The sequence below is a fragment of the Cellulomonas sp. EB106-03-03-XG116 genome, from assembly GCF_058792015.1.
The window spans coordinates 1-43371 of sequence record NZ_JBYTEP010000021.1 but is presented as its reverse complement, the minus strand read 5'-3'; the positions used below and the strand labels follow the sequence as shown (position 1 = coordinate 43371).

Annotated in this window: 41 protein-coding genes; 17 read left to right on the top strand and 24 right to left on the bottom strand. The window is 77.1% G+C overall.

The annotated features are described in order from the left end of the window. Positions 1 to 78 precede the first annotated feature (78 nt). From AC3WUG_RS10075 to AC3WUG_RS10065, 3 genes are all read right to left on the bottom strand, one after another. Positions 79 to 1134: a substrate-binding domain-containing protein gene (locus AC3WUG_RS10075; protein ID WP_492327520.1), complete on the bottom strand. Its 1056-nt coding sequence runs from the start codon at positions 1132 to 1134 to the stop codon at positions 79 to 81. Positions 1135 to 1254: 120 nt separating this feature from the next. After that, positions 1255 to 2385: an ABC transporter permease gene (locus AC3WUG_RS10070; RefSeq protein ID WP_492327519.1), complete on the bottom strand. Its 1131-nt coding sequence runs from the start codon at positions 2383 to 2385 to the stop codon at positions 1255 to 1257. After that, a complete protein-coding gene (locus tag AC3WUG_RS10065) occupies positions 2382 to 3908 on the bottom strand; it encodes a sugar ABC transporter ATP-binding protein (protein WP_492327518.1) in 1527 nt (508 codons plus the stop codon). The genes AC3WUG_RS10070 and AC3WUG_RS10065 overlap by 4 nt, the downstream gene beginning before the upstream one ends. 116 nt (positions 3909 to 4024) lie before the next feature. On the opposite strand from AC3WUG_RS10065, the gene AC3WUG_RS10060 reads away from it, so the two are divergent. The 4 genes from AC3WUG_RS10060 (at position 4025) to AC3WUG_RS10045 (ending at position 6561) form a co-directional block, all read left to right on the top strand. Beyond that, positions 4025 to 5221, top strand: coding sequence for an ROK family transcriptional regulator (locus AC3WUG_RS10060; RefSeq protein ID WP_492327517.1), 1197 nt, complete (start codon positions 4025 to 4027; stop codon positions 5219 to 5221). Between the two features lie 147 nt (positions 5222 to 5368). After that, entirely contained in the window at positions 5369 to 5653 is a 285-nt protein-coding gene (locus AC3WUG_RS10055) for a hypothetical protein (RefSeq protein WP_492327516.1), read from the top strand. Continuing rightward, positions 5646 to 6347, top strand: a complete 702-nt coding sequence (locus tag AC3WUG_RS10050; protein ID WP_492327515.1) for a DUF6338 family protein — start codon at positions 5646 to 5648, stop codon at positions 6345 to 6347. The genes AC3WUG_RS10055 and AC3WUG_RS10050 overlap by 8 nt, the downstream gene beginning before the upstream one ends. Then, positions 6340 to 6561 (top strand): hypothetical protein, encoded by a 222-nt coding sequence (locus AC3WUG_RS10045; protein ID WP_492327514.1) that lies wholly within the window; start codon positions 6340 to 6342, stop codon positions 6559 to 6561. The genes AC3WUG_RS10050 and AC3WUG_RS10045 overlap by 8 nt, the downstream gene beginning before the upstream one ends. A gap of 83 nt (positions 6562 to 6644) precedes the next feature. Here AC3WUG_RS10045 and AC3WUG_RS10040 read toward each other — a convergent pair whose 3' ends face one another. The 4 genes from AC3WUG_RS10040 to AC3WUG_RS10025 form a co-directional block, all read right to left on the bottom strand. After that, positions 6645 to 7598 carry a 3-methyladenine DNA glycosylase gene (locus tag AC3WUG_RS10040; protein ID WP_492327513.1) on the bottom strand — a complete coding sequence of 318 codons (954 nt, stop codon included), beginning with the start codon at positions 7596 to 7598 and terminating at the stop codon, positions 6645 to 6647. After that, the gene (locus AC3WUG_RS10035) at positions 7595 to 8530 is read right to left on the bottom strand and encodes a DMT family transporter (RefSeq protein ID WP_492327512.1); all 936 of its coding nucleotides are present in this window, start codon (positions 8528 to 8530) and stop codon (positions 7595 to 7597) included. Before AC3WUG_RS10035 ends, AC3WUG_RS10040 begins: the two co-directional genes overlap by 4 nt. A gap of 230 nt (positions 8531 to 8760) precedes the next feature. Next, positions 8761 to 9309 carry a TetR/AcrR family transcriptional regulator gene (locus AC3WUG_RS10030; protein ID WP_492327533.1) on the bottom strand — a complete coding sequence of 183 codons (549 nt, stop codon included), beginning with the start codon at positions 9307 to 9309 and terminating at the stop codon, positions 8761 to 8763. Between the two features lie 210 nt (positions 9310 to 9519). Beyond that, positions 9520 to 11223, bottom strand: a complete 1704-nt coding sequence (locus tag AC3WUG_RS10025; RefSeq protein WP_492327511.1) for a bifunctional 3'-5' exonuclease/DNA polymerase — start codon at positions 11221 to 11223, stop codon at positions 9520 to 9522. Positions 11224 to 11273: 50 nt separating this feature from the next. Between AC3WUG_RS10025 and AC3WUG_RS10020 the strand changes: the two genes are divergently transcribed. Together AC3WUG_RS10020 and AC3WUG_RS10015 are read left to right on the top strand one after the other, a co-directional pair. Further along, a complete protein-coding gene (locus tag AC3WUG_RS10020) occupies positions 11274 to 12137 on the top strand; it encodes a PAC2 family protein (RefSeq protein WP_492327510.1) in 864 nt (287 codons plus the stop codon). A 59-nt stretch (positions 12138 to 12196) separates the two neighbouring features. Next, a complete protein-coding gene (locus AC3WUG_RS10015) occupies positions 12197 to 12727 on the top strand; it encodes a hypothetical protein (protein WP_492327509.1) in 531 nt (176 codons plus the stop codon). A 12-nt stretch (positions 12728 to 12739) separates the two neighbouring features. Here the strand turns inward: AC3WUG_RS10015 and mshC are convergent, their stop codons facing one another. Further along, positions 12740 to 14002 carry a cysteine--1-D-myo-inosityl 2-amino-2-deoxy-alpha-D-glucopyranoside ligase gene (gene mshC / locus AC3WUG_RS10010; protein WP_492327508.1) on the bottom strand — a complete coding sequence of 421 codons (1263 nt, stop codon included), beginning with the start codon at positions 14000 to 14002 and terminating at the stop codon, positions 12740 to 12742. 144 nt (positions 14003 to 14146) lie between these two features. On the opposite strand from mshC, the gene AC3WUG_RS10005 reads away from it, so the two are divergent. Next, positions 14147 to 15136: a CorA family divalent cation transporter gene (locus AC3WUG_RS10005; protein WP_492327507.1), complete on the top strand. Its 990-nt coding sequence runs from the start codon at positions 14147 to 14149 to the stop codon at positions 15134 to 15136. 22 nt (positions 15137 to 15158) lie between these two features. Here AC3WUG_RS10005 and AC3WUG_RS10000 read toward each other — a convergent pair whose 3' ends face one another. Then, on the bottom strand, positions 15159 to 16040 hold the full coding sequence (locus tag AC3WUG_RS10000; protein ID WP_218705045.1) for an undecaprenyl-diphosphate phosphatase: 882 nt from the start codon (positions 16038 to 16040) through the stop codon (positions 15159 to 15161). A 112-nt stretch (positions 16041 to 16152) separates the two neighbouring features. Between AC3WUG_RS10000 and AC3WUG_RS09995 the strand changes: the two genes are divergently transcribed. After that, positions 16153 to 17115, top strand: a complete 963-nt coding sequence (locus AC3WUG_RS09995) for an aldo/keto reductase (RefSeq protein WP_492327506.1) — start codon at positions 16153 to 16155, stop codon at positions 17113 to 17115. Between the two features lie 48 nt (positions 17116 to 17163). Here AC3WUG_RS09995 and AC3WUG_RS09990 read toward each other — a convergent pair whose 3' ends face one another. Continuing rightward, on the bottom strand, positions 17164 to 17484 hold the full coding sequence (locus AC3WUG_RS09990; protein WP_168217050.1) for a primosomal protein: 321 nt from the start codon (positions 17482 to 17484) through the stop codon (positions 17164 to 17166). Positions 17485 to 17547: 63 nt separating this feature from the next. Here AC3WUG_RS09990 and AC3WUG_RS09985 point away from each other — a divergent pair, with 63 nt between their 5' ends. After that, positions 17548 to 17793, top strand: coding sequence for a DUF5703 family protein (locus AC3WUG_RS09985; RefSeq protein WP_147796572.1), 246 nt, complete (start codon positions 17548 to 17550; stop codon positions 17791 to 17793). 120 nt (positions 17794 to 17913) lie between these two features. On the opposite strand, the gene AC3WUG_RS09980 is transcribed toward AC3WUG_RS09985, so the two are convergent. From AC3WUG_RS09980 to ald, 4 genes are all read right to left on the bottom strand, one after another. Continuing rightward, positions 17914 to 19263, bottom strand: coding sequence for a M20/M25/M40 family metallo-hydrolase (locus AC3WUG_RS09980; protein ID WP_492327505.1), 1350 nt, complete (start codon positions 19261 to 19263; stop codon positions 17914 to 17916). Positions 19264 to 19349: 86 nt separating this feature from the next. Further along, complete coding sequence (locus tag AC3WUG_RS09975) at positions 19350 to 21428, bottom strand: M3 family metallopeptidase (RefSeq protein WP_492327504.1); 2079 nt, start codon at positions 21426 to 21428, stop codon at positions 19350 to 19352. An 8-nt stretch (positions 21429 to 21436) separates the two neighbouring features. Then, entirely contained in the window at positions 21437 to 22024 is a 588-nt protein-coding gene (locus AC3WUG_RS09970) for a GNAT family N-acetyltransferase (RefSeq protein ID WP_492327503.1), read from the bottom strand. 59 nt (positions 22025 to 22083) lie between these two features. Further along, positions 22084 to 23202 (bottom strand): alanine dehydrogenase, encoded by a 1119-nt coding sequence (ald, locus tag AC3WUG_RS09965; RefSeq protein WP_492327502.1) that lies wholly within the window; start codon positions 23200 to 23202, stop codon positions 22084 to 22086. A gap of 120 nt (positions 23203 to 23322) precedes the next feature. Here ald and AC3WUG_RS09960 point away from each other — a divergent pair, with 120 nt between their 5' ends. After that, the gene (locus tag AC3WUG_RS09960) at positions 23323 to 23835 is read left to right on the top strand and encodes an Lrp/AsnC family transcriptional regulator (RefSeq protein ID WP_492327501.1); all 513 of its coding nucleotides are present in this window, start codon (positions 23323 to 23325) and stop codon (positions 23833 to 23835) included. 17 nt (positions 23836 to 23852) lie between these two features. Here the strand turns inward: AC3WUG_RS09960 and AC3WUG_RS09955 are convergent, their stop codons facing one another. Next, a complete protein-coding gene (locus tag AC3WUG_RS09955) occupies positions 23853 to 24881 on the bottom strand; it encodes an aminoglycoside phosphotransferase family protein (RefSeq protein ID WP_492327500.1) in 1029 nt (342 codons plus the stop codon). 53 nt (positions 24882 to 24934) lie between these two features. Here AC3WUG_RS09955 and AC3WUG_RS09950 point away from each other — a divergent pair, with 53 nt between their 5' ends. Next, positions 24935 to 25699, top strand: a complete 765-nt coding sequence (locus AC3WUG_RS09950; protein WP_492327499.1) for a fructosamine kinase family protein — start codon at positions 24935 to 24937, stop codon at positions 25697 to 25699. A gap of 289 nt (positions 25700 to 25988) precedes the next feature. Here the strand turns inward: AC3WUG_RS09950 and AC3WUG_RS09945 are convergent, their stop codons facing one another. Both AC3WUG_RS09945 and AC3WUG_RS09940 read right to left on the bottom strand, forming a co-directional pair. After that, positions 25989 to 26381 carry a PASTA domain-containing protein gene (locus AC3WUG_RS09945; protein WP_492327498.1) on the bottom strand — a complete coding sequence of 131 codons (393 nt, stop codon included), beginning with the start codon at positions 26379 to 26381 and terminating at the stop codon, positions 25989 to 25991. Between the two features lie 309 nt (positions 26382 to 26690). Beyond that, entirely contained in the window at positions 26691 to 27665 is a 975-nt protein-coding gene (locus AC3WUG_RS09940) for a cation diffusion facilitator family transporter (protein ID WP_492327497.1), read from the bottom strand. A gap of 99 nt (positions 27666 to 27764) precedes the next feature. Here AC3WUG_RS09940 and AC3WUG_RS09935 point away from each other — a divergent pair, with 99 nt between their 5' ends. The 3 genes from AC3WUG_RS09935 (at position 27765) to AC3WUG_RS09925 (ending at position 31440) form a co-directional block, all read left to right on the top strand. Next, a complete protein-coding gene (locus AC3WUG_RS09935; protein ID WP_492327496.1) occupies positions 27765 to 29561 on the top strand; it encodes a metallophosphoesterase family protein in 1797 nt (598 codons plus the stop codon). Between the two features lie 278 nt (positions 29562 to 29839). Next, complete coding sequence (locus AC3WUG_RS09930) at positions 29840 to 30277, top strand: winged helix-turn-helix domain-containing protein (protein WP_492327495.1); 438 nt, start codon at positions 29840 to 29842, stop codon at positions 30275 to 30277. A gap of 89 nt (positions 30278 to 30366) precedes the next feature. Beyond that, the gene (locus AC3WUG_RS09925; RefSeq protein ID WP_492327494.1) at positions 30367 to 31440 is read left to right on the top strand and encodes a YihY/virulence factor BrkB family protein; all 1074 of its coding nucleotides are present in this window, start codon (positions 30367 to 30369) and stop codon (positions 31438 to 31440) included. 78 nt (positions 31441 to 31518) lie between these two features. On the opposite strand, the gene AC3WUG_RS09920 is transcribed toward AC3WUG_RS09925, so the two are convergent. From AC3WUG_RS09920 to AC3WUG_RS09910, 3 genes are all read right to left on the bottom strand, one after another. Continuing rightward, complete coding sequence (locus tag AC3WUG_RS09920) at positions 31519 to 33153, bottom strand: peroxidase family protein (protein ID WP_492327493.1); 1635 nt, start codon at positions 33151 to 33153, stop codon at positions 31519 to 31521. Between the two features lie 215 nt (positions 33154 to 33368). After that, positions 33369 to 34562 (bottom strand): M15 family metallopeptidase, encoded by a 1194-nt coding sequence (locus tag AC3WUG_RS09915; protein ID WP_492327492.1) that lies wholly within the window; start codon positions 34560 to 34562, stop codon positions 33369 to 33371. A gap of 326 nt (positions 34563 to 34888) precedes the next feature. Next, complete coding sequence (locus AC3WUG_RS09910; RefSeq protein ID WP_492327491.1) at positions 34889 to 36235, bottom strand: hypothetical protein; 1347 nt, start codon at positions 36233 to 36235, stop codon at positions 34889 to 34891. A 231-nt stretch (positions 36236 to 36466) separates the two neighbouring features. Here AC3WUG_RS09910 and AC3WUG_RS09905 point away from each other — a divergent pair, with 231 nt between their 5' ends. After that, a complete protein-coding gene (locus AC3WUG_RS09905; protein ID WP_492327490.1) occupies positions 36467 to 36925 on the top strand; it encodes a universal stress protein in 459 nt (152 codons plus the stop codon). Between the two features lie 6 nt (positions 36926 to 36931). Here AC3WUG_RS09905 and AC3WUG_RS09900 read toward each other — a convergent pair whose 3' ends face one another. From AC3WUG_RS09900 to AC3WUG_RS09890, 3 genes are read right to left on the bottom strand one after another with little or no spacing between them, the layout of a single operon-like run. Then, the gene (locus tag AC3WUG_RS09900; RefSeq protein ID WP_492327489.1) at positions 36932 to 38644 is read right to left on the bottom strand and encodes a RecQ family ATP-dependent DNA helicase; all 1713 of its coding nucleotides are present in this window, start codon (positions 38642 to 38644) and stop codon (positions 36932 to 36934) included. Then, positions 38641 to 38883, bottom strand: coding sequence for a hypothetical protein (locus AC3WUG_RS09895; RefSeq protein WP_217614219.1), 243 nt, complete (start codon positions 38881 to 38883; stop codon positions 38641 to 38643). The genes AC3WUG_RS09900 and AC3WUG_RS09895 overlap by 4 nt, the downstream gene beginning before the upstream one ends. Before the next feature lie 26 nt (positions 38884 to 38909). Next, positions 38910 to 39260, bottom strand: coding sequence for a DUF8129 domain-containing protein (locus tag AC3WUG_RS09890; RefSeq protein ID WP_492327488.1), 351 nt, complete (start codon positions 39258 to 39260; stop codon positions 38910 to 38912). Positions 39261 to 39404: 144 nt separating this feature from the next. Between AC3WUG_RS09890 and AC3WUG_RS09885 the strand changes: the two genes are divergently transcribed. Continuing rightward, complete coding sequence (locus tag AC3WUG_RS09885; RefSeq protein ID WP_492327487.1) at positions 39405 to 40199, top strand: glycoside hydrolase family 16 protein; 795 nt, start codon at positions 39405 to 39407, stop codon at positions 40197 to 40199. A 98-nt stretch (positions 40200 to 40297) separates the two neighbouring features. Here the strand turns inward: AC3WUG_RS09885 and AC3WUG_RS09880 are convergent, their stop codons facing one another. Next, positions 40298 to 42409, bottom strand: coding sequence for a DNA/RNA non-specific endonuclease (locus AC3WUG_RS09880; RefSeq protein WP_492327486.1), 2112 nt, complete (start codon positions 42407 to 42409; stop codon positions 40298 to 40300). A gap of 280 nt (positions 42410 to 42689) precedes the next feature. Between AC3WUG_RS09880 and AC3WUG_RS09875 the strand changes: the two genes are divergently transcribed. Further along, a complete protein-coding gene (locus AC3WUG_RS09875) occupies positions 42690 to 43352 on the top strand; it encodes a caspase family protein (RefSeq protein ID WP_492327485.1) in 663 nt (220 codons plus the stop codon). The last annotated feature ends 19 nt before the right edge of the window (positions 43353 to 43371 follow it).

Genomic DNA, 43371 nt, shown 5'->3' with positions numbered 1-43371 from the left:
TAGGCCTTTTTCCCTCCCCCCCCGAACCCTTTGTTCTTGGGCGGGGTGGCCCCCGGGTGCCCCCCCCCGCGGTCCGGATCAGGACTCGAAGGCCGAGTCGATGTACTGGTCGACGTTGTCCGCCGTGACGACGGGCGCGAACAGCTGGACGGTGCGCGGGACGCCCGAGGACGCCAGGTCGCTCAGCGACTTCTCGTGCGCGACCAGCCGGGCGAGCTTGATGCCGTCCGCCGCCTGGGTCGACGGGTAGATGACCGTGGCCTCGACCACCGACGCGTCGTCCTGGATCTCGCGCATCATGTTCGCCGAGCCGGCGCCGCCGACCAGGAAGAACTCGTCGCGGCCCGCGTTCTCGATGGCGGCCAGGACGCCGACGCCCTGGTCGTCGTCGTGGTTCCAGATCGCGTCGATCTGCGGCGCGGCCTGCAGCAGGTTCGCGGCCGCCTGCTCGCCGCCCTGGACGGTGAAGTCCGCGGCGACCCGGTTGTCGACGTCCAGGCCGCAGTCGTCCAGCGCGTCCGCGAAACCCTGGCTGCGGTCCTGGGTCAGCGGCAGCGAGTCGATGCCGGCGATCTCCGCCACCACCGCGTCCGGGTTGTCGCCGAGCCGCTCGCAGATGTACGTGCCGGCCGACACGCCCATGCCGTAGTTGTCGCCGAGCACGGTGGCGCGGGACGCGAACGGGCTGGAGAACTCGCGGTCGACGTTGATGACCGGGATGCCGGCCTCCATCGCCTTCGTCGCGACGTCGGTGAGCGCCCCGCCGTCGAACGGCAGCAGCACGATCGCGTCGACACCGTCGTTGATGAAGCCCTCGATCTGGCTGATCTGCACGTTGACGTCGTTGGTGCCCTCGGCGACCCGGAGCTCGACGTCCTCGTAGTTCTCGGCCTCCTTCTGCGCGGCCGTGGTGATGGCGCCCATCCAGCCGTGGTCGGCGGCGGGGGCCGAGAAGCCGATGACGACCGTCTCGCCGGCCTCGTCGTTGTCGGACACGGCGACCGGGGCGGCCTCCGCGCCGGTGTCCTCCTCCGCGGGGGCGTTGGAGGTGCAGGCGGCGAGGAACGCGACGGACAGCACGGCGACCGGCGCGAGGACGCGGCCGCGGCGGCGCGTGGTGCGGGTGGTGGACATGGGATCTCCTTCGACGATGTCCGGGGTCGTGCGGGCAGGGTGGGGCGTGCGAGCGGGTGGGACCCGGTCGCGTGGGGGTGGTGGTCGGGGTGGTGCGTCGGTGGCGCGGGGCGCCCCCGGCTAGGTGCGTGCGGTCCGCGGGGTGCGCGAGGTGAACCGCTGCTGCAGGAGGACGGCGACGACGATGATCGCGCCCTTGATCACCTGCTGGACCGAGGAGTCGAGGTTGTTCTGGATGAAGATGTTCGTCAGCGTCTGGAAGATCAGGACGCCGAGCACGGTGCCGACGATCGTGCCCCGGCCGCCGGCGAGCAGGGTCCCGCCGACGACGACCGCGGCGATCGCGTCCAGCTCGTAGAGCAGGCCGTTGGTGGACGAGCCCGCGCCGGTGCGGGCGAGCATCATCACCGCGGCGATGCCGGCGGCCAGGCCGGCGAGGCCGTACAGGTACATCGTGTGCCGCTTGACCGCGATGCCCGCCAGGCGCGCGGCCTCGGGGTTGCCGCCCACCGCGACGGTGCGGCGGCCGAACGTGGTGCGGTTGAGCAGGAACCAGCCGGCGACGGCGACGACCGCGAAGATCCACACGATCTTCGGCACCCCCAGCAGGGTGCCCCGGAAGGTGTCCTCGAACGACTGCACCGAGACCAGCTGCGTCCGGCGCTGGGCGATCAGCTCGGCGAGGCCGCGGGCGGCGACCAGCATGGCGAGCGTCGCGATGAACGCGACCACCCGGCCGTAGGCGATCAGCACGCCGTTGACCAGGCCGGCGCCGAGGCCGACCGCGAGGGCGCAGCCGACCATGACGATCCAGCCGTACTGGTCCGCCATCGACTGCGTCGCGACGGTGGTGGCCCACACCGAGGCGAGGCCGAGCACCGACCCGACGGACAGGTCGATGCCGCCCGCGGTGATCACGAAGGTCATCCCGATGGCCAGCACGCCGACGATGGCGGCGGAGCTGAGGATGACCAGGACGTTGTCGATGCTCGCGAACCGGCTGCCGGCGGTGATGTAGCCGACGACGCAGATCAGGGCGAGCGCGATGACCAGGCCGAGGATCCGGGCGGACCCGGCGCCGGCGGGGCCGCGCCGGGAGCGTCCGTGCTCCCGGGCGACGCGCTCGACGCGCGCGGACTCGTCCGCGGCCGGCGGTGCGGGGGTGGCGCCGGCGGAGCCGGGCGCGGAGGTCGGGCCCGAGGGGGCGCCCGGCGTGCCCGGGGGCGGGGCGGAGAGCTGGTGCTCGCTCACGCGGCACTTCCTTCCATGACGAGGTCGAGCACGGCGTGCTCGTCGATGGCGGTGGCGGGGCCCTCGTGGACGACCCGGCCTTCGGACACGACCAGCACCCGGTCCGACAGACCGAGCACCTCGGGGATCTCGCTGGAGACGACGACCACGGCGGCGCCCTCGTCGGCGAGGCGGCGGACGAGCGCGTAGATCTCGGCGCGGGCGCCGACGTCCACGCCGCGGGTCGGCTCGTCCAGCAGCAGCACCCGGCAGCCGTGCACCAGCCACCGGGCGAGCATCGCCTTCTGCTGGTTGCCGCCGGACAGGGTGCGGATGGCGCGGTCGACGCCGGCGGGGCGCAGGTCGAGGGCCTCGGCCTGCTCCTCGGCGATCCGGCGCTCGGTGCGCTCGTCGAGGAGGCCGCCCTTCGAGAACCGCCCGAACGTCGACAGCGTGATGTTGCGGTAGACCGGCTCGTCGAGCAGCAGGCCCTGGGCCTTGCGCTCCTCGGGCGCCAGGCCGATTCCGGCGCGGACCGCGGCGGTGACGTCGCCCGCGCGCAGCCGCTTCCCGGCGACCTCGACGGTGCCGGCGCTCGCCCGGCGGGCGCCGTAGATCGTCTCGAGGATCTCGGACCGCCCTGAGCCGACCAGCCCCGCGAGGCCGACGATCTCCCCCGCCCGGACCCGGAGGTCCACGCCGGTGAAGGCCCCGCGCAGCGCCAGGCCCCGCACGTCGAGCACGACCGGCGCGTCGGCCGCCAGCTCCTGGCTCGGCGGGAAGGCGTACTCGACGTTCCGGCCGGTCATCAGGCGGATCAGCTCGCGCGTCGGGGTGTCTCGCGCGGGGAGGTCGCGGGCGACCGTGCGGCCGTCCTTGAGCACCGTGATCCGGTCGCCGATCGCGCGGATCTCCTCCATGCGGTGCGAGATGTAGACGATCGCGACGCCCGCGGCCGTGAGCTGGTGCACGACGCGGAACAGGTTCTCCACCTCGTCCGAGTCGAGCACCGCGGAGGGCTCGTCCATGACGATGACGCGGGCGTCGTGCGACAGCGCGCGGGCCATCGAGACGATCTGCTGCGCGGCGGCCGGCAGCGAGCCGACCTCGCGGTGCGGGGAGATCTCCGGGTGCCCGAGCCGGGCCAGGATCTCCCGGGTCCGCCGGCGGGCCTCGCGCCGGCGGGACACGCCGGCGGTCGCGAGCTCGTGGCCGAGGAACACGTTCTCGGCGACGGTCAGGCCGCCGACGACGTCGAGCTCCTGGTACATCGTGGCGACGCCGAGCTTCAGCGCCGCGACCGGGTTCGCGATCGTGACGACCTCGCCGTCGACGAGCACCTCGCCCTCGGTGGGCTGGTGCGCGCCGGCGAGCACCTTGATGAGCGTCGACTTGCCCGCCCCGTTCTGCCCGAGCAGGCAGTGCACCTCGCCCGGCAGCACGTCGAGGTCGACACCGTCCAGGGCGCGGGCGCCGGGGAACTGCTTGACGATGCCCCGCATCTGGAGGAGCGGGGGCCGGTTCGGTGGGTCCACGGTGACCATGTGAGGAACCTATGAGGGACTTTCGTCCCGGGTCAAGCAAAAGTTGCTCCGGGTTTGTCCGAGTTACCCGATCGTGACGAACACAAGTGGGGGGACTTTCTGGTTCACTAGGCGCCATGCAGGACGTCGTGAAGCTCCCACCACGGAACTCAGGGGCCGGAGACCTCTTCCAGCTCCTCCGCGACGGGCGGCCGCGCACCCGCGCCGACCTGGCGGCCGCGACCGGCCAGGGACGCTCCACGATCACCGCGCGCGTCGAGGCCCTCATGTCCGCCGGGCTCATCGCCCCCGCCGGCGAGGCCTCCTCCACCGGCGGCCGCCCGCCCGCGACCTTCGCCTTCGAGCCCAGCGCGCGCGTCGTGCTCGCCGTCGACCTCGGCGCCACCCACGTCCGCCTCGCCATCACCGACCTCGCCTCGCGGGTGCTGGTCGAGGGCGAGGCGCCGCTGGCCATCGCCGACGGGCCGGACGTCGTCCTGCCCTGGGTCGCCGAGCACGGGCGCAAGCTCGTCGCGGAGGCCGGGCGCTCCCTCGACGAGCTCGTGTCCGTCGGCGTGGGCCTGCCCGGCCCCGTCGAGCACGCCACCGGGCGGCCCATCAACCCGCCGATCATGCCGTCCTGGGACGACGCCGACGTCCGCGGCATCCTCTCGGCCGAGCTCGGGGGCGCCGAGGTCCTCGTCGACAACGACGTGAACCTCATGGCCCTCGGCGAGCACCGCTCCGCCTGGCCCGACGTGGACGACATGCTGTTCGTCAAGGTCGCCACCGGCATCGGCTCCGGCATCATCTCCGACGGCGAGCTGCGGCGGGGCGCCCAGGGCGCGGCCGGCGACATCGGCCACATCGCCGTGCCCGGCGCCGAGGACGTCCCGTGCCGCTGCGGCAACCTCGGCTGCCTCGAGGCCGTGGCGTCCGGCCGGGCGCTCGCCGAGCAGCTCAGCCGGGACGGCGCCGAGGCCCGCGGGGGCGCCGACGTGGTCGCGCTCGTGCGGGCCGGCGACCTCGCCGCCGGCCGGGCCGTCCGGCAGGCCGGCCGCGAGATCGGCGGCGTGCTCGCCGCCTGCGTCAGCCTGCTGAACCCGTCGCTGGTCGTGATCGGCGGGGTCGTCGCCGAGGCCGGCGAGCACCTCATCGCCGGCATCCGCGAGGTCGTCTACCAGCGGTCGCTGCCGCTGGCCACGCAGCACCTGCGGATCGTCACGTCCCAGGCGCGCTCGGAGGTCGGGATCCTCGGGGCGTCGGCGATGGCCGTGGACCACGTGCTGTCGCCGGTGGCGATCGACGCGCTGCTGGAGGCGCGGATCGCCTGAGGCGGGGCTGGTCCCGCTCGGCTGGCGGGGCGGCACCCCGGCGATGGCAGGGCGCCGAGTCCTCCACAGGCGACGGGGACGTACGTCGTCCCCAGGACCGGCGACGCGGACCGCTGCGGTGCCGTGGACCCGATCTAGCGTCCGGGCATGCCTCCGGTGTTCCACAGCGACCCGCACCACCCGTCGCTCCGTACCTTCGTCCGCGATCCGTCGCGCGTCACCCACCCGCCCTTGTGGGGGATGCGCGCCGGGCTCGACCTCCAGCGCAGCGCGCGGGTCGCGACCCGCTCGGCACGGACCGTCGACGAGCGACGGGCCGCTTGGCTGCCGTACCGCCTGGTCGACGATCTGCTGCGCGGGCACTGGGCGGCGGACGCGCGCCGGGCCGGCGACTCGGCGCCGCCGACGACGGGGCGGGCGCACCGTGCCTGAGACCCGGGGGCAGGCGGCGGTCACACTCACACTGGTCGTCCCGGGCTTCGTCTACCGCGCGTCGTGGCAGAGCGTCGCGGGGCCCGACCCCGCGCGACCAGACTTCGGCACGCGGGTGCTGCACGCGATGGTCGCCACCGGGGTGTTCGCCGGGGCGTACGCGGCGGCCTTCGGTCCGGTGCTGGCGGCCTACGCGCGCGAGCCGGCCCAGGCCCTCGGGAACGCGCGGGCCGTCGGCCTCGGGTTCGTCGTGCTCGCGATAGCGCTCCCCTGGCTGGCTGCGCGGCTGTGCTTCTGGGTCGTCCGCAGCGACCGGTTCGTGCTCCTCACGGCGCGGACGCCGCCCGCGCTCCGCCGGGGTCGACCGCTGGATCACCCACCGAGCGCGTGGGACCGCGCGTTCGGTGGTGCGCCGCGTGGCTGGGTGCGCGTGCGGTTCGCCGACGGCCGGTGGCTCGGGGGCTGGTACGGGGACCACTCGTTCGCCACCACCCACCCCCATCCTCCCGAACTCGTCGTCGAGGAGGGCTGGGTCGTGGGCGACGACGGGACGTTCAGCGACGTCGTCCACGCCCCGGGCGGCATGGTGATCCGGTGCGCGGACGCGGTCGCCGTGGACTTCCTCCCCTGCCGGCGAGAGGATCGGACCGGGGGTCGCGACGACGACGTGAGGACGGTGCAGCCCCGTGGCTGACGACAACCGACGACGCCCGCCCCTGGTCCGACGCTGGTTCGCCCCCGACGGCGGCTTCTACCGGGGAGTCGGCCCGAACGGCGAGGTCGGGCCCCGCACCGGCCTGCCGCCGAAGACACCGGCGACCGAGGCGGGCATCCGCCGTCAGGAGCGTGAGGCCCGGGAGCGCGCCGAGGCGGAGCGCGCGGCGCAGGCGGACCGCGGCACCGGCTGACCGGCCCGCGGCACGGCGGTCAGGCACCGGCGGACACGGCCGTCAGCAGCCCGCGGTCACCCGTCGCCGGCGGTCGTCCTGCCCTACGCGGCCTCGCCCAGCACCGCCTCGCACACCGCCACCAGCCGCACCCGGAGCGCCTGCGACGCCTCCGCGAACCCGCGTTGCCGCCGCACGTACTCGGCCTTGCCCTCGGGTGTCTCGATCGCGATCGGCGCCAGGCCGTAGGACGACACGTCGTAGGGCGACGCCTGCATGTCGACGGTGCGGATCTCCCGCGCCAGCGCGAACGCGTCCAGCAGCAGGTCGCCCGGGACCGCGGGGCCGAGCTTGAGCGCCCACTTGTACAGGTCCATGTTCGCGTGCAGGCAGCCCGGCTGCTCCATCGCCACCTGGGTCTCGCGGGTCGGCTGGAGGGTGTTCCGCGACACCGCGTCCGGCGTGAAGAACCGGAAGGCGTCGATGTGGGTGCACCGGATCCGGTGCCGCTCGACCACCTCGTCGGTGCCCGCGCCGCCGAGCCGCAGCGGCAGCGGGTGCCGGTGCTCGCCGTCGCCCTCGCGGTATACCATCGCCCACTCGTGCAGCCCGAAGCAGCCGGTCGCGGCAGGGCGGGCGGCCGTGGCGGAGAGCAGGGCGCGGACGTACCGGACCGTGTCGCCGCGATCGGCGAGGAACGCCGCGGCGTCGAGGCCGACCGTGCCGTCCGCGTCCCGGCGGTACCACCGCCAGCCCGCGTGCGGGGCCTCGGCGGCGTCCGCCAGCCCGACCCCGGCGCCCGGGTGCCAGCGGCGGAGCTGGGCGGGCTTGGCCGGGTAGTACTCGAAGAGGAAGTCCTCGATGGCGTGCCGCTCGCCGCCGCGGGCCCGGCGCTCGCGGTGGCCCGCGGTGAGGTCGTCGGCGCGGGCGCCGTGCGCCTCGGCGCGGGCGCGCCAGGTGGACGCGTCGAGCAGCACGTGGCCGGGCGCCGTCGCGCCGACACCCGGCCCGTCGGCGGGCGCGGCCGCGCGGGGCGCGGCACCGGCGGTGACGGTCATGGCGTCCAGGGTAGGCGGCGGCGGGCGCGCAGCCGCCGCTCGGCCCGGCCGGCCGACCTCGCCGGCACGGACAGCACCCCCAGGCAGACCACGACCAGCCCCACCCCGGCCCAGCCGGCCGCGGGCAGCCGCTCGCCCACGACCAGCACCGCGAGCACGGCCGCGACCGCCGGCTCGAGGAGGGTCAGGGTGGTGGCGGTGCTGACCGGCACGCGGGCGAGCCCCCAGCCGAACAGCACGTACCCGGTGAACATCGGGACCAGCGCCATGTACGCGCCCACCCCCGCGTTCCCCCACGACGCGACGAGCGCCCCGCCGGTGACCGCCAGCACCGGGAGGAGCAGCACGCCGCCCACGCCGAACACGGCACCCATCGCCGCGCGCGACGGCACGCCGCCCTGCATCAGCCGGTGCGCGACCCACGAGTACAGCGCGTAGGTGGCGCCCGCGAGCAGCCCGAGCGGCACCCCGCCGAGCGCGCCGGCGGACGAGGCGGCGCCCGGCACGTCCCCGTGCCCGCCGCCGAGCGCCTGCGCCGCGCACAGCAGCACCATGCCGAGCAGCCCGACCGCCGCGCCGGTGAGCCACCGCCGCGACAGCCGACGCCGGTCGACCAGGCGCTCGACGAGCGCGGCCGCGAGCGGCGCCGACCCCAGCGAGACGACGGTGCCGACCGCGACCCCCGCGAGCCGCATCGACGTGTAGAACGCGAGCGGGTAGACGGCCACGGCCGCGGCTCCGAGCAGCACGAGTCCGGCCCGGGCCCGCAGCGCGGCGGCGTGCGCGGCGATCACCCGGCCGGCGACGGCCGCCTGCAGCAGCCCCCCGATCCCCATCGCCGCGGCGCCGATCGCCAGGGGGCCGACCTCCGGGGCGAACGTCGCCGCCGTGCCGGTCGTGCCCCACAGGACCGACGCGGCCAGGACGGCCATCGTCCCGACCCCGGCGCCCCGCACCGCCGCGGACGGCCGGGCGACCGCGCGGTGCACGGTCGCGTCGGGCTCGGCGGTCGCATCGGGCTCGACGGTCGCGCCGGGCTCGGCTCCGGCATGTCCCGCGGTGTCGGCTCGTGGCGCAGCGTCAGCGGCCGCCGCGTCGGCGACGCCGCCTGCAGGCCTCGCGGTCGCCGCAGCAGCCGCGCCCGGCGCGGTGCTCCCGGCGGTCACACCGCGCCCAGCAGGTCGACGGCGAGCGCGCGGGCGCGCCGCAGGCGGCTGTCGTCCCCCTCCAGGCCCGCGCGCGCCATCGCGCCCTCGAGCAGGAACGCCAGGTGCTCGGCGAGCGCCGCGGCCCGGGCCGTGTCCCCGGGCAGGAGGTCGGCGAGGTGGCCGGCGACGATCGCCTCGACGTCCTCCTTGTGACCGCGGACGACCGCGCGGCCCGGGTCGCCGGCGGGCAGCTCGGCGGCGGCGTTGAGCAGGCCGCAGCCGCGGAAGCCGTGGGCGTAGCCGGCGTTCGCGTGGTCGGCGTACGCGTCGAAGACGGCGAGCACCCGTGCCCGGGGGTCGTCGCCGGCCGCGGCGAGCCGCGCGGCGTACAGCCCGAGCCACTCGTCGTGCCGGGCGGCGAGGTACGCCGTCACGAGGTCGGCCTTGGACGCGAAGTTGTTGTAGAGGCTCATCCTGGCGACGCCGGCGTCGGCGGTGATGGTGTCGATGCCGGTCCCGGCGATGCCGTCGGCGTAGAACCGCGCCGCGGCGGCCGCCAGCAGCCGGTCGCGCGCCGGTCGCCGTCGCCCGGCCGCGCCGCCGGACCTCGCTCTCCCGGAGTTCGCACCACCGGGACCCGCACCACCGGACCTCGCACCACCGGGACCCGCACCGTCGCCCCTCGCGCCGCCGGTCCTCGGGTCCCGCGCCTCGGCCACGTCCGCTCCCGCTCGCTCGACTAGGTAGGTCGGTCTACCTACTGGGCTGCAGCATCACACGGCGTCGGCGTAGCTGTCCACCACCGAGACGTCGAGCGCGAACTCCACCGGCGTGGCCCCGAACAGCAGCCGACCCGCCTCGACGGCCGACTCCCGGACGGCCTCGGCGACCCGGTCGGCGACGTCGGCGGGCGTGTGCACCACGATCTCGTCGTGCAGGAAGAAGGCCAGGTGCGGCCGCCCCGGCAGGTCCAGCAGCCGGCGGCGCAGGACGGCCATCCAGCACAGCGCCCACTCGGCCGCGGTCCCCTGGACGACGAAGTTGCGGGTGAACCGCCCCCAGTCGCGGGACCGGCGGCGGGCGTCGCGGGCGTCCTCCGGGGCGGCGCCCTCGGCGGAGGCCGCCTGCCGGGCGGCGAGCCACGCCGCGCTCGGCGCGGGCGAGGACCGGCCCAGCCAGGTCGTCACCTGCTCGCCGCGCTCCCCCGCCCGCGCGGCATCCTCGACGAGCGCCACGGCCCGTGGGTAGGCGCGCCCGAGCTGCGGCATGAGGACGGCGCTGGCGCCGGTGGTCGCCCCGTAGATCGCGCCGAGCATGGCGTACTTGGCCTGCTGCCGGTCGGCGACGATGCCGGCCGCGACGACGGCGGCGTACAGGTCGGCCTGCCGTCCCGCGGCGGCCATGGCGCCGTCGCCGGACATGGCGGCGAGCACGCGGGGCTCGAGCTGCGCGGCGTCCGCGACGACCAGCCGCCGGCCCGGATCGGCCCGCACGGCGTCGCGGACGACCCCGGGGAGCTGCAGCGCGCCGCCCCCGCTGCTGGCCCACCGCCCCGTGACGACCCCGCCCGGGACGTAGTCGGGCCGGAACCGGCCCTCGTGCACCCAGCGGTCCATCCACGCCCAGCCGTTGGCGGACAGCAGCCGGGAGAGCTTCTTGTACTCGAGCAGCGGCTCGCGCACGGGGTGGTCGAGGGCGCGGATCTCGGACGTCCGGGTCGAGGTCACCTCGAGGCCGGCGGCCCGCAGGGCCCGCAGGAGCTCGGGCTGGGAGTCCGGGTTGAGACCCGGCCGGTCCAGCGCCGCCGCCACGCGCTCGGCCAGCGCCGCCAGCCGCTCGGGACGGGCGCCCTCGCGCGGACGCGGGCCGAGCAGCCCGGTCAGCAGCGCGTCGTGCAGGTCGGGCCGGAACGGCAGCCCGTCGTGCCGCATCTCGGCGGCGATGAGGGCGCCGGTGGACTCCGCGGCGAGCAGCAGCCGGAGCCTGCCGTCGTCGCCCGCCTCGGTCAGGGCGGCGAGCTGGCGCGCGAGCTCGGCGGCGACGTCGGGGGCGGCGTCCGGCACCGCCGCCGGGAGGTCGTCGAACAGGCTCGGCGCGTCGGCCTCGTGCGGACCGGTCCCGCCCGCGGCGGACGCGCGGTCCCACGGCCCCTCCGGCTCGCGCGCGAGGGCGGTCCCGGCGCACCGGGTGGACCCGCGCAGGATGGTCCGGCAGAGCCGGAGGTCGTGGGCGCGCTCGACCCGGACGCCCGCGACGAGCAGGTCGGGGTACCAGTGCTCGGTGTCGTCCCAGACCCACCGCGGGTGGTCGGCGGCCTCGCGCTCCGCGACGGCGCGCGCCAGGTCGTCCCCGGCGACCGGTACCGCCGGGCCGACGTCCCCGGCCTCGGCGGCGGCCGCGTCGCGGGCCTCGCGCAGCAGGACACCGCCCGGTCGCTCCGGGTCGACGGCGACGAGGACGAGCGGCACGCGTCCCATTCTCCCCGCCGGGTCCGACATCGGACGCCGCGGCGTCCTACGCTGGCCCGATGACCGAGCAGGCAGACGCACCGGCAGGGCTCCCGGAGCGCGAGACGATCCTCCTGGCGGCCTTCGAGGGCTGGAACGACGCCGGGTCGGCGGCCAGCCAGGCGCTGGAGCACCTGCACGAGGCCTGGGGCGCGGAGCAGGTCGACGAGCTGGACCCGGAGGAGTACCACGACTTCCAGGTGAACCGCCCCGTGGTCGGCGCGGGCGACGACGGGCGCCGCGAGATCACCTGGCCGACGACGGCCGTCGCGGTCGCCACGACGCCGAACGCGCGCCGCCAGGTGGTGCTGGTGCACGGCATCGAGCCGTCGATGCGCTGGCGCCGGTACTGCGGCGAGCTGCTGGACATCGCCGCGGGCCTGCGGGTGACGACCGTGGTGACGCTGGGCGCGCTGCTGGCCGACGTGCCGCACACCCGGCCGATCCCGGTCACCGCGACCAGCGAGGACGAGGCGGTGCGCGAGGCCCTCGACGTGGAGCCGAACTCCTACGAGGGCCCGACGGGCATCGTCGGCGTGCTCCAGCACGAGGCGGCCGCGCGCGGGCTGCGGACGGTGTCGCTGTGGGCCGCGGTGCCGCACTACGTGGCGCACCCGCCGTCGCCCAAGGCCACCCTCGCGCTGCTGCACCGGATCGAGGCGCTCACGGGCGAGCCGATCCCCCTGGGCGACCTGCCCGAGGACGCCGCGGCCTGGCAGGACGGCGTCGACGAGCTCGCGAGCGAGGACTCGGAGATCGCCGAGTACGTGCACCAGCTCGAGGAGGCGAAGGACACCGCCGAGCTGCCGGAGGCGTCCGGCGAGGCGATCGCGCAGGAGTTCGAGCGCTACCTGCGCCGGCGGGACAAGGGCACCGGCGGCTGACGGGCGCTGTGCCGCCCGAACCGGCACCCGGCGGGCGTCCACCCCGCTAGCATCCGCGCATGCGAGCGAGACGGTGGGCGACCACGCTGGTCACGGCGGTGCTGGGTGTCGCGGTCCTGGGGGCCTGCGGCACCCGGGCCGACGGCGGGGACGCGAGCCGCGCCGAGGAGCCCGGAGCGAACGCCACCGCCCGGCCGCCGTCCCCGGCGACCCCGCCGGACGAGGCCGCGCACGCGGCGGCCGACGACGCCGCGGACGACGCCGCCGCCTGCACCGCCTTCGGCGACGTGCTGACGATCGTGGAGAACGCCGACGTGGCGCTGGCGGAGGGCCGGATGGCGACGCAGGAGCAGCGCGGCTGGTACCAGCTGGCGACGCGCGTGCTCGACCGCCTGCCCTCCGGCGGCGGCACCGCCGTGCAGACCGCGATCGGCGCGCTGCAGGAGGCCGCGCCGGCCGTCCCGTCCGGGGCGTCGGCGGAGTCGACCGGCGTGCGCTCCCCCGCCTGGTCGGCGGCCGAGGTCGACCTGGCCGCCGCGTGCGAGGAGATCGGCTCGGCGCCGGCGATCGGCGCGTTCACCGGCGGGTGACGCGACCGGACGCTACAGCCGCACGCCCAGCAGCGCGTTGACCGCGCGGGCCACGATCCCCGGCGCGCCCTCCTCGACCTCGGCCGCGGCGCCGCCCGCCAGCGACGCGTCCGCCCAGGCGTCCACGGCGCGCAGCGCGCGGGGGGCGTCGAGGTCGTCGGCGAGGGCGGCGCGCACCTCGGCCAGCAGGGCGGCGGACGCCGGCCCGCCGTTGCCGGAGACCGCCGAGCGCCACCGGTCGAGCCGGGCCTGCGCGGCGTGCAGGACCTCGTCGGTCCACTCCCAGTCCGACGCGTAGTGGTGGTCGAGGATGGCGAGCCGGACGGCCATGGCGTCGACGCCGTCGGCGCGCAGCTGCGACACGAGCACGAGGTTGCCGAGGGACTTGCTCATCTTCTGCCCGTGCAGCCCGACCATGCCGGTGTGCACGTGGGTGCGGGCGCCCTCGCCGGCGTCGAGCAGCCGGGCGTGCGAGGTGCTCATCTCGTGGTGCGGGAACCGCAGGTCGGAGCCGCCGCCCTGGACGTCGAAGGGCAGGCCGATCCCGTCGCGGGCGATGACGGCGCACTCGATGTGCCAGCCGGGGCGCCCCGCGCCGAGCGCGCTGCCGTCCCACGACGGCTCGCCGGGGCGCGCGGCGCGCCACAGCAGCGGGTCGAGGGCGTCGCGCTTGCCGGGGCGGGCGGGGTCGCCGCCGCGCTCGCCGAACAGCGCGAGCATCTCGGCGCGGTCGAGGCGGGCGACCTGCCCGAACGCCGGGTCCGCGGACAGGTCGGCGTAGACGTCTCCGGCGCCCTGGCCGTGGGCGTCCGGCGCGCCGACGACGTAGGCGGTCCCGGCGGCCAGCATCGCCTCGACGGCCTCGACGACGTCCGGGACGGCCTCGACGGCGCCCGTGTACACGTCCGGCGGCACGACGCCCAGGGCGGTCATGTCCGCGAGGTAGAGCGCGGTCTGGTCGGCCGCGAGCTCGCGCCAGTCGACGCCGGTGGCCTCGGCGCGCTCGAGCAGCGGGTCGTCGACGTCGGTGACGTTGGACGCGTACCGGACGCGCTTGCCCTCGTCGAGCCAGCCGCGGACCAACAGGTCGAACGCGACGTAGGTCGCGGCGTGGCCCATGTGCGTCGCGTCGTACGGGGTGATGCCGCAGACGTAGACGGTGGCGTCCGGCCCCGGTGCCGCCACGACGAGCTCGCCGGTGGAGGTGTCGCGGACGCGGACCGGACCCCCCTGGCCGGGGAGCTGCGGGATCTGCGGGGCGGGCCAGGTGAGCACGGCGTCGAGCGTACCGGCCGCCGCGGGGGGCGGGCGCCCGCGCCGGCGCCGGGGTGACGGACGCCACCGGTCCCCCGTCCGGGTCGCCGGGCGGCGGCGGCGCGTCGGGCGCCGGCCCGCCCGCGGCCCCGGGACAATGCCCGGGTGGAGAGAGCGTGGGTGCACCAGGGCGGCGGCTGGGCCGAGACGGACCCCGACGGGCTGCTGGCCCTGCTGGCGGCGCCGGAGCCGCCGGTCGCGTGGGTGCACGTCGACTCGCTCGACCTGCTGGCCGACGCGGCGCGGCAGGCGGGCGTCCCGGAGTCGGTCGTGCACCGCGCGGTGGCGGACCACGGTCCGGCCGCGCCGGGCGACCCCCGGCGCCCGCAGCTGCGCCGGCTCCCGGGGGGCGGCCGGTACCTGGTGAGCCCGACGCTGGCCTACGACGGGGCCACCCGGGACGTCACCACGGGCGTCTGGGCCGCGCTCGAGGTCGAGGGCGTCACGATCACCGCCGAGGAGGGCCCGGGCGGCCTGCTCGACGAGGTCCGGGACCACCTGTCCGAGGGCGACCACCTGCCGCAGGACCGCGAGAGCCACGTGTTCGCCGCGGTGCTCATGGCCCTCGTGCGGCGGGCCGGGGACGTCGAGATGGGGATCGGCGAGGCGGTCGCCGACGTCGAGCAGCTGGTGTTCAGCCCGCAGGCCGACGATCCCGCCGAGGTGGTCTACGACCTCAAGCGCGAGATCGGCGAGGCGCGTCGCGCGCTGGTGCCGCTGCTGTCGGCGTTCCCGGACCTGGTCGCGGAGCAGGAGGACGCGCAGCGGGAGACGCGCACGATGCGCTGGCTGCGCCGCCTGGACACCGTGCTGACGAAGGTCGACCGGCACCTCGACGCCCACGACGCGCTGCTGGGCGACATGCTGTCCGTGCACCTGTCCCGGGTGTCGGTGCGGCAGAACGAGGACATGCGGAAGATCTCCGCGTGGGCGGCGATCATCGCGGTGCCGACGCTCATCGCCGGGGTGTACGGCATGAACTTCGACCACATGCCCGAGCTGCACTGGCTGCTCGGCTACCCGGCCTCGCTCGTCCTCATGGGCGCGGCCGCGGGCCTGCTGTTCCGGCTCTTCAAGCGCTCCGACTGGCTGTGACCCCGCGCCGGCCGGCCGCGCGTCAGGCGCCGGCCAGCGGGTCGAGCACCCCGGTCAGCAGCAGCAGCGACACGACCACCGCGAGCCCGATCCGGTAGATCACGAACGGCCGGTACGAGTACGTCGACACGATCTTCAGGAACCCGATGATCACGACGTAGCCCACGACGAACGCGATGACCGTCGCGATGAGCGTCGGCAGGACCCCGGGGGTGCCGGCCTCGCCGAAGGTGCCGACGCTCTTGCCGAGCTGGTAGAGCCCCGAGCCGAGGACGGCCGGGATGGCGAGCAGGAACGAGTACCGGGCGGCCGCCGTCCGGCTGTAACCCATGAGGCGGCCGGCGGTGATCGTGCCGCCCGAGCGGGACACGCCCGGGACGAGCGCCATCGCCTGCGCGAGCCCGAAGTACAGCGCGTGCCGCGGGGTCAGGTCGGTCAGCTCCCGGCGGCTGCTCGACCGCCGGTCGGCCCAGTCCAGGATCAGCGCGAACACGGTCAGCGTCAGCACGATCAGCCACAGGTTGCGGAACGGCGCCTCGATCGCGTCCTGGAACAGCAGGCCCAGCACGACGATCGGCACCGAGCCGAGCGCGATGAACCACGCCATCTGCGCGTCGCGGTCCGGAGTGCCGCCCACGGGGGCGCCCGCGCGGGACCGCCAGTCGGTGCCGAGGTCGCCGCGCACCGCGCGCCACCAGTGGGTGCAGATCCGGGCGATGTCCCGCCGGAAGTACAGCAGGACGGCGGTCTCGGTCCCGATCTGCGTGATCGCGGTGAACGCCGCGCCCGGGTCGCCGGAGCCGATCAGCTCGCCCACGATCCGCAGGTGCGCGCTCGACGACACGGGCAGGAACTCGGTGAGGCCCTGGACGAGGCCGAGGACGATCGCCTCCCAGACGCTCATGCGCCGGTGCCGATCGGGGACGGGGTGCTCGGGTGCGCTGCCACGAGGCGCCACGATAGCCGCTGGTCACCCGGGTGCCCGGACGACCCGGCGGCACGGATACCCTCACGGCATGGAACAGCGCCAGCTCGGACGGACCGGCCTGCGGGTCTCGCACCTCGGACTCGGGACGCTGACCTGGAGCAGGGACACCGACGAGCACGACGCCGCCGAGCAGCTCCGCGACTTCGCCGAGGCGGGCGGGACGCTGGTGGACACCTCCGCGTCGTACGCCGACGGCGGCGCCGAGGAGCTGCTGGGGTCGCTGCTCGGGCGCGTGGTCCCCCGCGACGAGGTCGTGCTGTGCACCAAGGCGGGCGTCCGGCGCACGCCGCAGGGCGGGGTGGTCGACGCGTCCCGCGGCGCGCTGCTCGACGGCCTGGACGCCTCGCTGCGCCGGCTCGGCACCGACCACGTCGACCTGTTCCTCGTGCAGACCCCGGACCCGCGCACGCCGCTGACCGAGACGGTGAGCGCGCTGCGCCGGGCGGTCGACTCGGGGCGCGCGCGCTACGTCGGCCTGTCGAACCACGCCGGCTGGCAGGTGGCGCGCGCCGCCACGCTCCTCGGCGACGACCCCGGCCTCGCCGCGGTCGAGGCGGAGTACTCGCTGCTGCAGCGCGGGATCGAGCGCGAGGTGCTGCCCGCGGCGGCGGACCTCGGCGTCGGCGTGCTCGCCTGGTCGCCGCTCGGCCGCGGCGTGCTGACCGGGAAGTACCGGCGCACGGTGCCCGCCGACTCCCGGGCGGCGTCGCCGCACCTCGCCGGGTTCGTCGAGCCGTACCTGGGGTCGGTGGCGGCGGCGGTCGTCGAGGCGGTCGTGATCGCCGCGGACGGCCTCGGCCGCGCGCCGCTCGAGGTCGCCCTCGCCTGGCTGCGGGTGCGCGCGCAGGTCGCCTCGGCGGTGGTGGGCGCGCGGACGCCCGCCCAGCTCCGCGCGTCGCTCGCGGCGGAGGACGTCGAGCTGCCCCCGGAGATCCTGCGTGCGCTGGACGAGGTCAGCGCGCCCGCGACGGGGTACCCCGAGCGCCGCTGAGCGGCCGCCGGCACGGGCCGGGACGCGGCACGGCCGGGGCGCTCGGCGTCAGCGGCTGAGCGCGCCGTCGTCCTCGTCGTCGTCCTCGTACGACTCCTCGGGCAGGTCGTCCGCGTCGTACTCGTCGTCCTGCTCGTCGTCGTCCTCGTGCTCGTCGTCCTCGTCGTCCTCCTCCGCGAGGTAGAACGGCGTGGCCTCCCCGTGCACGGTGCCGAGGGCGTCGTCGTAGACCTCGAACGCGTCCGCGAGCACGTCGTACGCGTCGTCGACCGCGGGGTCGTCCTCGCCCCGCCGGGTCGACACGGCGGTGTAGTGCGCCTCGAGCGCTGCGATGAGGCGGTCCAGTGCCGCGCGCGGGTCGATAGCCATGCGATGACCGTAGCGCCGCACCAGGCACAATGGCACCACGACCCGATCGACAAGGCGGTGGGCATGGCAGGCACGACGCGCTCGGGACGCCCGGGCGGCCCGGAGCAGGCGCGGCAGTACGAGTACCGCGTCCTCACGATCCCCCGGACGACCAGCCGCGGCGACGCCCGCCGGCTGCTCACGGAGCAGGCGGAGTACGGCCGGTGGGAGCTGGCCCGCACCCTCCTGTACGCGGGCGGCGAGCGGAAGGTGTGGCTGCGGCGCCGGATCATCCGGGTCCGCTCCACGCTCGGCGCGCTGGGCGACTGACCGGCGGAGGGCGGCACCCGCGGGTGCCGCCCTCCGCCGTCGCGGGTGCCCGTCCGCCGTCGTCGCGGGTGCCCGTCCGCCGTCGCGCGCGGACGCGTCCGCAGGACGGTCAGGTCCCGCTCACGCCTCGCGCAGCAGCCCGTCCAGCACGCGGACGCCGAACCGCAGGGAGTCCGCGGGCACGCGCTCGTCCACGCCGTGGAACAGCGCGGTGAAGTCGAGGTCGGCCGGCAGCCGGAGCGGCGCGAAGCCGTAGCCCTCGATGCCGAGCCGCGCGAGCGACTTGTTGTCGGTCCCGGCGGACAGCATGTACGGCAGCACGACGGCCTCGGGGTCCTGCGCGCGCAGCACGTCGGTCATCGTGTCGACGAGCGCGCCCGTCGCGGGCACCTCGAGGCCGATGTCGAGGTGCTCGGGCTCCACGCGCACGTGCGGGCCGGCGAGCTCGCGGACCTTCGCGAGCACGTCCTCGTGGTCGCCGGGCAGCGGGCGGACGTCGACGGTCGCCGTGGCGCGGCCCGGGATGACGTTCGTCTTGTACCCGGCGTGCAGCTGGGTCGGGTTGGCGAGCGTGCGGATCGACGACCCGACGAACCGCCGCGCCGGGCCGAGCGCGCCGATCAGCCGGTCGATCGCCAGCGGGTCGTCCACGTCGAGCGGCAGGCCGGTGAGGTCGGCGACGCCCTCCAGCAGCGCGAGCACCGTGGGGGTGAGCCGGGTGTCCCACTGGTGGGCGCCGATCCGGGCGATCGCGCCGGCGAGCTCGGTCACCGCGTTGTCGGGGTTGACCGCCGAGCCGTGGCCCGCGGTGCCGTCCGCGACCAGCCGGAGCCAGGCGATGCCCTTCTCCGCGGTCTGCAGCAGGTAGGCGCGGCGGCCGTGGACGTCGACGGAGAACCCGCCGACCTCGGACACCGCCTCGGTGGCGCCCTCGAACAGGTCGGGGCGGTGGTCGACGAGGTGCCGGGCGCCGTACCTGCCGCCGGCCTCCTCGTCGGCGAACATGGCGACGACGACGTCCCGGGCCGGCTTGCGGCCGTCGCGGACCATCTGGCGGACGACCGCCAGGATCATCGCGTCCATGCCCTTCATGTCCACGGCGCCGCGGCCCCAGACCATGCCGTCGAACTCCTCGCCGGCGAACGGGTCGACCTTCCAGTCCTTCGCCTCGGCGGGGACGACGTCGGTGTGCCCGTGCAGCACCAGCGCGGGACGGCTGCTGTCCTCCCCCGCCAGGCGCACGACGACGTTCGCGCGGCCCGGGGCGGACTCGATCAGCTCGGGGTCGAGGCCGACCTCGTGCAGCAGGGTCATCACGTGCTCGGCGGCGGAGCGCTCGCCGGGGCCGGAGCCGTCGCCGTAGTTCGAGGTGTCGAACCGGATGAGCTCCTGCGCGATCCGCACGACCTCGCCCTCGGCCGCCGAGGTGTCGTGCTGGCCGGCGGACGGGGTGGCGGGTGCGTCGCTCATGCCCCCACGCTACCGGCCGCGCGGGCGCGCCGAGGCCGGGGGTCCACAGGCGGACCCCCGGCCCCGGCGGGGCGCTCCGGCCGAGTTCAGGCCGAGGTCAGGCCCCGGCGGGCGAGCAGCGGGGCGATCTCCGGGTCGCGGCCGCGCAGGTCGCGGAACGCCTGCATCGGGTCGACCGAGCCGCCGCGCGAGAGCAGCCGCGCGCGGAAGGTGTCGCCGTTCTCCCGGCGCAGGCCGCCGTTCTCCTCGAACCAGGTCACGGTGTCGGCGTCCAGCACCTCGGACCAGATGTACGAGTAGTACCCGGCCGAGTACCCGCCGCCGAACACGTGGTTGAAGTACGTGGTCCGGTACCGCGGCGGGACCGGCGCGAAGGCGATGCCCGCGCGCTCCAGGGCGGCGGCCTCGAACGGCTCCACCTCGGCGACGTCGGTCGGGACGTCCTCGGGCGCGAGCCGGTACCAGGCCTGGTCGAGCAGCGCCGCGGCGAGGTACTCGGTCGTGGCGAAGCCCTCGCCGTCCTGGCGGGCGGCGATGAGGGTGTCCACCCACTCCTGCGGCATCGGCTCGCCGGTGACGTGGTGCACGGCGTACGCGCGCAGGACCGACGGCTCCCAGGCCCACATCTCGTTGACCTGCGACGGGTACTCGACGAAGTCGCGCGGCACGTCGGTGCCGGACTGCGACGGGTACCGCACCGCGGAGAACAGGCCGTGCAGCGCGTGGCCGAACTCGTGGAACAGGGTGATGACCTCGTCCCAGGTCAGCAGCGTCGGCTGACCCGCCGGCGGCTTCGGGATGTTGAGGTTGTTCACGACGACCGGCGCCTCGCCGAGCAGGGTCGACTGGTCGACCAGGTTGTTCATCCACGCGCCGCCGCGCTTGGAGTCGCGGGTCCAGTAGTCGCCGAGGAACAGCCCCAGCCCGGTGCCGTCGGCGTCGGTCACCTCGAAGACCCGGACGTCCGGGTGGTAGCCGACCAGGTCGGCGCGCTCGGTGAAGGTCAGCCCGTAGAGCTCGCCGGCGGCGCGGAACACGCCGTCGTGCAGCACGCGGTCGAGCTCCAGGTACGGGCGCAGGGACGAGTCGTCGAGCGAGCGGCGCTCCTTGCGGACCTGCTCGGCGTAGTACGCCCAGTCCCAGGCCTCCAGGGTCGCGCCGGGGACGTCGCGGCGCAGCGCCTCCTCGAGGTCGGCGGCCTCGGCGCGGGCGTTCGCGACGGCGGCGGGCGCCAGGCGGCCGAGGATGTCGGCGACGGCCTCGGGGGTCTTCGCGGTCGCGTCCTCGGCGATGTACGCCGCGTGGTGCGGGTACCCGAGCAGGCGGGCGCGCTCGGCGCGCAGCCGCGCGAGCGACAGCAGCGTGGCGCGGGTGTCGTGCTCGCCCCCGCGGCCGCCCCGGCGCACCGACGCGGTGTGCAGCCGCTCGCGCAGGGCGCGGTCGGACAGCTGGGCCAGCGCGGGCTGCTGGGTCGGCAGGATGAGGTCGAGCAGCCAGGCGCCCTCGTGGCCGCGGCGGGCGGCGGCCTCGGCGGCGGCGGCCCGGGCGTCCTCGGGCAGGCCGGCGAGCTCGGCGGCGTCGGTGACGAGCACCGCGGAGTCGTTGGTCTCGGCGAGCAGCAGCCGGCCGAACACGGTCTCCAGCCGGGTGATCTCGGCGTTGAGCTCGCGGAGCCGGGCCTGGGCGTCGTCGTCGAGCCGCACGCCGGCGCGGACGAACTGGGTGTGCTGGCGGTGCAGCAGCCACGCGGTGTCGGGTGCGAGCTCCAGGTCCCCGGCCTCGGCAGCCTCGCGCAGCGCCTCCAGGCGCGCGAACAGCCGGCGGTCCAGGTAGATGGCGTCGCTGTGCGCGGCCAGCAGCGGCGCGACCTCCTCCTCGAGCGCCTCGAGCCCGGGGGTCGAGTCGGCCGAGGACTGGTTGAAGAACACGATGGCCGCGCGGTGCAGCAGCCGGCCGGAGCGCTCGAGCGCGTCCAGGGTGTTCTCGACGGTGGGCGCGTCGGTCGACGCGGCGATGGCCTCGACCTCCGCGCGCTGCTCCGCCATGCCGGCGAGCAGCGCAGGGCGGTGGTGCTCCTCGCGGATCGCGGTGAAGTCGGGCAGGCCGTACGGCAGCGAGGACGGGGCGGCGAACGGGTTGTCCGCGTCCAGCGTGGGGGTGCTCATGCCCGCCATCATCTCCCGTTGCCCGAGGCAGCCGCCTCGGAGCGCTCGCCGACACGCCGGGGCCGGGCGTCGGACGCGAGCAGGCTGCCCACCCACTCGTCGCGCCGGACGCCGCGCTGCACGCCGCCCAGCCGCAGCTCCCCCTCGACCCGGAACCCGGCCCGCTCGGCGACCGCGCGCGAGGGGCCGTTGCCCACGAACGCGCGCCAGAACACCCGGACCAGCCCGAGCCGGCCGAACGCCGCGTCGAGCACCAGCTCGACGGACCGGGACATCACGCCGCGGCCCCGCGCCCCGGGCGCCAGCCAGTAGCCGATCTCGGCGGAGCCGGTGCCCTCCATGCCGAGTCCGACCATGCCGAGCACCGTGTCGTCGGCGGCGTCGCGCACCGCCCAGTTGAGCGTGGTCCCGCGCGCCCAGCCGTCGGCGACGTACCCGGTGACGAAGGACTCGGCGTCCTCGCGCGTGTACGGGCTCGGCACGGTCGTCCACTCCTGGATCGCCGGGTCCTGGCAGAGCGCGTCGATCCGGTCGACGTCCGCGGGGCCCGGCGCGCGCAGGACGACGACGCCGTCGGTCAGCTCGAAGGTCTCCATCGGCCCACCCTGCCACGGGTGGACCGCCCGGGTCGCCCCCTTTCGCCCGTCGCCGCTGGTCAGGCCGCCAGCACGACGCCGGGGTCCGCCACGGGCAGGTCGTGTGCCGCGCCGACGCCCGCGTGGTAGAGCCGGCCCGCGTGCGTCGCGAGCCCCGCCGCCAGGGCCGGGTCGGCCGCCAGCGCCTCGCGCCAGCCGCGGGACGCGAGGGCGGTCAGGTAGGGCAGCGTGGCGTTCGTCAGCGCCTGCGTGGACGTGACCGGCACGGCGCCGGGCATGTTGGCGACGCAGTAGAACACCGCGTCGTGCACGGCGAACGTCGGGTCGTCGTGCGTGGTCGGCCGGGTGGACTCGAAGCAGCCGCCCTGGTCGACCGCCACGTCGACGAGCACCGAGCCCGGCCGCATCGTCGCGACCATGTCGTCGGTGACCAGCTTCGGCGCGCGGGCGCCCGGGACCAGCACGGCCCCGACGACCAGGTCGGCCTCGGCCACCGCCTCGCGGAGGGCGTACGCGGAGGACGCGAGGGTCCGCACCCGCCCGCCGAACGCCGTGTCGAGCTCGCGCAGCCGCGGGACCGACAGGTCGAGCACCGTGACGTCGGCGCGCATCCCCAGGGCGACCTCCGCCGCGTGCTGCCCCGCGACGCCGCCGCCGATCACGACGACCCGCCCCGGCGCGACGCCCGGGACGCCGCCGAGCAGCCGGCCGGACCCGCCGGCGCTGCGCATCAGGTGGTAGGCGCCGACCTGCGCGGCGAGCCGGCCCGCCACCTCGCTCATGGGCGCGAGCAGCGGCAGCGAGCGGTCCGGGAGCTGGACGGTCTCGTAGGCGACGGCCGTGGTGCCGGCCGCGAGCAGCGCGTCGGTCTGCCGGCGGTCGGCCGCGAGGTGCAGGTAGGTGAACAGCACGAGGTCGTCCCGCAGGTACCCGTACTCGGACGGCACCGGCTCCTTGACCTTGCACACCAGGTCGGCCTCGCCCCAGACGCGCGCGGCCTCGGCGACCACGGTCGCGCCGGCGGCGGCGTACTGCTCGTCGGTGATCGCGGAGCCGCGCCCGGCGCCGGCCTGCACCAGCACCTCGTGCCCGGCGGCGGCCAGCTGGTGCACCCCGGCGGGGGTGATGGCGACCCGGTACTCGTGGTTCTTGACCTCGGCGGGGATCCCGACCCTCATCGCAGCCTCCTGGGGCGTCGCGCGGCGTGCGGGGCCGGTGCGGCGCCCGTCGGGTTCCAGCGTGAACTTCGCGGTGTTTCCGCGGCGTGACGGCGCGTATCGGTTCGTTACGCTCAGCATATGGCCGAACATCCTGCGGTGCCCGGTGCGACGTCGGTCACACCGCCGAACGATCTTCGACCCGCTCCCCTCGACGCGGTCGACCGGCAGCTGGTCCGGCTGCTCCAGGAGGACGGCCGCCTCGCCAACAACGCGCTCGCCGCCGCCGTGGGGATCGCGCCGTCGACCTGCCTGGCGCGCGTCCGGGCGCTGCGCCGGGCCGGGGTCATCCGCGGGTTCCACGCGGACGTCGACCCCCAGGCCCTCGGCCGGGGCCTGCGGGCCATGGTCGCGGTCCGGATGGCAGCGGGCTCCCGGGCCACCCTGGAGCCCTTCGCCCGGGCGGTCGCCGCGCGGCCGGAGGTGCTGGACGTGTACTTCCTCGCGGGCGCCGACGACTTCCTGCTGCACGTCGCGGTGCGTGACACCGACGAGCTGCGCCGGTTCGTCGTGGAGCGGCTGAGCGACCGGCCGGACGTCGCGTCGACCGAGACCAGCCTGGTGTTCGACCACCTCCGGGGTGCGGTGGGCTGACCGCCGGCCGCGGCCGCTCAGCCGCCGAGCAGGTCCCCGACCCGGGCCCAGTCGCGCACCCGGGCCAGCGCGCGCTCGACCTCGCGCGCGGCGGGACGCCGGCCGCCGCCGTGGTGCCAGGCCCAGAGCGCGGCCTCGGTTCCGCGGGCGACCGCCCACCGCGCGGCGCCCGCGGCGTCCAGCCCGGCGCGGTCGGCGACGAGGAGGAGCCGGGCGCGCAGGACGCGCACCGGGTCGCCGGTGCGCCAGGGGTCCGCGACCTGCTCGAGCAGCGGCCAGACGTCGTAGGCGGGGTCCCCGGTGAGCGCCTTCGGGTCGATGGCGACCCACCGGGCTCCCCCGCCGGTCCCGGCCAGCAGCAGGTTGCCCGGGTTGTAGTCGCCGTGCAGCGTGACGGACTGCGCCGGGCCGCCCGCGCCGCGCAGCACCGCCGACGCGGCCCGCAGCAGGCCCGGGTCGAGCGGCACCCCGCCCCGCGCCGCGCGGACCGCCCGCTCGTCCGCCACGTCCGCCAGCCCTCGCGCGACGTCCGCCAGCGCGGGCAGCCCCGCGGGGGGCGGCGCGGCGTGCAGGGCGCGCAGCACGTCCGCCGCCGCGGCCAGCCGGCGGTCCGCGGGCGCCCGGACCGCGCGCAGCGGGGTGCCCGGCCGCACCCTCCCGAGCAGCAGCGCCCAGTCGCCGGCGTGTGCGTCGACCAGGGGCACCGCGCCGGGCCCGCCCCACGCCCGCAGGACCGCGACCTCGTCCCGGGCCTCGTCGTGCGGGAACGACACCTTGAGCACCAGGTCGCGGCCGGCGGCGTCGCGGGCGGGCGCGCACCAGGACGCCGAGCCCGACGGGAACGGATCGCCCAGGACCAGGCCCCAGCGGCGGACCGCGCGGTCCACCAGCGACGGCAGCCGGCCGAGCCAGGCCGCGCCCTCCGGGGTGCGCCCCGCCCCCTGCACCACGGCCGCCGGCAGCGCCGGCGACCGCGGCCCGGCACGGCGCGCCTCCCCCGGCCGCGCTGCGTCGCTGACGAGGATCGGGTCGGCGTCGGGCGGCACGCGCGCCAGGCTACCGACCCGCCCGCGCCCGCCGCGTCGAGGGAGGCCGCCGCATGGACACCTACCGCAAGCGCCGCGCGGGCGCGCCCCCGGGGTTCTTCGCCTGCGAGGCCGCCGGGCTGCGGTGGCTCCGGGTGCGCGGCGGCGCCCCGGTCGTCGAGGTGCTCGGGGTCGGCCCCGACCACCTGGACCTCCCGGCGCTCACCGAGGTGCCGCCGAGCCGCCGGGCGGCGCGCGAGCTGGGCCGCGGCCTGGCGGTCACCCACGACGCCGGCGCGCGCCGGTTCGGCAGCCCGCCGGACGGGTGGCAGGGCGACGGGTTCTTCGGCCCGCTCGACCAGCCCCTGCCCATGCCGGCGGGCGACCACGAGCGCTGGGGCGCGTTCCTCGCGGACTGCCGCCTCGACCCGCTGGCCGCGGCCGCCGAGCGCCGCCGGGCGCTGGGTCCGGACGACGTCGCGCTGCTGCGCCGGCTCGCGGACCGGCTCCGGTCGGGCGAGCTCGACGACGACGACCCGCCCGCGCGGCTGCACGGCGACCTCTGGTCCGGCAACGTGCTGTGGACGCCGACGGGGGCCACGCTGATCGACCCGGCCGCCCACGGCGGCCACCGGGAGTCGGACCTGGCGATGCTCGCGCTGTTCGGGTTCCCGCACCTCGCGGACGTGCTCGACGCCTACCAGGAGGTGCACCCGCTGCGCCGCGGGTGGCAGCACCGCGTCGCCCTGCACCAGGTGTACCCGGTGGGCATGCACGCCGTGCTGTTCGGCGGCGGCTACGCCGCGCAGCTGCGCCGGCTCGCGGCGCCCTACGCCTGACGGCCGTGCGTGCGCCCGGCGGGGCCCTGGGCCCCGCCCGGGCGGGTCAGCACCTGTACGCCACCGTCCGCCGCGCCCGCTTGTCCTTCTCCCGCGCGACCTGATCCGCCCCGGCCTCGTTGAGGGCCGTCGGTGACGAGCCACCCGTCCCGCGTCCGTCCACCCCTCACGAGGGGCGCGTGCTCCGCGTCCGGGCCGGTCCCTCCGCGGCGGGATGCTGCACCGCCGCGCGGACCGGGAGCTCTCAGTCTCACCGTGTCCAGCGCGGCGGCGCCAGCGTTTATTCCGGTCAGCCCACCGGGTCGGTGGTCATGCGGACCGTGAGGGTCACCTCGGTGCCCGCCTCGACGGTGCCGGAGGTGGGGTCCTGCGTGACGACGACCCACTGGGTCGGGTCGTCGATCGGCCGGCCCTGGCCGGACGCGTCGGCGGCCTGGACCTCGAGGCCGCGGGCCTCGAGCGTCTCCTGCGCGGTCGCGAGCAGCAGGTTGGTCTGGTCGATGACCTGGACGTCCTGGGTCTCGGCGGCCGAGGTGGTGGTGTCGTCGGACGCGGAGCCCGCCGACGTGCTGGCCTCGCCGGAGGCGCAGGCGGCGAGCAGGGAGACCGTCGCGACGGCGGCGGCGGCCACGCTGAGGGTGCGCGTGGTCCGGCGACCGGCTCGGGCGATGGACATGTTCATCGGGGGCCCTCCTGGGCTGTTGCGGTGCGTCTCGGACCGCGGTCCCCGGGGTCGCCGGTCGCCGCGGAGGGCGCGGGACGGGCGAACGCGCCGCGCTGCGGCTCGCAGGCGGCCGTCGTCGGCAGTCGAGCGGCCGCCCGGGACGTGCCCCGGCGGGCGACGCGCCCTCGGCCCACAGCCTACGCCTGTCGTGCGACAGGTTACGTCCGTATTTCGGGGTTCTGTGACGCAGCCACCAGCGGCGACGCCCGGACGGCCCAGGCATTCACCCGCGCGCGCCGCCCGGGCGGGTGCCGGCCCCCGCCCGCGTCAGGGCGTGAGCGCCGCCTCCTCCGGCTCGGACAGGGACAGCACGGCGCCCACGACGCCCGGCACCGCGGTGACCTGGCGCTCGACCGAGGCGAGGACGTGCGACGCCTCGTCCTCGGCGAGGTTGCCCGCCAGGTCGACGGCGCCGACCAGGAACAGCTGCCGCGCGCCGACGACCTCGAGCCGCAGCTGGGTCACGCGCGCGACCTCGGGCATCGCGAGCAGCGCGCGGACCGCCGCGCCCTGCAGCGCGGGGTCGGCCGTCTCGCCGACGAGGAACCGGCGGTTGCGGTCGATCAGCAGGACGGCCACGACGCCGAGCAGCACCCCGACGAGGATCGACCCGACCGCGTCCGGCACCGGCGACCCGGTGACCTGGTGCAGGGCGATGCCGGTCCCCGCGATCACGATGCCGACGAGCGCCGCCGCGTCCTCGAAGAACACGGCGCGGACCGTCGGGTCGGAGGTGGCGAGCACGTGGTCCCACAGGTCCATGTCCCGGCGCGCCGCCGCGCCCCGCGCCTGCCGCCACGCCTGCAGGAAGGACGTCCCCTCGAGCAGGAACGCGAGGCCGAGCACCACGTAGGCGACGACGAACGACGAGGCGGGCTCCGGGTCCAGCAGCTCCTGGATGCCGTGCGTGATCGACACGCCCGCCCCGACGGCGAACAGGCCGATCGCCGCGAACAGCGACCACACGTAGACCTCGCGCCCGTAGCCGAGCGGGTGCGCGCGGTCCGGCGCCCGGGCCGAGCGCCGCTGGGCGACCAGCAGGAACACCTCGTTCCCGGTGTCCGCCCAGGAGTGGGCGGCCTCCGCGAGCATCGAGGCCGCGCCGGTGAGCACCGCCGCGACCGTCTTCGCGACCGCGATCAGCGCGTTGGCGGCGAAGGCGACGACGACGGTGAGGGTGCTCTCGGCGTGGCCGTCCCCGGACGCGCGCGGGCCGTCCGGCGTCGTGACGGGGCTGGTCATGGTCCCGGACTAGCACAGCGCGAGTCGCCCCGCACGGGCGGGTGGCGCCGTGCGCGCCCGGCAGGACGGCGCGTCGGCGTCGCGTCTAGGCTCGTCGCGATGCCCGCACCCGACGCCACCCCCGAGCCCGCCGAGGCCGCGCCGCCGGTCCGTCCCGCCCGCCCTGCGCGCCCCGCGCGCCCCGGCCGACGCCGCCGCTGGCTGCTGCACGGCCTGCTCGCGCTCGTCGCGCTGCTCGCGGCGCTCGTGTTCGGGGTGACGACCGCGACGGCGCAGTCGAGCCTCGGCCCGCACGAGGCGCGGTACGACGTCACGACGGACGCGACGGTGACGATCGACGTCGGTCCGCTCGGCACCCTGCAGATCGACTCGCCGCTACCGCTCGGGCTCGGCGCGCGGGTCACCGTCGAGGAGATCCCCGCCGACGTCGACGCGCTGCACGGGATCGACACCCTCCAGGCGCTCACCGGCGACCTCAACTCCTACCTGCAGTTCTTCACCGGGCCGCAGGCGACCATCGAGGACGCGGCACGCGCGCTCGTCGCGAACGCCCTGTGGCGCACCCTGGGCGGGCTCGTCGTGCTCGTCGCGCTCTGGTTCGCGGGGCGCTGGCTGCTCGGGCCGGGGCGGCGCGAGGAGCTGGCCGGCCGCCTGGCGCCGCACACCGCGCAGCTGACCGCGGGCGGCCTCGCGGTCGTGCTCGTCGGCACCCTGGTCACCGCGAGCGAGCGCGGCGACGCCGCGGAGCGCACCGCGTCGCAGACCGCGTCGGCCGTGTTCGACGGGACGCCGCTCGAGGGCGCGCGGATCACCGGGCGGCTCGGCGGCATCGTCGACACCTACGGCGGGCTGGTCGTCAAGGCGTTCCAGGAGAACGAGGAGTTCTACGACCGGGCCGACGACTCCCTCGTCGCGGCGTGGGGGGACTGGGAGGCGCGCCGGGACGCGCGCGACGTCGACGGGGACGACGGCGACGCCACGGGCGACGACGCCCCGGCGGCGACCGCGGGGCCGACGGCCGGGACGTCGGCCGGCCCGACGGCGGACCCCGGGGAGCCGACCGGAGAGGAGGCGGAGCCGCTCACGCTCCTGGTCATCTCCGACCTGCACTGCAACGTCGGCATGGCCCCGCTCATCACCTCGCTCGCCGAGATGTCCGGCGCGCAGGTCGTCCTCGACGCGGGCGACACCACGATGAACGGGACGTCCGTCGAGCAGTACTGCGTCACGACGTTCGCGCGGGCGATCCCCGACGGCGTCGACCTCGTCACCGCGCCGGGCAACCACGACTCCGCGGAGACCACCGCGCAGTACGCGCGCGCCGGGGCGACCGTGCTCGACGGCGGCGTCATCGACGTGCGCGGCATGCGGATCCTCGGCGACCACGACCCGAAGGCCACCCGGCTGATCCAGACGCAGACCCAGGACGAGTCGTACGCCGAGGTGGGCGCCCGGCTGTCCGAGGTCGCCTGCGACGACTCCGACGGCGTCGACCTCGTGCTGTTCCACAACCCGCGGACGGCCCCGGCCATGCTCGCCGACGGCTGCGTGCCGGCCCTCGTGTCCGGGCACATGCACACCCGCACGGACCCGGAGCAGATCGGCGAGGGCATCCGGTACATCTCGTCGTCGACCGCGGGCGCCCAGGAGAACGAGCCCCGGATCGGCCCGCTCAAGGGCACCGCCGAGATGACGCTGCTCCGCTGGGACCCGACGAGCCGCGAGATCCTCGACTGGCAGCTGGTGGAGATCGGCACGGACGCGAGCGCGGTCGTGCACGACCCGGAGCGCTGGCCCGCCGTCGTCCCGGTCCCCGACGAGGAGGACGACGCCGAGCCCGGGTCCGGGCCGTCGGCGACGCCCACCGGCGGGGCCACGGAGCCCGCGGCGGGCTGACGCCGCCCGGGCCGGCGCCGCCCGGGGGGCGCCGCGTCCCCGTCTCCGACACCTCCGTCCGGACGCTGAGACGGGTCGCGCGGATCCGTGCGACCCGCGGTGCCCCGTGCCACACTCGCCACCATGACCTCCGCGCTCCCCACGTGCCGCACCCTGCGGCGCGCCTGCGCGTGTCCGCTCTGTCGGGCCTGACCGCCTCCCCCTGCCGTCAGATCCACGCGGGACGTCGTCGTCCCGCCCCGCCGCCCGCGAGCGGCGGACCCCCGAGGAGCACCCCCGTGAGCGTCCTGACCCCTGCCACGTCCGCCCGTCCCGCCGCGCACCCCGCCGGCACCGCCCCGGCGCACGCCGCCGACCTGCCCAGCCAGGCCGACCTGCGCCGGTTCGAGGAGCTGCTGGCCGCCCTGCCCCTGACCCCCGCCGTCGTCGTCGACCTGCCCGGGCGGCGTCTGGTGGTCGACGGCCAGGACGTGGACCTGACCCGCCAGGAGTTCGACCTCGTGGCGTACCTGGCGCGGTCGGCCGGGCGGGTCGTCACGCGCGACGAGCTGTACGACGGCGCCTGGCGCAGCCACGACCTGTCCGACCGCACCCGCACCGTCGACGTGCACGTCCGCCGGGTGCGGGCCAAGTCGGGGCTCGACGGGCTGATCGCGACGGTGCGCGGCGTCGGGTACCGGCTCAACGCCCTGGACGGCCTGCGCGTCGAGGCCTGAGGCGTCGGGCGGGCCCGTTCCTGTGGCGGGCCGGGCGCCGGCGGGTGACGCTGGCGCTCGGAACACCGCCGCACCGCCAGGAGGTCCCCGTGGCCCACGCCGACGACGACCGGACGAGCACCGCACGTGCCGACGCACCCGAGCCGGACGACCCGCGCAAGCCCGACTCACCGGACGACCTGACCACGCGGTCGTGGCGGTACGTGCTGCGCACCACGATCCGCGAGTTCAACCACGACCAGTGCACCGACCTCGCCGCCGCGCTCACGTACTACGCGGTGCTGGCGATCGCCCCGGGCCTGCTGGCCGTGGTGTCGATCCTCGGCCTGGTCGGCGACGGGCAGCAGCTCGTCGAGGACCTGGTGTCGACGGCGACGGGGATCGTCGGCCAGGACAGCGCCGAGAACACGCTGCAGCCGATCCTGGAGAACCTCACCAACTCCCCCGGCGCCGGCCTGACGTTCATCGTCTCGCTGGTCGTCGCGCTGTGGTCGGCGTCCGGGTACGTGAACGCCTTCAGCCGCGGCATCAACCGGGTCTACGAGATCGACGAGGGCCGCCCGATCTGGAAGCTGCGCCCCGTCCTCCTCCTGGTCACGCTGGTGCTGGTGCTGTTCGCCGTGGTGATCGTCGTGGCCGTCGTGCTCTCGGGCGGCATCGCGGAGAGCGTCGGCGACGCCATCGGCCTGAGCTCGGCCGCCGTGACCGCCTGGAACATCGCCAAGTGGCCCGTCGTGCTGCTGCTCGTGATCGTCGCGATCGCGATCCTGTACTACTTCACGCCGAACGTCCGGCAGCCGAAGTTCCGCTGGATGAGCGTCGGCGCGCTGGTGGCGGTCGTGGTGTGGATCCTGGCGTCGCTCGGCTTCGGGTTCTACGTCGCGAACTTCGGGTCGTACGGCAGCACCTACGGCTCGCTCGCCGGCGCCATCGTGCTGCTCCTGTGGCTGTGGATCACCAACCTCGCGCTGCTGTTCGGCGCGGAGCTGGACGCCGAGGTCGAGCGCGGCCGCGAGCTCCAGGGCGGGATCGAGGCCGAGCGCACCATCCAGCTGCCGCCGCGCGACACCCGCGCCAGCGACAAGAAGCGCGCCAAGGCCGAGGAGGATGTCCGCCGCGGCCGGCTGATCCGCGAGCAGCGCCGGACCCGGCCGCCCCGCTGAGCCGGGCGGGCAGGACGCGGCCGGGCACGCACGACGCGTGCCCGGCCGGTCCGGCGCGCGGTCCGGCGGCCACCGCGCTCAGGAAGGCGTGACGCCGGCGACGTCGAGCAGGTCCGCCAGCCCGCCGATCGTGCGCGCGCCGTCGCCGCCCGGCAGCACGGGCACGGGCCCGGTGCCCCACGCGGGCACGCTCGTGAGGAACGACGCGGGGTCGTGCCGCATCAGCCCGATGATCGTCTCGGCGACCAGCCGGCTGCCCACGGGGCCGAGCGAGTTCCCCGAGGTCAGGACCTCGGCCTCCTTCAGGACGTAGTACCAGAGCGGCGTGCGCCCGGAGAGCTCGGGGCTGGTGAGCGCGGACCGGACGCCCGCCGGGGCCCCGCGGAGCAGCTCGGCGCGGGTCAGCGGTCGGATCCGCAGCGCGCGGGCCACGGCCTCCCCCGTCGGCACGCCGAGCAGGTAGCCGCGCAGCAGGTTCCGCTTGGCGAGGTGCTCCTGGATGCCGGCGAGGTCCCGCGGCTCGTTGCGCATCACCGACAGGTCGTCGGCGAGCTGGGTGTCGATCGCGCGGGCGAAGTGCCGCGGGTCCGGGTCGGCCTTGTCGACGAACCGGTCCCACTCGATCGCCCAGTTCTCCGGCAGCGCCTGCGCGCCGCCGATGAAGCCCCCGCGCCCCGTGAACTGGAACAGCTGCTCCAGCGTGGCCCGCGGCGCGACGAAGCCGGGGTCGCCGAAGTTCCGGTTGTAGTCGTAGGCGTTGCGCACCTGCGAGTGCCCGAACCGGAACGCCGCGACCGAGAACTCGAGCGGCATCACCGGCGGGCGCCTCGCCGGGAACCGCTGCAGGTACAGGCCCTTGAGCTCGGACAGCACCCAGTCGACGGTCCCCGGCACCGTCACGGTCCGCAGGTAGTCGTGCACGATCAGCCACTGGTGGGTGTGCCGCACGAGCTGCTGCGCCTTGACGAGCAGGTCCGCGTCGGACAGCCCCGGCTCCGCGGCGCGGAACGCGGTGACCACCGCGTTGTGGAACCGCAGGTACGCGGTGTGCAGCTGCGCGACGACCAGGTTCTCGTCGTTCCGGGAGTCGCCGATCGTCGCGGGGAGCTGGATGCGCCCCGTCGCGGGGTCCGTGACCGGGTGCCGGCCGGGCAGGTCGCGGGCGGCGGGGTCGGTGGCCGCCGGCACCGGCTGGCCCGGCGCGGGCGCCGCGAGGGTGCCCACCCGCAGGAACGGCCCGTCGTAGAACGCCGCCGACCGGTCGCCGTCGGGCCCGTCGCCGTAGACCGAGTCCAGGTTGAGGTACGGCTGCCGGGCGTTGCCGAGCGCGTGCCGCACGGTGTCCGCGTCGACGGGCCGCAGCCCCGGGTCCGCGATCGCCGGCTGCTGCAGCCGCGGGTCCGCCGAGTCCTCGAGCGTGAGGTCGTGGTCGATGAACTGGCCCCAGTACGTGTAGGCCGCCGGGATCGTCGACGGCGGGGCCGGGCTGGCGGCCGGCTCGGCCATCGCACCGCCGAGGCGGCGGAGCAGCGCGATCACCTGCGGCGGGTCGGCCGACGGCAGGTGGGCCTCGGCGTCGCCCACCAGGTCGGCGAACAGGTAGCCGAAGTCCGAGGCGCGCGCCTGGCGCCGCAGCACCTCGCCGTGGCCGACGTTCTCGACCACCCGCCCGGCGACGGCGGGCGCGGCGGTCTGGGTCTGCAAGGCGTTCATGTGGTTCCCCCTGGGCGGTGCCGGGCCGCGGTGGCGCCCGGCCGGGTGGCGGACCCGCGCCGCGCGGGGCGGCGGGGCGGGCGGTCCGCGCCGCCGCCGGGGGGGTGCGGGCGGCGCGGGCTGCGAGTCCGGCGCGAGGCGGCCGACGACGGCGTCGGGGCGGCGCGCACGCCGGGTGCGCGAGACGACCATCACACCACCGCGCCCGCGGGGCATCAAGAGTCGGCGGCGGCGGGACCCGCGGGCGCGGCGCCGGCGGTCCCTGCGGCACCGGCAGCAGCCACGGTGCCGCCGCCGGCCGCCGCGGCCGGCGTCCCGGTGTACTCCCAGTGCCAGGGCTCGGCCGGCCCCGCGCCGCCCGGCCCGGCCCACGCCGGGTGCTCCCACCCGTGGGCGGGTCCGTGCTCGACCATCCACGCGTACAGCGGCTGGTCGAACTGCCCGACCCCGCCGAACCCGGCGAAGTCGACCGCGACGCCCCAGCCGTGGTGCGACACCCCCGCCGGCGCGGCGAGGCCGCCCTTCGCGGCCTTGAGCGCCGCCTGCTCGGCGTAGGTCCGGTAGGTGCTGCCGACGGGGAGGTCGGTCCCGTGCTCGGCCCGGAACTCCTCGTTCAGCGCGGTGAGCGCGACCACCGCGTCGCAGCGGAGCCGAGCGCCGGGGGCGAACGGCACCGGGCACAGCAGCACCGGGTCGACCGTCCCGTCCGCGAGCAGCCCCGACGGGCGCGCGCCGCCGGCACCCGTGCGCACCGGGGCCCCGACCACCCGGCCGTCGAGCACCGGCAGGTCCGCCGCGGCGCGCGTCGCCTCGCCGGTCGCCTGCTCCACCCGGTCCAGCCCCGCGGCGTCGCCCGCCGGGTGATCGGCCGCGACCGGCACGCTGCGCTCGACCGCCAGCGCGAGCCGGAAGACCGACCCCGCCGCGGCGCGCACCCGCAGCGCCGAGGCGACCCGGTCGCCGGGCGTCGCGGCGGGCTCGGCCCAGGCGTCCGTGAGCCGGACGACCGCCGCGTCCATCCCGGGCAGGTCGTCGAGCGGCCGGGGCGACACCCGCAGCGGCTCCACGCCGGCGGCGGCGTCCAGGGCCGCGCGGGCGAGCAGCGCCGACGCGGCGGTCACGGCCGGCTCCTCGGCGGCGGTCCGCGCCGCCCACCGGTCGGCGTCCGCGGCGGCGGTGCGGACCGGGTCGAACCCGCGGCCGGTGGCGTCCGCCGCCTGCGCCGCAGGGGGCGCCGGGCGCGCTCCCGTCCCGCCGAGCGCGGGCGTCCCGGTGAGGGTGGCGCCGAGCGCGACCGCGAGGCCGGCACCCAGCAGCGACCGGCCCCCGACCCGGGCGACCGCGGCGCCCCGGCCGAGCCGCGCGCGCCCGGCCAGCCGGTGGCGGGGGCGGCGCGGCGCTGACGGCATCGCGAAGGCTCCTGGGCGAGGCGGGTCGCTGGTCCGCGTGGGCGCGCCACCCGGGGACCCGGACCCGCGACGCCCGTCGCGCCCGCGCCCCGAGCGCGCCGTCGCCGACCCCCCAAGCCGGGGTGCCGGTGCCGCGCCACCCGGGAGGTGCGCGCCGGTCGTACCGGGCTGCTGCACCCGGCTCCCGCCACGGGCGCCCCGTTCCTCCGGGGCGTGCCGTCCGGCCAGCGTAGGAAGGCCGCGCGGAGGGTGTCAACGCGAACGGGTGAGGTGGGTCACACCACCGGGCGTGCGGCGGCGGCCCCCCGGGCTCGGCCCCGCGTGCGTCAGAGGGCGTCCCGCGCGGCCTCCGCGGCGCGCAGCCGCTGGTCCGCGCGCTCCGCCTGCCGCGCCGCCGCCGTCCGCGCCGAGCGCGCGTGCCGCACCTCCAGGCCGACCTCGCGCGCCTCCTGCTCGGCGGACGCCAGCGCGGCGCGCCACCGCTCGATCTCCTCCCGTGCGCGGGCGATCGTGCCGCCGAGCTCCTCGGCGCGCGCCTCGGCCGCGTGCAGCCGCTCGTCGGCCGAGTCGCGAGCGCCCCGCCGCTCGTCCGCTTCGTCGCGCGCCAGGGCGACGTCCTGCTCGGCGGCCCGCACCGCGGCCGCGCGGCGCTGCTCGCGGGCGTCGCGCTCGCGCTCGGCACGCTCGCGCTCGGCACGTTCGCGCTCGGCAGGGCGGTCGCGCTCGGCCTCGCGGTCCCGCTCGGCGCCGCGCTCGCCAGCGCGCTCGGCGGCGCCGTCCGCGGCACGCCCGGCGTCGGCGCGGCCGTCGTCCCCACCCGCGCCCGCGTCCTCGGCGACCCGCACCCGCCCGCGGCGCCGCCGGCCGGGCAGCGACACGGTCTCCCCCGGGTCGTCCCCGCGCGCGTCCTCGGCCGCCGCCGGCTCGCCCTCGTCGGACACGCGCACCCGCGCGCGCCGCCCCGCCGGCGCCGCGCGCAGCGGCCGCCGCGGCTCCTCCTCGGTCAGCAGCCGCCCGCGGCGGCGCCCGGGCCGGGCACCGGCCGGGTCGTCCCGGTCCTCCCCGTCACCGTCCGCCGGCGCGCCCGCGTCGTCCGGCACGGCGCGCAGCGGCGTCCGCCGCCCGGGCGCGCCGGCGAGCGCCGGGGCGTCCGGCACCGCGACCGCACCCGCGACGTCGACGGGCTCGAACCCCGACGAGAACAGGTCCCGCACGAGCAGCCCCGTCGCGACCGCCGCGGCGGCCTCGGCGTCGCCCATGGCCGCCCGGAGCGTCCCCTCGACCTGGCCGCGCACCGCACCGCCCGCCCCGCCGCCGAGCAGCTCGAGCGCCGCGTCCGCCGCCGCGCCGACGGCCCGCTGCTGCTCCGCGTGCAGGGCCCGGAGGTCCGCGCCCGCGAGGGCCGCCTGCGCCTCGCGGATCCGGACCCCGAGGTCGAGCAGCGCGCCCAGGTCGTCGGGACGCCCGCGCACGAGCAGGTTGACCGCGGCGGCCGCCGCGGAGGGCTTGCGCAGCGCGCCGACGGCCCGGGCGAGGTCGCGGTCGCCGCCGGCCCGGGCCGCCTTGACCGCGGCGGTCCGGGCGCCGGTGAACTCGGCCGGCGGCACGGCGTACAGGCCCGCCGCCACCTCCGCCACCTCCGCCAGGTCCGCCGGGTCCACCAGGTCCGCCACCGCCGTCCTCCCGTCGCACGCGCCGCCCGGTCGACCCCAGCGAACCACGCCACCAGGCGCGTCGCCGAGAAAGCACCCGTCCGCCGCGAGCGCGGCGGCGCGGGTCCCCGTCGACGGCGGGGCGCGGTGCCGCGGCGCCCCGCCCGGCTCGGGGGTCCCGCCACGGGGCCCCGCGGCAGCCGATAGCGTCGGGGCGACCAGGACCGACGAGCGCGAGAGGGACGGTGCGGCGTGACCGGCCACCAGTTCGAGATCGGCCGCGACGGCCCCACCGCCGTGGTCGTGGGCGTCGACGGCTCCGACCCCTCGCTGCGCGCGGCCGCCTACGCGGTCGGCGTGTGCCGTCGCCAGGGCAGCCGCCTGGTGGTCGTGTACGTGCGCGAGCCGGGCGGCGGGGTGGCGTCGCTCATGGACACCACGGGCGCGGCGAGCGCCGCCGTGGTCGAGCACCAGGACGCCGTGGAGCGCGCGCTCCGCGACCCCCGGGCCCTCGCCGACGCGCGCGGCGTCCCGGTCGAGCTCGTGGTGCGCACCGGCGACCCCTACCAGGTGCTGTCCGCCGTGGCGCACGAGGTGCGCGCGGACAGCGTCGTGGTCGGGTCGTCGACGAGCATCGGGCACCGCATCGCCGGCTCGCTCGCCGTGCGGCTGGTGCGGAACGCGCGCTGGCCGGTCACCGTCGTCCCCTGACGGGCGTCAGGCGGCGGCACCCCCGGCGGGTGCCGCCCGGGCCGGTCCGGCCGCCCCCGGCACCGGGCCCGACGTCGGCCGCAGCAGCCCCGACTCCAGCGCCACCGCGGTGTCCAGCGTGACGTACCCCCGCTCGGCGAAGAACACGGTGACCCGGTCCTCCTCCACGACGGACACCTGCCCGGGACCCCACTCCGCGTGCTCGACGGCCTGGCCCGGCCGCAGGGGCGCGTCCTCGACCTCGACCGACGTGCCCGCCTCGCAGGAGTCGCACGCCCCGCAGGGCCGCGGGTGCTTCTCCCCCAGCAGCTCGAGCAGCAGCCGGCGCCGGCAGTCGGTGGTGTCGGCGTAGGTGCGCACGACCTCGACCCGGCTGCGCTCGACGGTCCGCCGCTCCTCCTGCCGCTCGGCGGCGGTGCGCGCCGCGGCCTGGGCGGAGACCCCGGTCGCCGCCAGCGCCCCGCCGTCCTCGCGCCGGACGGCGCCGGTGTCGAGCAGGACGCCGAGCGCGCGGGACGCCGTCCGGGCGGCGAGCCCGCTCGCCCGCGTCAGGGCGCGCTGGTCGCGGCCCCCGTCCGGCGCGGCCGCGACGGCGTCCAGCACGGCCGCGAGGGTGCGCTGCTTCGGCACGCCGCCGGTCCGCAGGTACTGGTTGAACCCGTAGTCGTCGGGGCGGCTCACGAGCACGGCCCGCGCGGGCTCGCCGTCCCTCCCGGCGCGCCCGACCTCCTGGTAGTACGCGTCGAGCGAGGTGGGCGGCCCGGCGTGCACCACGAACCGCACGTCCGCCCGGTCCACGCCCATGCCGAACGCGCTCGTGGCCACGACCAGGTCCTGCGCCCCGGACAGGAAGGCCCGCTCGACGGCGGCGCGCTCCTTCGCCGGGAGCCCCGCGTGGTAGCCCCGGGCCGCCAGCCCGGCCCGCCCGAGCGCCTCGACCAGCTCCTCGACGTGCGAGCGCGTGCGCGCGTAGACGAGCCCGGCACCGCCGGGATCGGCCACCAGCTCGCCGACGAGCGCGACCACCCGGTCGTCCCGCTCGCGCGGCGTGGACGCGTGGTGCGCGCCCAGCCAGATGTTCGGCCGGTCGGCGTCGTGCACGAGCACGCGGGCGTCGACCATGCCGAGCCGCTCGACGACCTCGTCCCGCACCTGGGGCGAGGCGGTGGCGGTCAGCGCCAGCACCCGCGGGCGACCGAGCCGCTCGACGGTGCCGGCCACGTGCACGTAGTCGGGGCGGAAGTCGTGGCCCCACTCGCTGACGCAGTGCGCCTCGTCGACGACGACGAGCCCGACGGGGGCCCGGTCCAGGGCCTCGGCGACGGGCCCGCGCGCCAGCTGCTCCGGCCCGAGCACGAGCACGTCGAGCTCGCCCGCCGCCGCCGCGTCCAGGGCCGCCGCCTGCGCGCGGGCGCCGCGGGCGGCGCTCACCGACTCCGCGCGCAGGCCGGCCTCGCGCAGGCCGGCGACCTGGTCCCGCTGCAGCGCGAGCAGCGGCGACACCACGACGGTCAGCTCCCCGCTCAGCAGGGTGGCGATGGCGTACACCGCCGTCTTGCCCGCGCCCGACCGGGCGACGAGCAGGGTGTCCCGGTCGCGCAGCCCGTCGAGCGCGTCGCGCTGCGCCTCGCGGAGCGTCGCGCCCGGGCCGAGGACCCGGCGCACGGCGGCGTCCAGGTCCGGCGCGTCGGCCCCGGACCCGTCGGTCGTCCGCGTCACAGGGTGCGCGCTCGGTTCAGGCCGAGGAAGAACGCGCCCCCGCTGCACAGGATCCCGGCCGTGAACAGCCAGATCTCGGCGGTGTCGACCGCGAGCCCCATCAGGTAGAGCCCGCCCACGAACAGCACGAAGCAGAACAGGAACAGCAGCACCCGCGCCGGCGGGGGCGGCGGGGGCTGCTCCTCGGACGCGCGCACGCGCTCGAGGTAGTCGTCGTCGACGGTGCCGCGGTCGGACACGGGGGCCTCCGGTGGTGGTGGTGCGCTCAGCGGCGCGGCTGGGCGGGGTTGGTGGGGACGCCGTGGGACGGCGGGTTCTGGGGCGGCCCCGCCGTCTCGGGCGCGGCGCTGCTGCCGCCCGCCGGGGCCGGCGCGGCCTCGGCGGCCGGGGCGGCCGCGTCCCCGGAGGACGGGCGCTGGCCCTCGGCCAGGTCGAGCAGCCGGTGGTCGAGGATCTGGATCACCGCGACCCGGTTCGCGTGCGCCTCCTCGTAGCGGCGCAGCACGTCGATCTCGTCCGCCTCCAGGCTGCGGACGCGGTGGCCGAGCGAGCCGATCGGCAGGTGGTCGTAGTCCGGCACGGGCAGGTCCTCGCGGCGCACGTCGTCGTCGGTCATGCGTCCTCCCGGGGTCGTGGCGGCGCCCGGCGCGGCCGCCGCGATCGACGCTAGGCCGGGCCGCGGAGGCCTGCCACCGGAGCCCGGCCGGTCCTACGATCGGTGGGTCCGCGCGACCCGCCGACCCGCACCAGGGAGCACGCCGTGCCCGCACCCCCCGAGCCCCCGGGACCCACCGCCGTCGACGAGCGGTTCGCGACGCCGCCGGAGGACCGCGGCTGGACGCTGGCGTACCTGCCCGCCTGGAGCTCGCGCGCCGCCGCCGCGGCGAGCGCCCGCACCGGTCCGGACGGCCTGCACCTGACGATCCCCGTCGAGCACCCGGTCTGGTGCCCGGGCGACCACGTGCCGCCGCTCCGGGTCTCGGCGGCGCAGAGCGGGTCGTGGTCGGGCCCCGTCGGCAGCACGCGCGGGCAGCAGCCGTTCCGGGCGGGGCAGACGGTGCGGGAGGAGCAGCCCGCGCGGTGGGCGTGCACCCCGCGGGAGGGCCGGGTCGAGGTGACCTGCCGCGCGACGATCGGCCCGGGCTCGATGTTCTCCGCCTGGCTGGTGGGGATCGAGGACGTGCCGGAGCGCAGCGGCGAGCTGTGCGTCGTCGAGGTGTTCGGCGACACGCTGGGGACCGACGAGGACGGCATGCCGAGCGCCGCGCTCGGGTCCGGCGTGCACCCGTTCCGCGACCCGGATCTGCGCGAGGAGTTCGCCGCACCGCGCACGGCGCTCGACGTCGCCGCGCGGCACACCTACGCCGTGTCGTGGCGGCCCGGGCGGGCGGTGTTCGAGGTCGACGGGCTCGTCACCCGGACGCTCGACCAGGCGCCCGGCTACCCCCTGCAGCTCATGCTGGGCGTGTTCGACTTCCCGGACCGGCCGCACGGGCCGGGTGCGCCGGCGGTGCCCGAGCTGGTGGTCGAGCGGGTCCGGGTCACGCCCGGGTGACGGACGCCCGCGCGGGCGTCACCCCCCCCCCCCGGCCCGTCCGGGCGCCCGCCGTCGAGCGGCTGCATGACACGACGTGCACCGGCCCGCGCGACCGGTCAGCCGCCCAGCACGATCTCCCCGTAGGTCCTGAGCTCGTGCGCGGCCACCGTCGCCTCGACGGTCCCCAGCGGGTCGGCGGCCGCGTACGCCGACAGGTCCAGCCCGGTCAGCGCCCCGATCATCGAGACCGGGACCTGGAACGTGCGGTACGCGCCGAACGTCGCCTCCGCGAGCACGCTCGGCAGGAACGCGTCCTGCCCGAGCACGTAGCCCGTGACCACGAGCCGCCCGCCCCGGTCGACCACCGCGACCACCTTCCAGAACTGCCGCGGCAGCAGCACGCCCCGGTACGGCGGGTCGTCCGGGGCGAGCACCGGGCCCGCGAGCACCGAGATGCGCAGCCGGTCGCGCCGGGCCGTGCCGAGCAGGTACTCCTCGAGGCCGAGCCACAGGGTCGAGCCGGCGTTGAACGCGTGGTGCTGCGGGGCCGAGTTCGTGTAGTGGAACGTGTCGTCGTTCGCCGCGCGCGCCAGCGGCCCCCACGACGGGTCGAGCCGCCGGACGAGGTGGCCGCGGTCGAGCGCGTTGTCCGCGTACACCTCGGCGCCGGTCTGCTCCTCGCGCGGCAGGCGCGGGTCGAGGATCCACCGGTCGTCGCTGCGCGGGCGGGCGTCGGTGTGCGCGCCGTCGACGTTCACCGCCGTGCACAGCGCGAGCCGGCGGACCCGGTGCATCACGACGCTGAAGTGGTGGTACCGCAGCTCCGCCGAGGCGACCGGCGCGTTCGGCCCCGGGTCCGGCAGCGGCAGCGGCACGCCGAGGAAGCCGGGGTCGTAGCCGCCGCGCGCGGCGTAGTCCGGGTCGATCGCGAGCCGCTCGACGGCGGTCCCGGTGGCGGCCGGGAGCGGGGGCGGCGCCGGTGGTGCGGGCGCCGGGTCCGCCGGACGCCCGTCCGCCGTCGCGGCGTCCAGCGCCACCCGCACGGTGAGGCGGAGCGGGATCTCGACGACGCCTCCCGCGGTCCCGTCGGCCGCGGTCGTGGCCGCCACCGCGGCGCCGATCACGGCGTCCGGCGCGGCGCGCCCCGTCGCCCGGGCGCCCGCCGCGCCGGCGACCTCGGGCCGGCCGTGCGGCGTCGGGGGGTCGTCGAGCGCGTCGACGAGGGCGCGCCGGCCCGGGTCGAGCGGCAGCCCGGCCAGGTGGCCCAGGATCCTGCTGATCCGGATCCCCTCGTTCAGCGACCCGGTCGCGCCGGGCGAGGGGTCGGGCACGCTCGCGTGGTGCAGCGCGACGACCTCCCACTGGTCGTTGAACACCGGCGACCCGGACGAGCCCGGCTCGGTGTCGGTGACGTAGTGCAGCACCTGCTCGGGGATGTCGACGAGCCGGTTCTCCCGCAGCGCCACCTCCTTCCGGCGCGCCGCCGGGTGCTGCACGATCGTCACCGACTCCCCCACGACGACGGTGCCCTGCGCGCCCGTGAGCCGGCACCAGCCGAAGGGCGCGGTGCTGGCCGGCGCACCGGCGACCGCCACCAGCGCGAAGTCGAGCTCGGGGTCCGCCGCGAAGAAGGCCTCCGGGTCGAGGCCGACCTCGACGACCGGCATCGGGTCGCCGTCCAGCGCCCGCTGGAAGTCGAGCTGCAGCACGCTGCCCGCCGCCACGTCCACCGCCGGGAGCACGTGGTGGTTGGTCAGCATCAGGTGCGGCGACACGAGGAACCCCGTGCCGTACCCGGCCGTGCGGCCGTCGGCGCCGCGGATCACCACCCGCCCGACCGTCCGCTGGGCGACGAACCCGCCCTCCAGGTAGCGCGCCTCCAGGAAGTCCGGCTGGTTGATCACCTTCTCCAGCAGCACCTGCGGGGCGTCGGGCAGGTCCAGCCGCTCCGCCGCGTCCGCGACCAGGGCGGGGGCCGGCACGTCGGTCGGCACCGAGTCCGGGTCCGCGCCGGTGCGGAACCGGCTGACCCGGTCGACGCGGCGCGCCACGCGCAGCGGGTCGTTGGCCGCGGCGAGCTCCCCGCGGTCGACCCGGTCGATCGCCGGGAGCCGGACGCCCGCCCGCTCCCGCGCGCGGCGGGCGGCCAGCTCGCGCTGGAGCTCCTCCTGCGCGCGCAGGCGCTCGGGCAGGGTGGTGGCGCCTCCCGGCGCGGCGACGGTGTCCATGGGTCCGGTCCCCTCGGGCGGACGACGCGGCGGGCGCCCGGCGGGACGGGCTGGTGGCCGGGCGGGGCGGGCGTCGTCGACCGTCCCCCGCCCGGCGGACGGGACGCACGGGGGGACGCGGACGACGCTAGCAGTGTGACCCACGACACACCAGAGGCCCCGGAAGCCTTGACGCGCTCCCGCGCCGGTGCTGCACTCGAAGGGTCCGCGCCCTGGACGACGGAGTCGAGATGGCCGCCCGCCCGCACCCGTCCGCCACCCGCCCGGTCGGGTGAGCACCGTGGCGCGCGCGCTGGTCCTGATGGGCGTCGCCCGCACCGGCGGCCGGTTCCCGGAGCTGCCCGCCGTGCCGGGCGCGGTCGCGGCCGTCCGGGCCTGGGCCGCCGAGCAGGGCGTCCCCGACGACCTGGTGCTGACCTTCACCGACGACGGCGGCGCGCCGGTCACCGCCTCGGCCGTGCTCGCCGGCGTGCGCGGCCTCGTGGACCGGGGCGACGTCGACCAGCTCGTCGTCTACTTCAGCGGGCACGGGATCAACACCGGGAACGCCGAGTTCTGGCTGCTCACCGGGGCGCCCGAGGACGGCAGCCAGGCCGTGAACGTGTCGTTGACCTCGTGGTACGCCGAGCGGCTCCCCGTGCGGCACGTCGTGCTCGTCTCGGACGCCTGCCGGACGGCCGCGAGCACCGTGCAGGAGCTGAGCGTGCAGGGCGTGGCGGTGGTCCCCAACCTGCCGCCGAGCGGCCCGGCGGCGGCGGTCGACGTGTTCTACGCCTGCGCGCTCGGCGACCCGGCCTACGAGGTCAAGGACCCCGCGGCGTCCGGGGCGGCGTACCAGGCGCTGTTCACGTCCGCGCTCGTGGGGGCGCTGCGCGGCGACCACCCCGCGCTGGTGACGCCGGGGGCGGCCCCGGTCGCGGCCCTGTCTCTTCTACACACCTGACGCTGCCGACGAAGGACGT

Coding starts and splice junctions, on each gene's coding strand:
- AC3WUG_RS09945 (WP_492327498.1), bottom strand. CDS start 26,381: ATGAACATGTCCATCGCCCGAGCCGGTCGCCGGACCACGCGCACCCTC.
- AC3WUG_RS09935 (WP_492327496.1), top strand. CDS start 27,765: ATGCCCGCACCCGACGCCACCCCCGAGCCCGCCGAGGCCGCGCCGCCG.
- AC3WUG_RS10075 (WP_492327520.1), bottom strand. CDS start 1,134: ATGTCCACCACCCGCACCACGCGCCGCCGCGGCCGCGTCCTCGCGCCG.
- AC3WUG_RS09985 (WP_147796572.1), top strand. CDS start 17,548: ATGGCAGGCACGACGCGCTCGGGACGCCCGGGCGGCCCGGAGCAGGCG.
- AC3WUG_RS09950 (WP_492327499.1), top strand. CDS start 24,935: ATGGACACCTACCGCAAGCGCCGCGCGGGCGCGCCCCCGGGGTTCTTC.
- AC3WUG_RS10035 (WP_492327512.1), bottom strand. CDS start 8,530: ATGGCCGTCCTGGCCGCGTCGGTCCTGTGGGGCACGACCGGCACGGCG.
- AC3WUG_RS09970 (WP_492327503.1), bottom strand. CDS start 22,024: ATGGAGACCTTCGAGCTGACCGACGGCGTCGTCGTCCTGCGCGCGCCG.
- AC3WUG_RS10025 (WP_492327511.1), bottom strand. CDS start 11,223: ATGGGACGCGTGCCGCTCGTCCTCGTCGCCGTCGACCCGGAGCGACCG.
- AC3WUG_RS10015 (WP_492327509.1), top strand. CDS start 12,197: ATGCGAGCGAGACGGTGGGCGACCACGCTGGTCACGGCGGTGCTGGGT.
- AC3WUG_RS09960 (WP_492327501.1), top strand. CDS start 23,323: ATGGCCGAACATCCTGCGGTGCCCGGTGCGACGTCGGTCACACCGCCG.
- AC3WUG_RS09995 (WP_492327506.1), top strand. CDS start 16,153: ATGGAACAGCGCCAGCTCGGACGGACCGGCCTGCGGGTCTCGCACCTC.
- AC3WUG_RS09975 (WP_492327504.1), bottom strand. CDS start 21,428: ATGAGCACCCCCACGCTGGACGCGGACAACCCGTTCGCCGCCCCGTCC.
- AC3WUG_RS10040 (WP_492327513.1), bottom strand. CDS start 7,598: ATGACCGTCACCGCCGGTGCCGCGCCCCGCGCGGCCGCGCCCGCCGAC.
- AC3WUG_RS09920 (WP_492327493.1), bottom strand. CDS start 33,153: ATGAACGCCTTGCAGACCCAGACCGCCGCGCCCGCCGTCGCCGGGCGG.
- AC3WUG_RS09940 (WP_492327497.1), bottom strand. CDS start 27,665: ATGACCAGCCCCGTCACGACGCCGGACGGCCCGCGCGCGTCCGGGGAC.
- AC3WUG_RS10055 (WP_492327516.1), top strand. CDS start 5,369: ATGCCTCCGGTGTTCCACAGCGACCCGCACCACCCGTCGCTCCGTACC.
- AC3WUG_RS09880 (WP_492327486.1), bottom strand. CDS start 42,409: ATGGACACCGTCGCCGCGCCGGGAGGCGCCACCACCCTGCCCGAGCGC.
- AC3WUG_RS10060 (WP_492327517.1), top strand. CDS start 4,025: ATGCAGGACGTCGTGAAGCTCCCACCACGGAACTCAGGGGCCGGAGAC.
- AC3WUG_RS10020 (WP_492327510.1), top strand. CDS start 11,274: ATGACCGAGCAGGCAGACGCACCGGCAGGGCTCCCGGAGCGCGAGACG.
- AC3WUG_RS09990 (WP_168217050.1), bottom strand. CDS start 17,484: ATGGCTATCGACCCGCGCGCGGCACTGGACCGCCTCATCGCAGCGCTC.
- ald (WP_492327502.1), bottom strand. CDS start 23,202: ATGAGGGTCGGGATCCCCGCCGAGGTCAAGAACCACGAGTACCGGGTC.
- AC3WUG_RS09915 (WP_492327492.1), bottom strand. CDS start 34,562: ATGCCGTCAGCGCCGCGCCGCCCCCGCCACCGGCTGGCCGGGCGCGCG.
- AC3WUG_RS10000 (WP_218705045.1), bottom strand. CDS start 16,040: ATGAGCGTCTGGGAGGCGATCGTCCTCGGCCTCGTCCAGGGCCTCACC.
- AC3WUG_RS10065 (WP_492327518.1), bottom strand. CDS start 3,908: ATGGTCACCGTGGACCCACCGAACCGGCCCCCGCTCCTCCAGATGCGG.
- AC3WUG_RS09890 (WP_492327488.1), bottom strand. CDS start 39,260: ATGACCGACGACGACGTGCGCCGCGAGGACCTGCCCGTGCCGGACTAC.
- AC3WUG_RS09980 (WP_492327505.1), bottom strand. CDS start 19,263: ATGAGCGACGCACCCGCCACCCCGTCCGCCGGCCAGCACGACACCTCG.